This is a genomic window from Brevundimonas sp. UBA2503 (assembly GCF_002341485.1).
Taxonomy (GTDB): domain Bacteria; phylum Pseudomonadota; class Alphaproteobacteria; order Caulobacterales; family Caulobacteraceae; genus Brevundimonas; species Brevundimonas halotolerans.
Map to the genome: position 1 here is coordinate 72,131 of NZ_DDOD01000025.1, position 56,646 is coordinate 128,776.

Consider the following 56,646-nt stretch of genomic DNA (forward strand, 5'->3'; position numbering starts at 1 on the left):
CGGGCGATGGTCTGGCGCAGGCGGGTCATCTTGACCCGTTCCTCGCGCGGCTGGTCGGCGCGCGGCGGGGCCGCAGGCGCGGCCTTAGCCGGAGCGGGCGCAGGCGCGGCAGCAGGCTGGGGCTGCGAGGCGGCCTTCAGCGCATCGGCCTTGGTGATGTTGCCCTTGGGCCCGGTGGCCTGAATGGATTTCGGGTCGAGGTTGTTCTCGGCGACCACGCGCTGGACGGCGGGCGACAGGTGCGGATCGTCCGAGCCGGACGAAGCCTTGGCCGGAGCGGCCTCGGCCCTGGGGGCTGCGGCGGCAGCCTCGCCCGAGGCGGCGATCTGGCCAATCACCTGACCGGGAGTGACGGTCGAGCCGGCCTCGGCCGAAATGGTCAGGACGCCATCGGCCGGGGCGCTGATTTCCACGGCGACCTTGTCGGTCTCGATCTCGACCAGCAGCTCGTCCTTCGACACCCGGTCGCCGGATTTCTTCTGCCAGGTTCCGACCGAGCCTTCGGCGACGCTTTCGCCCATGGTCGGCACCTGAACGGGGACCGAGGCTTCGCCTCCGGCCTTCGGGGCCTCAGCAGGTTTGGCCTCGGCCTTGGGGGCGGCTTGCCCGGCGGAGGCGGCAGCGCCCTCGGTCACCTTGCCTAGCACGGCACCGGGCGTGACGGTGTCGCCCTCGGCAAAGGCGATTTCGCCGAGCGTGCCGTCGGCCGGCGAGACGACCTCGAGCGAGACCTTGTCGGTTTCCAGCTCGACCAGCAGCTCATCGCGCTTGACCGGGTCGCCGACCTTTTTCGTCCACTTCGCAATGGTGGCTTCGGCGACGGATTCACCAAGGGCGGGGGTCAGGATATCAGCCATGTCAGTTCCGGTTCCGGATAAGCAGGGGTCAGTTCGGGGTGGCGAGGGCGTCGGCAAGGAAGGCGTCGAGCTCGGCCTTGTGACGGCTCATCAGGCCGGCCGCCGTCGAGGCCGAGGCGGGGCGACCCACATAGCGGGCGCGCTTCGCCTTCACATCGAGCTTGTCGAGCGTCAGTTCAAGCCACGGATCGACAAAGGTCCAGCCGCCCATGTTCTTGGGCTCTTCCTGGCACCAGATCAGTTCGGCGCCGGGGAAGCGGGCCAGTTCGGTCATCAGCGACTTCATCGGCCAGGGATAGAATTGCTCCAGCCGCAGAATGTAGATGTCGTCGACCGGCTTGCCGTCCTTGAAGGCGGCCTCGCGCGCTTCCAGCAGGTCGTAATAGACCTTGCCCGAGCACAGGACGACGCGGCGGATGTCGGCGTCGGGCTTGAGCGTCATGCCGGCCACTTCGGGCCGGGTCTGGGCGTCGTCGTGCAGCACGCGGTGGAAGGATGAACCCTCGGCCAGATCGGCAAGCGTCGAGACCGCCTTCTTGTGACGCAGCAGTGACTTGGGCGTCATCAGGATCAGCGGCTTCCTGAACGGCCGGTGCATCTGGCGACGCAGGATGTGGAAATAGTTGGCCGGGGTGGTGCAGTTTGCGACCTGCATGTTCTCTTCGGCGCAGGCCTGCAGGAAGCGTTCGAGGCGGGCGGAGGAATGCTCCGGACCCTGACCTTCATAGCCGTGCGGCAACAGCATGGTCAGGCCGCACATGCGCAGCCATTTGCGTTCGCCCGAGCTGATGAATTGGTCGATGACCACCTGGGCGCCGTTGACGAAGTCGCCGAACTGGGCCTCCCACATCACCAGCGTATTGGGATCGCTGAGGGCATAGCCGTATTCGAAGCCCAGCACCGCCTCTTCCGAGAGGGCCGAGTCGATCACCTCGAAATGGGCCTGGCCGTCACGCAGATTGTTCAGCGGGACGAAGCGTTCTTCCGTAGTCTGATCAATGATGCCGGAGTGACGCTGGCTGAAGGTGCCGCGCACCGAATCCTGACCCGACAGGCGGACGGGGAAGCCCTCGTCCAGCAGGGTGCCGAAGGCGAGGCTTTCAGCCGTGGACCAGTCCAGATCCTGACCCGACTCGATCATCTGGCGACGACCGTCCAGAACCCGGCGCAGGGTCTTGTGCACATCGATGCTGTTGGGGGCGGTGGTCAGACGGGCGCCGATCTCGCGCAGGCGGGCTTCGGGCACCGCGGTTTCGCCGCGCAGCTCGTCGCCCTCGGGTTTGCCGATGCCGTGCCACTGGCCGTCCAGCCAGTCGGCTTTTTCCGCCTTGAAGGTCTTGCCGGCGTCGAACTCGGCATCGAGGAATTCCTCGAAACGGGCGACCTCCGCCTCAACCTCGTCCGCCGTGATGACGCCCTCGCCGATCAGGCGCTCGGCATACAGTTCGCGCGCCGACTTCTGGGCCCGGATTTTCGAGTACATCAGCGGCTGGGTGAAGGTCGGATCGTCGCCTTCATTGTGGCCGAAGCGGCGGTAGCAGAACATGTCCACCACCACATCCTTGTGGAACTTCTGGCGGAATTCGGTGGCCACCTTGGCGGCGAAGACGACCGCTTCCGGGTCATCGCCATTCACGTGGAAAATCGGCGCCTGGACCATCAGGGCTACATCCGACGGATAGGGCGAGCTGCGGCTGTTCCGCGGGCTGGTGGTGAAGCCGATCTGGTTGTTGACGACGAAATGGATGGTGCCGCCGGTGCGGTAGCCCTTCAGCCCCATCAGGGCGAAACATTCGGCCACGACGCCCTGTCCGGCAAAGGCCGCATCGCCGTGGATCAGCAGGGGCATGACCTTGGTGCGGTCCAGAGCCCATTCGGCCTCGGGCTTGCCGGCATTGGCCTCGCGGATGTCGAAAGCCTGTTTGGCGCGGGCCTTGCCCAGTACCACCGGATTGACGATTTCCAGGTGACTGGGGTTGGCGGTCAGCGACAGGTGGACGGTGTTGTCGTCGAACGACCGGTCCGAGCTGGCGCCCATGTGATATTTGACGTCGCCCGAGCCCTCGATGTCCGACGGCATGGACGACCCGCCCTGGAATTCGTGGAAGATGGCGCGATAGGGCTTGCCCATCACCGCCGACAGGACGTTCAGGCGACCGCGGTGGGCCATGCCCAGCACGATTTCGTCGACGCCCAGATTGCCGCCGCGCTTGATCACCTGCTCCAGCGCCGGGACCATGGCCTCGCCACCGTCCAGACCGAAGCGCTTGGTGCCGGGGAAGCGCTTGTGCAGGAAGCGTTCGAAGGTCTCGGCCTCGATCAGCTTGTTGAGGATGGCCAGCTTGCCCTCGCGGGTGAAGGCGTTTTCCTCATACTTGTCAGGGCCCTCGATGCGCGCCTGCAGCCAGGATTTCTCCTCCGGCTCGGCGATGTGCATGTACTGGATGCCGATGTGGCCGCAGTAGGTGCGCTTCAGGATCGCCAGAACCTCGCGCAGGGTGCCGGTCTCGAGACCCAGCACGCCGTCGAGGAAGATCGGCTTGTCGAGATCGCTCTCGCTGAAGCCATAGAACTCGGGCGTCAGCTCGGGGTTCTGGACCGGCGGCTCCATACCCAGCGGGTCCAGCGTGGCCTGAAGATGGCCGCGCACGCGGTAGCTGCGGATCAGCATCAGGGCGCGGATCGAATCGTGGGCGGCGGCGCGTACGGCCTCGGGGGTGGCGGTCGACGCTGCGGCGGGCGCGGGAGCCGCCGCCGGCGCGGCCTTGCCCGGCTTGCCCGCAGGTTTCGATTCGGGCCAGCGGCCGTCGAACACGCCGGTCTCTTCCGACGGTTCGCCCGCGCCCTTGCGGCCCCAGGCACCGGCTTCGGCCGAGGCCTTTACCGTCGCGGCACTGTCGCGCAGCTGGTCAAAGAACGACCGCCATTCGGCCGACACCGAGCCGGGGTCATCGGCCCAGCGGGCGTGAAGGTCCTCGATAAAGGCGGCGTTCGCCCCGTAGAGAAAGCTGGTCTCGGCAAAGACCTGGTTCAGCCGACCGGCATCATCCGCCATCGTGTTCGTCGCAATCCCTTGGCCGCAGAGCGGCACGCTCTGTCGGTGACGGGACATATACGCACGGTTCGCCGACGGGTCATGACCGAAAGGCGGCAAAATCCCGGGAAATTTCGTCCGACGGCCAGAAATTTCCCGATATGGCTCCGCTTCAGCCCTTCAGGACCTGGGTCAGGGTGGTGCCGAGGCGGGCAGGAGACGGCGAAACCGTAATGCCTGCGGCCTCCATGGCGGCGATCTTGGACTCCGCATCGCCCTTGCCGCCCGAGACGACGGCGCCGGCGTGGCCCATGGTGCGGCCCTTGGGCGCAGTCCGGCCGGCGATGAAGCCGACCATGGGCTTCTTGCGGCCCTTCTTTGCCTCATCGATCAGGAACTGGGCGGCGTCTTCCTCGGCCGCGCCGCCGATCTCGCCGATCATGACGATCGATTCGGTCGCATCGTCCGCGAGGAACATCTCCAGCACGTCGATGAACTCCGTGCCCTTGACCGGGTCGCCGCCGATGCCGACAGCCGTCGTCTGGCCCAGACCTTCATTGGTGGTCTGGAAAACGGCCTCATAGGTCAGGGTGCCAGAGCGCGAGACGATGCCGACCGAGCCCTTCTTGAAGATGGAGCCCGGCATGATGCCGATCTTGCACTCTTCGGGGGTCATGATGCCGGGGCAGTTGGGGCCCAGCAGGCGCGAATTCGACCGGTCGAGGCGCGCCTTGACCCGCACCATGTCGGCGACCGGGATACCTTCGGTGATGCAGACGATGAAGGGGACTTCGGCCTCGATGGCCTCGATGATGGCGTCGGCAGCCCCGGCCGGCGGCACATAGATGACACTGGCATCGGCACCGGTCGCGTCACGACCCTCGGCCACCGAGGCATAGATCGGCAGGCTCTCGCCCTCGGACCCGTGCCAGATCTCGCCGCCCTTCTTCGGGTGAACCCCGCCGACCATCTTCGTGCCGAAATAGCGCAGTGCCTGTTCGGTATGGAAGGTGCCGGTCTTGCCGGTCAGTCCCTGGACGAGGACGCGGGTGTCTTTGTTGACGAGGATGGACATGGTTGACCTGGGTTCAGTGGCCGCGAGGGCGGCGAGCAAGGGTTCGGGGAGGACGATCGGGGGCGGTTAGCGGGGCCGGGGCCGCATATACATGATCATGATGACTCCGTCGGAATCGCCGGTCATGACGATGCGCATGTCATCGCCCGCCGCCAGTTCGAGCAGGGCGTCCTCGCCCAGGTCCGACGCAATGGCGACCTTGCGACCGTTTTCGATGGTGTAGGGATAGCCGTTCAGGCCGGACTCGCTCATCTCGGCATTGGGGGTCATGTCCAGCCAGTCGGCGACGGCCCCGTCGATGGCGGCATAGTCGCCGGGCATCACGCCCACGGCACAGACGGACATATAGAGCTCACCCCCGTCGGTGAGGGTGCCGAGGCCATCGGTCATGTCGCCAGTCATGGCGATCTGGATGCCCTCGCCCGCGAACAGCATACGGGCTTGCATATTTTCGAAGGGCGCATCCGGACCCAGCATTTCCGGCGGCAGCACATCCCAGCCGGCGGCGTCCAGCTTGGCCATGGCGGCCGACGCCTGACCGTCGGTCGCGACACAGGTCGACTGGAACAGGGCCAGCTGGGGATCAGCCGCCTGGGCCTGGGCCACGGCGGGCGCAAGGGCGAGAGCCACGGCGGTGGCGGCGAGGAATTTCAGAGACATTGCAATACTCGTCGAAGGGATGGGACGGCGTCCCGGATTGAAAGAACTCAGGCGGCGGGGCTCGGCACCCTTTTCACGTAGGTTATGGAAAGCACGCGCCGCTCGGGAACGTAATTCACGGTCAAGAACTGCTCACCGGGACCGTCGGACCAGACATGCACTTCCTCTGTAACCGGCAGGGCCGACAGCACATCAACTCTATCCAATTCCATCTCCGCCGCTAGGACCTCGACCTCAGGAAGCCAGTCGCCATCGACGCCGTTTGACATAACCGTGCAGGCAATGTTGTGGACGACGGGCTCTCCCGGGCTACTGAGAGTGGTCGACAGCGTCACCAGAGCGTCTCGCGTGAGGAAGCCAGCATAAGAGGCTAACTGCTCGGACAGAGGTGTTGCGAGCGGAGCCCGACGCCAGCGGCGATCCCGGCCAAGGCGCTCGAAAGCTTCCGTCTGCATTCCGGTGCTGATGCATGCGTCGCGCACCAACTGCGCGGCGGCGTCGCCAGGTTCCGGCGCCGCAAGAGCCGCCCAGGCACTGAGAACGAGCGCCGCAAACATCACCCCACCGCCGCGACGATCTTCTGCGCCGCGTCGTCGAGGTCGTCGGCGGCGGTGATGGCGAGGCCGGATTCGTTGAGGATCTTCTTGCCTTCATCGACATTGGTGCCCTCGAGGCGGACGACCAGCGGCACCTTGAGGCCCACCTCTTTCACGGCGGCGACCACGCCCTCGGCGATCACGTCACAGCGCATGATGCCGCCGAAGATGTTGACCAGAATGCCCTCGACGCGCGGGTCGGCGGTGATGATCTTGAAGGCCGCCGCGACCTTTTCCTTGGAGGCGCCGCCGCCGACGTCACAGAAGTTGGCGGGCTCTTTTCCATACAGCTTGATGATGTCCATGGTCGCCATGGCCAGACCGGCGCCGTTGACCATGCAGCCGATGTTGCCGTCCAGGGCGACATAGGCGAGGTCCCATTTCGAGGCCTCGATCTCCTTGGGGTCTTCCTCGGTCTCGTCGCGCAGGGCCAGGATGTCCGGGTGGCGGAACAGGGCGTTGCCGTCGAAGCTGACCTTGGCGTCCAGCACGCGCAGGCGGCCGTTTTCCATGACGATCAGAGGGTTGATTTCCAGCATCGACATGTCGGTGTCGAGGAAGGCCTTGTAGAGGATCGGGAACAGGGTCTTGCCGTCCTCGGCCGCCGCGCCATCCAGCTTCAGAGCCGCGTTCAGCGTGGCGACATCGGCTGCGGTGACGCCCGCTTCGGGGTCGATAACGATGGTCTGGATCTTCTCGGGCGTGTCATGGGCGACGGCCTCAATGTCCATGCCGCCCTCAGTCGAGACGACGAAGGCGACGCGGCCGTGCTGACGGTCGACCAGCAGGGAGCAGTAGAGCTCCCGGTCGATGTCGGCGCCGTCCTCGATATAGAGGCGGTTGACCTGTTTGCCGGCCTCGCCCGTCTGGGCGGTAACCAGGGTGTTGCCCAGCATTTCGCGAGCGTGGGCCACGGCTTCCTCGACCGATTTGGCCAGACGGACGCCGCCCTTGGCGTCAGCGCCCAGTTCCTTGAACTTGCCCTTGCCCCGGCCACCGGCGTGGATCTGGGACTTCACGACATAGAGCGGACCGGGCAGCGACCGGGCGGCAGCCTCGGCCTCGTCCGCCGAAGTGATGGCCACGCCCGCCGCAACCGGCGCGCCAAAGCCCTTCAGAACCTGCTTGGCCTGATACTCGTGAATATTCATGGAAACCGTCGCGTCCGCTGATGGGGAGGGGTGCGAGGCTTATAGGCTCCGCCCGTTCGCAGGCGCAACAGGCGGAGCCGGGTCAGGTGTCAAAGGATCAGTCGATCCAGTCCTTCCTGAGGGTGCGCGAGGCGCCGATCAGCAGCACCGCCGCCAGCACATAGAAGCCCATGCCGGTGTAGATGGCCCAGCGCAGGCTTTCCTCGCCGAACTGCGGCGCCAGCAGATCGCTCATCCAGCCGAAATAGTAGAAGCCCACGGCAATGCCGAGCAGGTTGTTGATCAGCAGGAACAGCGCCGAGGCGGTCGAGCGCATCGGGGCCGCGACCAGATTCTGGATGGAGGCCGTGATCGGTCCCAGCCACGCGAGGTTGAGGCCGGTGGGGATGATGAAGATCAGGAAGGCCACGATCAGCGACTGGGCCCGCGTGCCGCCGTCCGCGAAGATCTGGGCGATCAGCCAGTCAGAATTCATCGCCAGGATGAAACAGGGGGCCGATATCAGAAAGGCAATGGCTGGCACCAGCGGATAGGCGCCCTTGCCGCGATGGGCCAGTTTGTCGGCGATCATGCCGCCCAGCCAGATGCCCAGGGTGCCGCCGATCAGGGCGATGCCCGAATAGTACCAGCTGACCTCGCGCAGGGTCAGGTCAAAGCTGCGCATGAAGAACAGGGGCAGCCATCCGGCCACGCCGTATCCGCAGACGGACGAGGAGGCCGCACCCAGCGCCAGCAGCCAGAAGCTCTTCTTCTTGATGACGATCGAGGCCGTGGACCGGGCGATCATCAGGGAGATACCGATCACCAGCGCCAGCAGAGCGGCAAAACCGAGCACCATGGCGTTGCCGAGGGCGATCAGGCCGAAATGATTGAGGGCCGCGAGCGCCATCAGACCGGCGCCGAGCCCCAGCATGATGAGCGAGGCCGTGCGTCCGACCGCCGACGAGGCGGCAGGCGGGTGAGAGGACACGGCGGCGGCATCGGCCGGGGCCGCCGGATTGACCGGACGCGGCACATCCGTCGCGCCGCGCTTCGGGTCCTTGACCGTCAGGCGCAGAACCGGCGCGACCAGCAGGCCCAGCAGGCCGACCACGATGAAGGCCGTCCGCCAGCCGTACTCGGCCGCCAGCAGGCCGCCGACCAGGGTGCCGGCCGCCGTACCCAAGGGAATACCAAAGGCGAAACCCGCCAGGGCGCGTGCCCGCTGATGCGGCGGGAAATAGTCCGCAACGAGGGAATAGGCCGGAGCCACGCCGCCGGCCTCACCGACGCCGACGCCCATGCGGTACAGGAACAACTGACCATAGGACCCCGCCACCCCGCACAGGGCGGTGAAGCCGGACCAGACCGTCAGGGCGCCGGTCATGATCCAGACGCGGCTGTAGCGGTCCGCCAGCCAGGCGAGGGGAATGGCCAGGGTGGAATAGACCGAGGCAAAGGCGATGCCGCCCAGCAGGCCGAACTGGCTGTCGGTCAGGCCAAACTCTTCCTTCAGGGGCGCGGCCAGAATGCCGATGATCTGCCGGTCCAGAAAGTTCAGCATGTAGACGAAGATCAGGATCGCCAGAACGTAGAAGCGATAACCCGGGCTGGCAGGCTTCTCAGCGCCGGGCGTGGTGGCTTCAGTCATGACGGTTCCCCCTGGTGGTCTTGATGCCGGGCGGAACGGTAGCGCCCCCGGTCCTGCATGCAAAAGAAAAAGGGCGGCGGTCCGCCTGGAACCGCCGCCCGGATAGGTATCAGACGTTCAATGGCCGAAGCCGGATCAGAACTTGATCTGGATCGAGCCGGTCACGGTCTGCGGCGGACCGTAGTAGCCGATGACCGAGTTGTTGAAGAGCGCGCCCGGGAAGTTATAGCCGCCAACGCGGTATTCTTCGTCAGTCAGGTTCTTGCCGAACAGGCCGAGGCTCCAGCGCTCGCTGGGAGCGGTCCAGATCAGCGACAGGTCGACCAGCGCATAGGCTTCCTGGTCCAGGATCGGGTTCGGGAACTCGAACATGCTGAAGTCGCCGCGATAGCTGACCGAGGGGGTCACGACCAGTTCGCCGCCCGCCACATCACTGCGCCAGGTCAGACCGAAATAGCCGGTCCATTCCGGGGCGTTCTGCAGGACGACCAGGTCCGAGATGTCCTCATAGGCCATGGTCGTCAGATTGTAGCGCAGGAACTCGTCGAACTCGCTGTTCAGATAACCGACGGCGAAGTTGGCCGACAGGTTATCGCTCAGGAACAGGGAGCCTTCGAACTCGGCCCCGTACAGGGTCGACTGGCCGACGTTGTCGACGAAGCTGGCGATACCGCCGACGGCCGGCACCTGGGTGGTGACCTGCTGGTCTTCATACTGGTTGTAGAAGACCGACGAGCTGAACGACAGCGGGCCCGCACGCCCCTTCAGGCCGATCTCATAGCTGTCGACCGTTTCCGGTTGATAGCCGTTGACCGTGTCCGGCGTCAGGATGGCGTCGCCGCGCATGTCGAAGCCGCCGGACTTGAAGCCCGAGGACCACGAAGCATAGCCCGTGATGGCGTCCGAGAAGTCGTACGACAGGGCGACCCTCGGCGAGATGTCATCGAAGGTGCGGTCGTTGGTGTAGTCCGTGCGCAGCAGGGTCGGAGCGCGCGGCGTGCCGCCCAGCAGCGGCGAGCGGGTTGCGCCCGCATAGTTGGCGCGGAACACCGTGCCGGTCTTGCTGTCCTCGGTGTAGCGGATGCCGAGACCCAGGTGCAGGCGCTCGGTCAGGTCCAGGTTCACATCGGCGAACAGGGCGACACTTTCGGTTTCGACCACACCGCCAGTACCGATCACGATGCCGAGGTTGCCGAGAACGGTGTCGAAGGCGCCTTCGGCCGAGGCGTCCAGATAGAAGACGCCGAACACGCCCTGGATCCGGTCATAGTTGAACTGGAACTGGAGCTCGGTGGTGAACTGGTCGTCGGCATAATAGGCCGGGATGTCCAGCGTCGGGGCCGGCGTGTTGTCGAAGTCGATGACCGTATCGGTCCGGCCTTCGCGCCAGGCGGTGATCGCCTTGAAGGTCCAGTGCTCGCTGACGTCCACCTGGCCGGTGAAGGACAGGCCTTCGCTTTCTACCGAGTTTTCGTCACCGATTCCGGCATAGGTGTCATAGACGCTGTCCGGCGACCCGGCGCCCGGGCCGACACCCGCCACTTCGCGGTGACCGTGGCGGGGGTTGGAATCATCCTGGGTGCGGTCATAGGCGAGACGGAAGAAGACCTCGTCGCGCGGGGTGAATTCGGCGCTCGCGCGGAAGGCGGTGACGTCCTTGTCGTAGTGCTCGGCGCCGGTGTTGAGGTTCTCGCCATAGCCGTCGCGCGTCAGGCTGGCGAAAGCGCCGCCGATGCGGAAGCTGTCGCTGAGCGGCACGCTGCCCGAGGCGATCAGATCGACCTGGTTGTAGCTGCCATAGGCACCGCGGATGGTGGCCTCGGCGTCCTGCGACAGGCGCGAGGTCACATACTTGATGGCGCCGCCGACGGTGTTGCGGCCGTACAGCGAGCCCTGCGGGCCGCGCAGGACCTCGATGCGCTCGATGTCGAAGATGTCGAGCACCGCCGCCTGCGGACGGGCGACATAGACGTCATCGACATACAGGCCGACGCCGGGCTCGAAGCCCCACAGCGGGTCCTGCTGTCCGACGCCGCGGATGAAGGAGATCAGGGTCGAGTTGGAGCCGCGGGCGACCTGGACGGTGGCGTTCGGCGTCTGCTGCTGCAGGGTGGTGATGTCGGTCGCGCCGGTCTCTGCCAGCCGCTCGGACGACAGGGCGGTTACGGCAACCGGCACGTCCTTCAGCTGTTCGTCGCGGCGACGGGCCGTGACGATGATCTCATCCAGCGAGGTAACGGCCGGATCTTGCGCCGGTGCCTCCTGGGCGATGGCGGTGACGGACAGCGCGCTCCAGGCGGCCCCCGCCAGAAGGACGGTCTTTACGAGTCTGTTCATTTGAAGCCCCAATCTCTGTTTCCAACCCAGGACGCTTTTATTCAGCGTTCAATGATTTTACGCAGACTGACCCCCTTTTTGCCGATCTGTCAAACGGCCACGCCTGTCGGGGCGCGGAATTCAAGCGGGGCTGTGGCAGGAATACATACCCTCCGAGGGCCGCATGATGCGTGATTGCCGGACGGGGACGAGGCGACTAGCCTTGTCGGCATGAGCAAGATCACCGCGCCGCCGGCCCCCGGCCTGCCCGCCGAGAGCGGACGCGCAGGCCGGGCCGAGACCGCCGCCAAACGCGGCCGCCCGTCCAAGAGCCAGGGCGGTCGGAATGGCGAAACGCGCGACTCCATTCTGGATGCCGCCGAGGACCTGTTCTCCAAGCACGGCTTTTACGGGGTGACGATCCGCGAGGTCGCGCGCGAGGCGGGCGTCGACACGGCCCTGGTCCACTATTATTTCGGGGCCAAGCGCGACCTGTTCGATGCCGTCTTCCTGCGTCGGGCCGAGGTCTGGAACAATGAACGGGTCGAGGCGATCAATCGCTATGCGCGCGAGAACGAGGGCACGATGACCCTGGAGGGCCTGCTTGAGGCCTTCCTGAGGCCGCCCTTCCAGTGGTCGCTGAAGGGCGGGCCGGGGTGGAAGCACTATTCCGCCCTTGTGGCCCAGACCAATGCCAATCCGACTTTCGGCGGCGAGACCATGGCGCGCTATTTCGACCCGTCGATCCGGCGGCTGATCGATCTGCTCCGGGTCGTTTTGCCCGAGGCCAGCGATGCGGATCTCTACTGGGGCTGGCACAATCTGTCCGGGGCCCTGACCCTGACGCTGGGCGAGACGGGGCGGCTGGACCGGCTGTCGGGGGGTCTGTGCCAGTCCGGTGATCTGGACAGCGCCTGCGACTATATGGTGCGGTTCGCCTCTGCCGGGTTTCGGGCCGTCAGCAAGCCGAGAGACTAGGCGGCCTCAGGCTCTACCGGCGCGGCATCCTTGCCTTTGGCCTTGCCGGCCTTTTTGCCGGACTTTTTGGACGCAGCCTTTTCGGCCTTTTGCGCGGCTTTCTCGGCCTTGCGCAGTTCCTTGAGCCGTTTCTTCTCGGCGCGCGCCGCAGCGATGGCTTCTTCCGGGGCGGCATCGGCGGCGCCGGCCAGCTCGGCCAGGATTTCGAGGAAGGATTCGCGGCGGCCCTTGGGCAGCAGGGCCATGATCTGACGGTCGGCCTCGACCACGCGCGGCCGGGCATCGGCCAGCGCCGCCTCGCCTTCGGGCGTCAGGCGTACGGCCATGGCGCGTGCATCGAGGGTCGACCGCTCGCGCGACAGCAGTCCGCGTTGCGCCATGCGGGCCACCAGATCCGCAAGGGTCGACCGGTCGATACCGGTGGCCTTGACCAGATCGGTCTGGGTCAGGCCGGCGCGCAGTGACACGGCCTCGAGCACGGCGAACTGGCGCTGGGTGAGGCCGTCGGAGCCGACTTCGCGCGAATAGATGTCGAGGGCGAGCTGCAGGGCCCGGTGGATCAGGTGGCTGGGCGATTCCGCGAGGGAGCCGGCCTCGCGGGCCTTTTTGCCGGACTTCACCATGACCGATCGATTCCCCTGACACACCTCAATGCGGACAGGGCTATCAGGGCCGCTTTACGCTTTCGCGACGGCTGCGCGACATTTCTTCCGTCTGCACCCCGGCTGTTCAGGGCGCCGCATTGGGCCCGGGCGGCGGGGTCGCTGACTCCTCCCCGGTCTCAGGCTGAAGATTGCGAACGATCAGCGGCAGGTTGCTGAGCCCGAACACGGACGAGGCGATCCACAGTACGCCCCGGAAACTGACCCAGACATCGGCCGGATCGACGCTGTCATAGCCCAGCTGGTCGGTCGCCCAGCCGACGAGGGCCTCGCTGCGCACGGCCTCGTTGACGAGGGCGACGGCGGCGAAGAACAGGCCGTAGCGCACGGTCAGGATCTTCCATGCCCGGTCGTTGATCGGGATGACGGTGCCGAGCAGCGCCTTGAGCGGCTGCTTGCCCATCCTCAGTCCACCCAGCAGCAGGATCGACAGGCTGAGGTTCAGAATGGTGACCTTAAGCTTCACCCACAGATCGTCCTGGGTCAGCAGGGTCAAAAGACCGAAGACAAGGGCAAAACCACCGACGATCAGCGGCATCAGCGCCAGCCGTCGTTCGACGACCAGTCCCACGGCCACGGCGATGGCCGCACCGCCCACGAGAAACCAGGTGGCCTGGACCAGGGCTTCGTCGCCCTCGAGGCCGTTCAGGCGATAGACGAGGAAGGCCCCGGCAAACGCGACCAGGGCGCCGAAGTCGACAGCCTGGCGGATCCAGGCGGGAGGCGCGGCGCGTTCAGTCATGCTGTGACCTCCAGTCCGACGAGAGACCGGGCAAAGGCGTCGGCGTCAAACGGTTGCAGGTCCTCGATGCCTTCGCCCACGCCGATCAGCTTGATCGGGGCATCCGACGCCTGGGCCACGGGCACCAGAACGCCACCGCGCGCCGTGCCGTCCAGCTTGGTCATGACCAGCCCCGAGACATAGGCCGTCCGGCCAAAGATCTTTTCCTGCTCCAGCGCATTACGGCCCACCGTGGCGTCCAACACCAGCAGGGTTTCGTGCGGGGCCTCGGGATCGACCTTTTTCAGGACCCGCACGATCTTGAGCAGTTCGTCCATCAGGGCCGATTTGTTCTGCAGCCGCCCGGCCGTGTCGATCAGGACGACATCATAGCCCTCGGCCCGGGCGCGGGTCAGGGCGTCGAAGGCCAGACCGGCGGGATCGGCGCCGTCGCGGCGGCTCTCAAACGTGGCCCCGGCCCGCTCGGCCCAGACCTTCAGCTGTTCGCGGGCGGCGGCGCGGAAGGTGTCGCAGGCCACGACCATGACCTTGGCCCCCTGACCGGTCAGGTCAGCGGCGATCTTGCCCAGCGTCGTGGTCTTGCCCGAGCCATTGACCCCGACGAACAGGGTGACGAAGGGGCGGGGGCCGTTCAGCGGCTCATAGCGGGCCTCATGCGAGCGCAGCTCATCGGCCACGGCCTCGGCCAGCGCCGTCTTGACCTCGACCTCTGACGCCCCCGCCCCGAAGCGCAACTCCCGGAACCGTTCGACGATCCGGTCGGTCGCGGCCGGGCCCAGATCGCTTTCCAGCAGATGCTCTTCCAGCTGTTCCAGGGCGGTCTCGCTGAGCGGTTCCCGGACGAAGGTGGAGACCACCTGTTCGGTCATCTGGCGCGAGGACCGGGACAGTCCGTCGCTCAACCGCTGCAACCAGCCTTTTTTCGGTGCGTCATTCATGGGGTCCGCTTTAGCGGTCGCCGCCGTCAGCGTCACCTGTGACACGAAGAAACCGCATCTTGGGGACTGCGCCCTATATGTGCGACAAGGCGGCGGTCGGCGCCCAGATGCGCCCTCGGCGCGCTCCCGGATGGATTGATGGCCCAGACACATCCTTTCTACAGCCCCGCGACCCACGGCTTTGTGCGCGTGGCGGCGGCGACGCCTGTCGTCCACCCGGCCGATCCGAAGGCCAATGCGGACGAGCATATCCGGCTGATCGAGGCGGCATCCGAAAAGGGCGTGGACCTGATCGTCTTTCCCGAGTTGAGCCTGAGCGGCTATGCGCTGGATGACCTGCACATGCAGGGCGCGCTGCTGGATGAGGTGGAGCGGCAGGCCCTGCGACTGGCCGACGCGACCGAAGACGTGGCGATCACGGTCGTCGTTGGAGCCCCCGTCCGACACGCCGAGCGCCTCTACAACTGTGCTGTCGTTGCGGCCGGTGGCCGGGTGATCGCCGTGGTGCCGAAAACCTATCTGCCCAACTATCGCGAATATTACGAGAAGCGCTGGTTCGCACCGGCCGCCGATGACCTGTCGTCGGACGTGCCGCTGATGCTGGGCGATGAAGTCGTCCCCTTCGGAACGGACCTGCTGTTCGAGGCGGAGAACCGTCCCGGCTTCGTGTTCGGCGTGGAAATCTGCGAGGACTTCTGGGCGCCGCTGCCGCCCTCGACCCGTCAGGCCATGGCGGGGGCGCGCATCCTGCTCAACCTTTCGGCGTCGAATATCGTGATCGGCAAGGCCGACGAGCGCGCCATGCTGTGCGCCAGCCAGTCGGCGCGCGCCATGGCCGCCTATGTGTTTACGGCCTCCGGCTGGGGCGAGAGCACCACCGATCTCGCCTGGGACGGTCAGGCGACGATTCACGAGCTGGGCGCGAAGCTGGCCGAGGGCGAACGGTTCGGAATGGGCGGAGCGCTAACAATCTGCGACGTCGACGTGGACCGCATCGGCCAGGACCGGTTGCGGAACGGCACCTTCGCCGATTGCTCTGACAGGGAAACCCATGGCTCCGCATTTAATCGCCGCCTTTTCCCGGCCCGCGAGGCCAGCGCGCCGACCGACCTGATCCGCCCCCTCGACCGCTTACCGTTCGTGCCGGACGACCCCGCGCGGCTGGACCGCGACTGCTATGAGGCGTTCAACATCCAGGTCCAGGGCCTGATGAAGCGGATGGTGGCGACCGGGTCAAAGACGGTGGTGATCGGCATCTCGGGCGGGCTGGATTCGACCCAGGCCCTGCTGGTGGCCTGCCGCGCCTTTGACCGGCTGCAGCTGCCGCGCGCCGGCATCCGCGCGTACACCATGCCGGGCTTTGCCACTTCGGAAGGGACGAAATCAAACGCCTGGGCGCTGATGAACGCGCTGGGGGTGACGGGCGCAGAACTCGACATTCGCCCGGCCGCCCAGCGGATGCTGGCGGACATCGGCCATCCGGCGGCGGACGGTCAGCCGGTGCACGACATCACCTATGAGAATGTGCAGGCGGGCCTCAGAACCGACTATCTGTTCCGGCTGGCCAATCAGCACAACGGCTTCGTCATCGGTACGGGCGACCTGTCGGAACTGGCGCTGGGCTGGGCGACCTATGGCGTCGGCGATCATATGAGCCACTATGGCGTCAACTCAGGCGTGGCCAAGACCCTGATCCGGCACTTGATCCGCTGGGTGGCCGACCGCGAACTGGTCGGCGCCGAGGCGACGCCGGTGCTGAAGGCCATTCTCGACACCGAAATCTCGCCCGAACTGGTGCCGGCGAAGGACGGCCAGATCCAGTCGACCGAGGCGACGGTCGGCCCCTATGCGTTGAACGACTTCTTCCTGTTCCATTTCAGCCGCTACGGCATGGCGCCGTCCAAGATCGCCTTCCTGGCCCATCAGGCGTGGAAGGATGCCGCCAGCGGCCACTGGCCGGTCGGCACGCCGGAAGACGAGAAGGTCGAATACGATCTGGAGACGATCGTCTTCTGGCTGCGGAAATTCATCGTGCGCTTCTTCCAGACCAGCCAGTTCAAGCGCTCGGCCCTGCCGAACGGGCCCAAGGTGGTGACGGGCGGCTCGCTGAGCCCCCGCGGTGACTGGCGTGCGCCCTCGGACGTCTCGGCCCGGGTGTGGCTGGATGAGCTGGATGCCCATGTGCCGGTCAAGGCTTCAACGAAAGACCCGACATGAGCGAGACCCCGACCCGCGACTCCAACGGCAATGAGCTGGCGGACGGCGACAGCGTCACCCTGATCAAGGACCTGAAGGTCAAGGGATCAGGCGGGGTCACGCTGAAGCGCGGCACCATGGTCCGCAAGATCCGTCTGACCGGAGACCCCGATGAGATCGAGGCCAATGTCGACAAGGTAAAGGGCCTCGTGCTGCGCACCGAGTTCGTCAGGAAGGCCTGAGCCTTCTTCGCTCAGGGCACGTCCGACAGGAATTCGAAGATCGCCGCCCGGGCTGCCGGTTCGTCCAGCATGGGCGCGTGGCCGATGCCGGGGACCTCGACATAGTCCATCCTGGGTGCACGCTTTCGCATTTTGGCGGCAATTCCGGCGCTGAGCAGGTCCGAGGTCTCGCCGCGCACCAGCAGGGTCGGGCGCGCCTTGGCCAGACGTCCGAACATGGGCCACAGATTAGGCACGAGCGCCTTGTCGCCCGCAGCCCGGATCGGCACCGAGATGTCCGGATCATAGTCGAGTACCGGCGTGCCTTCGGTGCCCTCGCGGAACACACGCCGGGCAAAGGCGGCCCAGTCCTCCGGCCCATAATGGGGGAAGGCGACGCCATTGGTCTTTTCGACATAGGCGGCGGCGGCCTCCCACGTGGGCGTATCCACCGGCGTTCCGGTATAGGCGGCGATGCGGGCGAGACCGGCCTTGTCCACCTCGGGGCCGATGTCGTTCAGAATGGCGGCGGCGATCACCTTTGACCGCAGGGCCGAGACCGCCATGGTGATCAGTCCGCCCATGGAAGTGCCCAGAAACACGGCCCGCTCGATCCCCGTCTGGGACAACAGCGCCAGCACATCCTTCGCATAGGTGGCCGGCTGATAGGTCATGGGATCGGGGGCGCGGTCCGAGCGGCCCCGCCCGCGCACATCAACAGCCAGCACTCGCCGTCCGCCCTGGGCCAGCAGGGTGGCGATGCCGTGAAAGTCCGCCGAGTTGCGGGTCAGGCCGTGGATGGCGATGACCGGCAGGCGCGCCTGACCATCGGCCCCGGCATAGTCGCGGGCATACAGATCCAGCCCGTCCTCGGAGGTGAAGCGGCGCTCGGCATAGGTCCGGGTCTCGGTCATGGTCAGGGCTCCGACGGGCAGGGACGGGGTATTTCACCCCATGTAGAATTTATGCCTCAGATCGCCAGCAGGTCGCGAACGAAATCGTCGAGATTTCCACCGTCGAAGAGAAAGCCCGGGATGCCCGCTCTCCGCGCAGCCTCCATGTCGCTGGGCCGGTCGCCGATCATGAAGGCGCGCTTCGGATCAATGCCGTGGTCGGCGACCGCCCGCAGGATCATGCCGGGATTGGGCTTGCGGTCCGGGTGGTCGGGGTGACGCCAGGCCGGATCGACCGCCTCGGCATGGTAAGGACAGGCATAGACCGCCCCGATGCGCGCCCCCTTGGCCGCCAGCCGGCGGACGATCAGATCGTTGAAGGCCTCCATCTGGCCATGGCTGAACATGCCGCGCGCGACACCGGACTGGTTGGTCACGATCACCACCAGATAGCCCAGGGTATTCAGCCGGCGAACGGCCTCGGCCGCGCCGGGCACAAAGGCCAGCTGGTCCTCGCGGTGCGGATAGCCGACATCGTCGATGAGGACTCCGTCGCGATCCAGAAACACGGCCGAATGGCCGGCGGACGCCGGTACTGAAATCACGTCTTCTCCCGAATCAGGGACGGAGGAATGGGTCCGCAAACGGACATTGAGGTCGCCCTGATTAGGGCGCATCGTAAAAAGCCGCAACGCGAAGTGACCGTCCCCCGTTTGGTCAGAAGGGCGCGTGCTTGCTATGGCGCGCCACCAGACGCGGGACCAACCCGCCGCACAGGAAGACAGACCCATGAGCATCGCCTTCATCGACCTGCAGGCCCAGCGCCGTCGCCTCGGCGGCAAGATCGAGGCGGCCGTCATGGCCGCCGTGGAAAGCGGCGCCTGGGTGATGGGCCCGCCCGTCCGCCAGTTCGAGGACGAGCTGGCCGCCTTCGGTCAGGCCAAACATGCGCTGGGCTGTGGCAATGGCACCGACGCCCTGGTCCTGCCACTGATGGCCTGGGGCCTGCGCACCGGCGACGCGGTGTTCGTGCCCAGCTTCACCTTCACCGCGACGGCCGAAGTGGTGCCGTGGCTGGGCTGCACGCCGATCTTCGTCGATGTCGATCCGAAGACCTACAATATGGATCCGCAGAAGCTGGAGGCCGCGATTGAGGCCGTGAAGGCCGAGGGCAGGCTGAGGCCGCGCGTGGTCATCGCCGTCGACCTGTTCGGCCAGCCCGCTGACTATCCGGCGATCCGGGCCATCTGCGACCGCCATGACATGAAGCTGATCGCGGATTCGGCGCAGGGGTTCGGCTGTACGCTGAACGACGCCCATCCGCTGAAGTGGGCCGACATCACCACCACCAGCTTCTTCCCGGCCAAACCACTGGGCTGTTACGGCGACGGCGGGGCGGTGCTGACCGACGATGCCGATCTGGCCGAGGAGATGGATTCGCTGCGCGTGCACGGCAAGGTCGTGGCCAAGGATATGCAGGGGCAGACCTTCGACCATGACCCGAAGTATCTGGCCATGCGGATCGGCATGAACTCGCGCCTCGACACGATTCAGGCGGCCATCCTGATCGAAAAGCTGAAGGTCTTCCCGGAGGAGATCGAATGGCGGAACCGCATCGCGGCCCGCTATAATGAGCACCTCGCTCCCCATGTCGCGGCCGTACCGCATGTGATCGAGGGCGGTGTTTCCGTCTGGGCCCAGTACACGATCGAGCACGACGACCGCGCGGGCCTGATCGACCATCTGAAGGCCGAGGGCGTACCGACCGCTGTCTATTATCCGGTGCCCATGCATATGCAGCCCGCCTATCAGCGCTTCCCGCAGGGAGCAGGCGGTCTGCCGGTCACCGAGCGGCTGAAGGACCGGGTGTTGAGCCTGCCCATGCATGCCGATCTGGACGAGGCCACCCAGGACCGCGTCATCGCCGCCGTCGCCAGCTACAAGGGATAAGTCCGATGCAAGTTCTGAAGATCGGCGTGGCCGGCGCCGGCGTCATGGGCCGCAACCATGCCCGGGTGCTGACCGACATCCGCGATGTCGAGCTGACCCATGTGTTCGACCCCGATGCGGTGGTCGCCAAGGGTGTGGCCGAGGCCTATGGCGCCATGCCCGTGACCAGCGCCGAGGCCTTTGTCGAGGCGGGTCTGGATGCGGCCGTGATCGCCACGCCCAACCGCACCCACGCCGATCTGGGCGTGGCCCTGCTGGAACGCGGCGTCCATGTGCTGGTCGAAAAGCCGATTGCCGCGACGGTCGAGGATGCCCAGCGGCTGATCGATGCGGCCAAGGCCAATGACCGGGTGCTGATGGTCGGTCAGGTCGAGCGCTTCAATCCGGCGGTCGAGGCGGTCAAGCGCGCCATTGCCGACGAGGATGTCATCTCGATCCAGATCACCCGCGTCGGCCCCTTTCCGCCCCGCATGGGCGAGGTCGGCGTGGTCATCGATCTGGCCGTGCACGACATCGACATCATCCGCCACCTGACCGACAGCGAGATCGTCGAGGTCCAGCCGCAGCTGGCCCGCACCAAGGCCGAGCGCGAGGATACCGCCCTGCTGCAGTTCCGGCTGGCCAACGGCACCATCGCCCACATCACCACCAACTGGGTGACGCCCTACAAGACCCGCACCCTGCAGGTCGCGACCAAGGCCAAGTTCGTGGTCGCCGACCTGATGACGCGTCAGGTCACCGAATATTTCGGCCAGCAACCCGACGGCACCTATTCGACGCGCGGCGTCCACAGCTGGCCGAATGAGCCGCTCAAGAAAGAGCTGGAAGCCTTCGTCCACGCCATCCGCACCGGCGAGACCCCGGCGGTGACGGGCGAGGACGGCCTGAGGAACCTCGAGGTCGCCCTGAGGTGCCTGGGGGAATGAACCTCCGGCCTGCGGTTCTGGAAAACCGCTTTGTCCGGCTGGAGCCGTTGGCGGACCGTCATCGGGAACCGCTCCGTGCCGCCTGTGACGCGGACCCGGAGCTTTGGCCGGCCCTCTACTACCGACCCTATGGCGGCGCGCATTTCGACGCAGGCTGGGATGACCTGGTCGCCGGTCAGTCGGCCGGTACCCGCATGCCGTTCGCGGTGATGGCGGGCGACGCCCTCGTCGGCATGAGCAGCTATATCGACATCCAGCGCGGCAACCGGGCGCTGGAGATCGGCACCACCTATTACCAGCCCTCGGCCCGGGGCGGTCCGGTCAACCCGGCGGCCAAGCGCCTGCTGCTGGAGCATGCCTTTGCCTGTGGCGCCAACCGGGTGGCCTTCAAGGTCGATGACCGGAACGCACGCAGTCAGGCGGCCATGCTCAAGCTGGGCGCCACGCGCGAGGGCGTATTGCGTCACGACATGATCACATGGACGGGTCATGTGCGCAGCTCGGTGGTGTTTTCCATCATCGCCGGGGAATGGCCAATGATCCGGGCGAGGCTGGATGAGCGGCTGGAGACGTTCGACGTCAGGGCCTGAACGGCCGACTGAGGAACGGCGAGCCCCTCAGGCCGAAGCGCCACGGGGTGTCGGCGCCCTTGGTGATCCCGATGCGGGGGCCGACGGCGAGGTCGGGGCCCGGCGCGGCCGGGTCGATCCGAAACGGCGGGGCATCCAGCGGGGCGTGGTCCAGCGCCTTGCCGATGGCCAGCGCCTGACACAGCTTGCCGGGGCCGGAGCAGAGGTTTCGGGGATCGTTCGTGCCGCGCCTCTCCGCCATCATGTCCAGCCCGTCGGTTGGCTGCAGCGCCCGGATCAGGACCGCACTTCCCGGCCTTGTCCGGTCACAGACGATGTTGAAACACCAGTGCGCGCCATAGATCCGATAGACATAGGCCCGCCCCACCGGACCGAACATGGCGGCGTTGCGGGGCCGGGGGCCGCCGAAACTGTGCGACGCGGGATCGGCCGGATCATAGGCCTCGGTCTCGACGATGGTCCCGCCCACCCCGTTCACCAGCAACCGCGCCCCGATCAGGCTGCGCGCCAGCTTCACGGCATCCTGCGAGAGCCAGTCGGTCAGGCTCAAGCGACGACCTGCATCCCCAGCCATTCGGCGATCAAGGCGGGCTTTTCGCCGCCGTCGATCTCGACGGTCAGTTCGTGCTTCAGCAGCCAGCGACCGCCGCCCTTGTCCTCGGCCGACAGCAGTTTGAACCGGCCCCGGATCTTCGAGCCCGCAGGCACGGGGGCGAGGAAGCGCAGCTTGTCGAAGCCATAGTTGACGCCCATGACCACACCCTCCAGCGGGGCGACCGCGTCATAGCTCATGGCCGAGGCGAGGCTGAGCGTCAGAAAGCCGTGGGCGATGGTGCCGCCGAACGGGGTGGCCCTGGCCGCTTCCGGGTCGACGTGGATGAACTGCTCGTCCTCGGTGATCTTCGCAAAGGCGTCGATGCGGGCCTGATCGACCTCGATCCAGCGGGACACCCCCACTTCGGTGCCGATAAGGGACTGCAGATCGCCAATCTTGATCACGGGGGGCTTGGTCATGCGGGGGCTCCGGGGGTGAAACGATCCTCGATGATGGCGGCAAACAGGGCGGGGTCAATGTTTCCGCCCGACAGGACGAGGGCCGTGGTGCGGCCGGCCGTCTCGACCCTGCCGGCCAGCAAGGCCGCCAGCGACACCGCTCCGCCCGGTTCGACCACCAGTTTCAGGGTGCGGAAAGCATAGCGCACGGCCTCGGCCACCTCTGCATCGGTGACGGTCAGGACACCGGACAGCCGCCGGTTGATGGGGAAGGTCAGCTCGCCGGGCCGGTCGCTCATCAGGGCGTCGCAGATCGAGGGGGCCGCGCCGGGCGGATAGGTCATCCGCTCTCCGGCCTCCAGCGAGCGGCGGGTGTCGTCATAGGCGGCGGGCTCGACCGCCCAGGTCTGCGTGTCGGGCGAGCGTTCGGCGAAGGCCAGATTGATCCCGGCCATCAACCCCCCGCCCGAGGCCCCGCACAGCAGCTGGTCGATCGGCGCATCGGCCTGTTCCAGAATCTCGAGGCCGCAGGTGCCCTGCCCCTCGATGATGAAGGGGTCGTCGAACGGGCGCACCAGCACGCTGCCGCGCGTCCGCGCGATCTCCTCGCCGATGGCCTCACGCGATTCGGTCCAGCGATCGTAGGAGCGGACCTCGCCGCCGAAGGCGATGACGCCCTCGACCTTCACCCGGGGGCTGTCGGCGGGCATGACGATGATGGCCGATGTGCCCATCCGCCTTGCGGCAGCGGCCACGGCCTGGGCATGGTTGCCCGAGGAATAGGCGACCACGCCGCGGGCCCTTTCGTCCTCGGTCAGACGGCTGATCCGGTTAAAGGCGCCCCGGAATTTGAAGGCGCCTGCGACCTGCAGGGTTTCCGCCTTGATCAGCACCCGTCCGCCCAGGTGCGCATTCAGCGCCGGGCTTTCGATCAGGGGGGTACGGACCGCAGCACCGGCGATCTGGCGGGCGGCGTCGAGAACGCCGGCGAAGGAGGCAGTGTGGGTCATGGCCGCATCTAACGCGGCGGGTGGGCGCGTGGCGAGGGGCATTGCGCTTGCCTCGCCCGGCCTCCGTCGTCACTAATCCCCCATGAGCCGGATGATCCTTTCCATCGACCAGGGCACGACCTCGACCCGGGCCATTGCCTTTGAGGTGTCGGAGACCGGAGCCTTTTCGGCGGCGGCGGTCAGCCAGATCGAACTGCAGCAGCACTTCCCCAAACCCGGCTGGGTCGAGCACGATGCAGGCGAGATCTGGACCGCGACCCTGCAGACCTGCCGCGAGGTGATCCGAAAGGCGGGGGGCATCGACCGTTTCGCCGCCATCGGCATCACCAATCAGCGTGAGACCTCCGTCCTGTGGGACGCCGCAACGGGTGAGCCCCTGCACCGGGCCATCGTCTGGCAGGACCGGCGCACCGCCGATGTCACCGGCGACCTGGCGAAACAGGGCCACGAACCGGACGTGCAGGCGCGTACCGGCCTGATCCTCGATCCCTATTTCTCGGCGTCGAAATACGCCTGGCTGCTGGATGCGGTGCCGGGATCACGCGAGCGGGCCGAGGCCGGCGAGGTGAAGCTGGGCACCATCGAATGCTGGCTGACCTGGAAGCTGACCGGTGGCGGGGCGCATGTCACCGATGCCACCAATGCGGCGCGCACCAGTCTGATGGATCTGCAGACCCTGAGCTGGCAGGCCGATCTGGCCGCCTTGTTCCGGGTGCCGATGCACGCGCTTCCGGAGATTCGCGGCTGCGCCGACCGTCTGGGCGATTGCGACCCGGCCCTGTTCGGGCGGGCCGTGCTGATCCATGGGGCGGCGGGGGATCAACAGGCGGCGCTGGTGGGACATGGCGCGATCCAGCCGGGCGAGGCCAAGATCACCTATGGCACCGGGGCCTTTCTGGTCGCCAATGTCGGTGCGGAACCGGTCGTTTCGACCAACCGGCTGCTGGGAACTCTCGCTTATTCCGTAAACGGACAAATGGCCTATGCGCTTGAGGGGTCGATCTTTTCCGCCGGGTCGGCGATCCAGTGGTTGCGCGATGGTCTCGGCGTCATCAGTCAGTCGCGTCAGTCCGAGGCCATGGCCCAGAGCCTGCCGGACAATGGCGGGGTCTATCTGGTGCCGGGCTTTACCGGTCTGGGCGCGCCCTGGTGGTCGCCCGAGGCGCGCGGCACCATCACCGGCCTGACGCGCGATTCCGGCCCGGCCCATCTGGTGCGGGCGGCGCTGGAAAGTCTGGCCTATCAGACCCGCGACCTGCTGGATGCGCTGGCGGCCGACGGCGCGCCCCGGCTGGCGCGGCTAAAGGTCGATGGCGGGGTGACCGCCAATGCGCTGGCCATGCAGTTCGTGGCCGACATCTGCGAGGTCGAGGTCGAGCGCCCCGCCTTTCAGGAGATGACGGCGCTGGGCGCGGCCAAGCTGGCGGCGCTGGGCGTCGGCCTGATCGACCGGCTGGACATCCCGCCCGCCGAGACCCCGGCCGTCTGGACGCCCCGGATGGACGCCGCCACTCGTTCCCGCCTGCTGGCCGGCTGGAAGGCCGCCATCCGCGCCACTCTCGCCGCCGCCGAACCGATTCCTGCACAGACGGACCGCCCATGACCGACGTTGCTCTCGACCCCCAGTCCGCCTTTTCCGGCACGCGCGAGGTCGATCCGCGCCACGCCCTGGACGAAGTCACGCTGGATGCCTGGCTGACCGAGAACGTCGAAGGCTATGAAGGGCCCCTCACCCTCCGCCAATTCAAGGGCGGACAGTCGAACCCCACCTATGAGCTGGCGACACCCGGCAAGACCTATGTGCTGCGGCGCAAGCCGCCCGGCGTGCTATTGCCCAGCGCCCATGCGGTCGACCGGGAGTTTCAGGTTATCTCGGCGCTCCATGCCCAAGGGTTTCCGGTCGCAAGACCCCATACTCTGTGCACGGACGATACGGTGATCGGCTCCATGTTCTACGTCATGGACAAGGTCGAGGGGCGGGTGTTCTGGGACCTGAAACTGCCGGGACTGGAGCCCGCCGAACGCCGCGCCATCTATGAGGCCCAGACCGACACCCTGGCGGCCCTGCACCGGTTCGATCCGGACACCATCGGACTGTCCGACTATGGCAAGCCCGGCAACTATTTCGCCCGTCAGGTCGGGCGCTGGACCAAACAGTATCAGGCCTCCGAGATCGACACGATCGAGGCCATGGACCGGCTGATCGCCTTCCTGCCCCAAAGCCTGCCGGCGGATGGGCCGACGCGGATCGTGCATGGGGACTTCCGCCTCGACAATATGATCTTGGCCCCCGACCGGGCCGAGGTGCGGGCTGTGCTGGACTGGGAGCTGTCGACGTTGGGCGACCCCATGGCGGACTTTTCCTATCTGCTGATCGCCTGGGTCATTCCGGCGACGCTGCGGAACGGTTTGGCCGGGGCAGACCTCGAGGCGCTGGGCATTCCCTCTGTCGAGGAAACGGTCGCTCGCTATGCGGCGAGGACCGGGACGGCGGCCCCCGACAATCTCGACTGGCTGTTCGCCTATAATCTGTTCCGGCTGGCCGCCATCTGCCAGGGCATCGCCGGGCGGGTGCGCGACGGCACCGCCGCCAGCAGCCACGCCCGCACCATGGCCGCCCAGGTCGGGCCGCTGTCGGATGCCGCCTGGAGCTTTGCGAAGAAGGCCGGGGCCTGACGCCTAGCTGGGGGTCCCCACCAGGGTGAAGGCGGCCCAGTAGGCCGGGTGCTGCCAGCGACGGTCGGCGCGGACCTCGCGCATGGCGCCCTGCAGGGCCACCGCGCGGTTGCCCGGTGTCCGGTCCAGCCCGGCAAAGGTGCCGGTGATCAGGGCGGTGGTCGCCTGATCCGAAACCTCCCAGTGCGACACCAGCAGGGACCGCGCCCCGGCGTGGAAGAAGGCCCGCGCGAGGCCCGACAGGCCCTGCCCGCCCGGCCGTCCGTCAGACGCCGCCGTATTGCAGGCCGACAGAACGACGAAATCGGCGCTCAGCCGCAGTTGCGCCGCCTCGGAGGCCGTCAGATAGCCGTCGTCCTCGGCCGTGGCCTCTGCGGGCGGGGTCATGACCAGTCCCGGCTCGGCGAAACTGGCCCCCGCCATCAGGCCATGGGTCGAGAAGACGACAAAGCGCGCTTCGGCCAACAGATCGGTATCGGTCTGACGCACGGCGGTTTCGGTGGCGGCCGCCCCGCTGCGGACCACCCCCTTGGGATAGATCCGGCCCAGCGCCAGAAGCTCGGCCCGGGCGCCCGGCAGGTCGGGCAGGGCGCGTAGCTTTTCGACATCGGCCAGCTTGCCCGGGCCCAGAATGCCGTCTGCGTCGGGCGCGCCGCGGGCGGCGGGCTCAGGCGTACCGGTCAGCACCGGGGCACCGAAGGCAATCAGCGGCAGGCGGTCGGGCGCCGCCGCCCGGCGGGCGTCCCGAGCGGGGGTCAGGCGTGGCGGGCATCCGGCGTGGCGCTCCGCAGCGGTCGCCAGATGACAGCGCAGGGCCTTGAGGCTGGACACCGACGGCAGGGTCGCCAGTGCATAGCGGTCAATCAGCCATTCGGTGGTGACAAGCGCCTCGGGGCCCGTGTCCTCGCCTACGGGCGGGGCGGTCACGAGCGCGGCCAGCGGCAAGGTGGTCAAGGGGCCGCTGACCACGGTGATCAGGGTGGTGCGCCCCTCAAACACGGATTCCACCGGCTGGATCAGCGCTTGATAGAGGCGGTGGGCCTCGGCCCGGTCATAGGCGCGAACCGGACGCCCGGCGAACAGGGCCGGGTCCAGCGTCGGATCGGCTCGCGTGCCCGCTGTGGTCAGAGAGGCCCTGAGCTTCGCGACGGACGCCGCGAGCGCCTCTTCGCCCAGACCCTCGGCGCGTGCCCATTCGATCCGGTCAGAGGTCACGCCCCAGACATAGGTCGCCTCTGGATTGACGAAGACCAGCAAGAGGGCCTCGTCCGGGTTCAGCAACCCTTGCGTCTCGGTCACTGTCAGGGCCCGGGGGCGGGTCAGTTCGGCAAAGGCGGGGAACTCGGCCTCGATCCGGGCATCGACCTCGGCCAGCTCGGCCAGGGTCTGCTCATAGGCGCGGCTCATGATGCGGCGACGTTCGCGGGCGGCCTCGGTGTCCTGGGCGTAGAGGCCCTCGACCTCGCGCTCCAGCGCATCGCGGCGCTGGATCAGCTGTTCGCGTTGCTCGGCCAGCAGGCCCAGGGCATCGTCACCCTCGGCGAACCGGGCCGAGACCTTGGCCAGCGCATCGGCGGCATCCGAGACAATGGCCCACTGGGCGGCCTCGAACGCCTCGGCGCGCAGAGATCCGGGCGTGTCCGGGTCCTGTTGCAGGTCGATCCCCGAGCGGGCGCCCACATGGCCACCGACAGCAAGCGCCAGCACCAGCGCGGCCACGAGCCCCAGCAGCGGCCATCCCGGCAGTCTCTGTCGCGCCCAGGCCCTCATTCCGTCCTCAGTTGCTGAGGATCTGGACCTTGGTCCAGATCTCGCCGCGATTGACCACGCTGACCCGCACCTTGCCGGCGACACGCGGCATCAGGGTGCAGACCGGATAGTGGTCGCCGAAGCCGTCCTGGCACAGAAGCCGCCCCTCGGCGTCCCGGATGACCAGATCGATATTGGTGTCGCCGTCGCCGATGGCCGCGATCCGCAGGATTTCCCCGCCCCGGGCGTCCACCTCAAAGCCGAAGGTTTCGCGGGCCCGGACATCCTTGACCGTGGCGATCGGGCCGTTGCCGAAGGGCGAGGAGACCACGCCCCGCACCCCCTGTCCGCGCACCTGCTCGATGGCGGCCAGATAGGCGGGATGACCGGCGGCCATGACTTCGGCCTCGTCCAGCAGGCCGTCAAAGGTCAGTACGGGCGGCTGGTCCCCCTGATTGCGCAGCGGCACCTCGCCGACGATGCGCGCCGCCATGATCAGGGCGCCGGGGTCCTCGTGTGACCGGCCCCAGTCGGCCAGTCCGGCCGCCGTGACCAGCTGCGAAATGCCAACCGCTTCGGGGGGAAGGGCGCCACCTTCAGGATCCTGGGCGCGACCGAGGCCGGCACAGGCCATGACCAGCAGGGCGGCGACCACGCCGACGCACACGGTCCAGATGCGACCCGTTCCTGTCTGCTGTGCGACCTGCCCCATCGATCTTCCCCTGCCTCGCGCCAGACTGCGCGCCGCGACAGCCTGCCTGCCCTCAGGCCCGGGGAATACTGACCGAATGTGACAGCAACCGCAAAGGGCCTTTCGCCCCTCAGCGAACGGCGGCGCCCAGAATATGGCGGTCATCGCGCGACTGGATCAGCACGGCGACGCGGTCGCCGTCGTCGATGTCGTCCGGGAGGGACAGCAGGATCGACCGGCCCGTCCATTCGCCGATGGGGTGGATCGACTGAACGACATTGGTGTGTCGGACCACCCGGCCCCGGTTGTCGCCGCTTTCGACCCGCACCAGAACGGGTCCGGGACGGAAGATCACAGCCAGAACCTCGGCCCCCTCAGCGGCCACCCGGCCGGAGCCGATGCCGACCCGGTCACCGCTCGCGCGAAACTCGATCTCGGGGCTCCACAGGTCGCGCGCGGATTCCTCATCGACCGCGAGCCCCAGGGTGTCCTCGTCCCGCGGGGCCACGGTGCGGTAGCCGTCCAGAATCACTTGTGGCGTGGCCACGGCGCGCAGACGCAGGGCCTGCCGGTACTCCTGCTGGCGGGCGGAAAACTCGGGCTGGGCCAGGGTGTCGGTCCAGCCGGTATAGTCCCAGTAGTCGACCGGATAGGTCAGTACGATCACGCCCGGCCGGTCCGCCAGGGCTTCGACCCGCTGATTGGCCTCCGGACAGCCGCCACAGCCCTGGGCGGTGAACAGCTCGACCACCACGGGTACGGACCGTACGGCGACATCGGCCTGGGCAACGCGACGCACGGACTGGGCCGCGGTGCCGACAGCCCCGAACAGGCAGGCGCCCACGGCCCCCGCGATCGCCAATCGTGTCCAGCCCCGAAAGATCATGGGTCAGACTCCTAGCCGCTCCGCTTCGCCCGCGCCCCTCATTTTCGCGTGAGGGGCGCGTGAAGCCGCCGTCAGTCCATCAGCTGCTGGGCCAGATAGACATAGTGCCGGGCCCAGCGCCGGGCATTGGCCACCGGATCGGCGTCATTGGAGTGCCCGCCGGCCGTGTCTTCGAAATAGAGGTGGTCGTGGCCCTGGGCCTCCAGCCGGGCCGCGAATTTGCGGGCGTGACCGGGGTGGACGCGGTCGTCGCGCGTGTTGGTGGTGATGTAGACGCGCGGATAGTCGACCTCGGGGCTGAGGCGCTGATAGGCCGAATAGTCCGCGATCCAGGCGGCCTCCTCGGGAATGCGCGGGTCGCCGTATTCGCCGATCCACGAGGCCCCGGCGGGCAGTTCGTGATAGCGCAGCATGTCGATCAGCGGGCTTTCGATCACGGCAGCATTGAACAGCTCCGGATGCTGGGTGATCGAGACCGAGGTCAGCACCCCGCCGTTCGACCGGCCATAGATGCCCAGATGCCGGGGCGAGGTGATGCCGCGCGCGATCAGGTCCTCGGCTACGGCGGCAAAGTCGTCAAAGGCGCGCTGGCGGTTTTCATTGAGGGCCGCCTGGTGCCAGCCCGGGCCGAATTCGCCGCCGCCGCGGATATTGGCCTGGACGAAGACACCGCCGTTTTCGAGCCACAGCTTGCCCATTTCGGGCTTGTAGGCCGGCGGGAAGCTGATCTGGAACCCGCCATAGCCGAACAGGATGGTGGGCGCCGTGCCGTCCATCGCCAGATCGCGCGGCATGACGACGAAATAGGGGACCTTGGTCCCGTCCGCCGAGGTGGCCTCATACTGCTCCACCCGGTGGGTCGAGGCATCAAACTTGGGCGGCGCGGCGCGGAGAGTGCGTGGGGCGGAGCGGTCGGCTTCGAGCAGGCCCAACGACGGCGGGCTAAGGAAGCCTTGTGAGGATACGAAGATGCGGCCCGATTTCTTGGAAGAGTCTCCGAGCCCGATAGCGCTGTTGCTGTCGACATCAATGGTCTCGCGCGCCCAGCCAGTCTGGTGCTCATGACGGAGCCTGACTACCTGGCCGACAACATTCTCGTCGTAGGCCACGATCAGATTGTCATCCATGACGGCCACATCGCTGATCGACTGCCGGGATGTCGGCACGAAGGCGACCGGGTCGTCGATGTTGATCGGATTTTCATCCGCACCGAGCAATCGCGGGGCCATGGCGAGCAGGGTTCCCGCTTCGTAGCGCCGTCCCAGACGCTCCCAGCTTTCCTCGACCGAGAAGACCAGGTCGGCCCCGGCGTCGGTCCCCAGCACCCCATGGATCGTAACTCTTTCCGGCAAGGCCAGTCGCGACGCAGTGCCGTTCTCCCAGAGCCAGCGCTCACTCCGGAATGTATCCAGCGGTCGGTTGAAGATCACCGCCTGCACCGCCCCCTCGCCATCGCGGAATACCGAGGCACTGACCCCATAGCCGCCGTCGCCCGCCTCGCCGCGATAGACCTCTGTCGCCTGGGCCAGGGTCTGGCCGCGCTTCAGCGCCTTGACGATGTAGGGATAGCCCGACTCCGTCAGGGTACCGGGCCCGAAGTCGGTGGCGACCAGCAGGGTCTCGGCGTCCAGCCAGCTGATGCGGTGCTTGCCCTCGGGCAACACGAACCCACCCTCGACGAAGGCCTTGGTGGTCAGGTCGAATTCGCGCACCACCACGGCGTCCTTGCCGCCGTCGGACAGGTTGATCAGGCAGCGGGTTTCTGCGGGCGGCAGGCAGCTGGCGCCCTTGAACACCCAGTCCTTGCCCTCGGCGCGGGCCAGGGCGTCGATGTCGAGAAGAGTCTCCCACTCGGTATTGCCGGAGGCATAGGATTCCAGCGTCGTGCGCCGCCAGAGGCCCTTGGGATTGGTCGCATCCTGCCAGAAATTGCCGATGCCCTCGCCGAGGAAGGACGGCGCGGGAATCCGGTCGGTGGCGGTCAGGATGGCCTCGGCCTGCTGGCGAAACGGCTCATAGCGGGGGTCGCCCTCCAGCGTCGCCAGCGCGCGTTCGTTCGATCGGGCGACGAAGGCCATGGCCTCGGCGCCATCCACCTGCTCCAGCGCCAGATGATCATCGGCCGCCGCCACGCCCGCCGGCGTCAGGTCCGCCGGAAAGTTCGGCATGGAGGCCTGCGAGACCGGCACCGAGACCTCGGTCGGGTCCTGCGCACCGGGCATTGTGCTGCAGGCGCCCAGCATCAGGGCAGGAAGGGCGGCGGACAGGATCAGGCGACGCATTATGCAAACTCCGTTTCTTGATCCTCCCCCGCATCGCGGGGGAGGGGGACCGCCATCTGGCGGTGGAGGGGGCGGAACCAGACGGGGCGTTTGACGTCGCCCCCTCCACCACTGCGTGGTCCCCCTCCCCCGTTTCGCAAGCTTCACGGGGGAGGATCGGGCTTTTTCAGTCCATCAGGCGGCGGGTCAGATAGGTGTATTCCAGCGCCAGACGCCGGGCGGTTTCGCGCAGATTGGCGCCGGCGGCGTGGCCCCCGTCGGTGTTCTCGTAGAACAGCACCGGATAGCCCAGCTCTTCCAGACGGGCGGCGGCCTTGCGCGCATGGCCGGGGTGGACCCGGTCATCCTTGGTCGAAGTGTGGATGAAGACCTCGGGATAGGGCTGGCCCGCGCGCAGGTTCTGGTAGGGCGAATAGGCGGCGATCCACGCGCGTTCTTCGGCGATGTCGGGGTTGCCGTATTCGGCGATCCAGCTGGCGCCCGCCAGCAGCTTGTGGAAGCGCAGCATGTCGAACAGGGGCACCTGGATGACGGCCGCATTGATCAGGTCGGGGCGCTGGGTCAGCATCGCCCCCATGAACAGGCCGCCCTGGCTGCCGCCCATGATGCCGAGGTGCGGCTGACTGGTGATGCCGCGCTCGATCAGATCCAGCGCCACGGCCTGGAAATCCTCGTGCGCGCGCTGGCGGTTCACGCCTTGCGCCGACTGGTGCCAGTTGGGGCCGAACTCGCCGCCACCGCGGGTGTTGGCGACGACATAGACGCCGCCGCGCTCCAGCCACAGCTTGCCGACCGTGGCCGAATAGCCGGGCAGCATCGACACCTGAAACCCGCCATAGCCGTACAGCAGCGTCGGGTTCGACCCGTCCATCGGCATGTCGGAACGGCCCACCACGAAATAAGGAATGCGGGTGCCGTCGGTGGAGACAGCCTCGAACTGGCGGACCTCAAGCCCGTCGGCACTGAACTTGGCAGGCAGGGATTTGATCACCTCGCCCTCGCCAGTCGCGGCATCGACCAGCCACAGCGATTGCGGGTTCAGATAGCCGGCGACACTGACGAACAGCCGGTCGTCGAGGCTGGAGCTGGAGCCCACGCCCACAGTGACATTCTCGGGCAGGTCCAGCCGCGTACGGCTCCAGTCCGAGGGATCATAGACATAGACTGCGCCCCGGACATTCTCGAACAGGGCGACGACCAGCCGGTTGCGGGTGGCCGTGATGCCCTCGATCGCCTCGCGCGGGCCGGGGCGGATGATCAGATGCGCCTGGACCGTCGGATCGGCCAGCCATGCGGCCAAGTCATAGGCCAGAACATCGCCGGTCTGGAATTCCTGCCCCGAGGGCGCGGTCCAGTCCTGATCTGTGGTGACGATCAGCTGGCCGTTGACCAGGGCGGTGATCCCGCCCTTGAGCGGCAGGGGCAGCTGGCGCGTCGTGCCGTCGGCGTTCAGCTGCCAGGTTTCGCTCTCATAGAAGTTGATGCCGCGGTTGAGCAGCACGGCCTGCACCACGCCGTCGGCATCGCGCAGGGTAAAGCCGCTGACCGAGACGTCGGTGGTCTCGCCCTCGAACACCACCGGCGCATCCGCGATCGCCTGACCCCGCGTCATCAGGCGCACGGTGCGCGGATAGCCCGAATCCGTCAGCGACCCCTCGCCGAAGTCGCGTGACACCAGCAGGGTATCGGCGTCGATCCAGCTCACCCCGCCCTTGGATTCCGGCAGGGTGATGCCGCCCTCGACGAACTGGCGCGTCTCGCGGTCGAACTCGCGCACGGTGACGGCGTCCTTGCCGCCGTTCGACAGGCTGATCAGGCACATCCGCCCGTCCGGTGGCAGGCAGTTGGAGCCCCGGTAAACCCAGTTGGCCCCTTCGGCCTCGGACAGGGCGTCGACGTCCAGAACGGTCTCCCATTCCGGGGCGTCGGTCGCATAGCTGTCGACCGTGGTGGTGCGCCAGATGCCGCGCACATGGTCGGCGTCCTGCCAGAAATTGTCGATCCTCTCGACACCGCCCAGCCGGCGAAAGCCCGGAGAGGGGATGCGGTCACGGGCCTCCAGAATGGCCAGGGCCTGATCGTGCAGGTCCTGATAGCGGGGGTCGCCGGTCAGAACGCCGAGCGAGCGGGTATTCTGGTCCTCGACCCAGGCCATGGCGCGCTCGCCCTCGACCTCTTCCAGCCACAGATAGGGGTCTTCGGCATCGGCAGGTGCGGTCATGGACGGATCAGGGGCGCTCTGGGCAAGGACAGGGGCGGCGGCAAGCGCCAACGGCAGGGTCAGGGCGATAGCCGTCAGGGTGCGACGAAGCATGGACGAAATCTCCGGTCGGGGGTGGCGCACCTTAACCGGGCGGCGGGCGGCGACAAGCCGCGACCCGCTTCATTACGGTTTCGTCATGAGGCACGTGGATCAGTGCTCATAGTTCGGAATGCACAGCCCTTCGCCACAGGCCTTGCAGTGGACGGCATCCGGGTCATGCCGCTGCAGACCGCAACTGGGACAGGGAAAATGAATCTTGGGCGGGCGCAGCAGGGTCTGGCCCAGCCGGACGAACAGGGTCACCCCCGTCAGCATGATGACGATCGAGATGATCCGCCCCCACGCGCCCGGCAGCAGGATGTCGCCATAGCCGGTCGTGGTCAGGCTGGTGACGGTGAAATAGAGGGCGTCGACATAGCCGGTCAGCCCCTCGTGGGTGCCGACGAAGGACGTGTAGACAAAACCCGTGGCCACGAAGATGAAGGTCACCAGCGCCGCCAGCGCCTTGACCACGTCCTCGATGTGGGTGTCGTCATACTTGCGGCCGACCGTCCGCCAGAAGAAGTCGGAATTGATCAGCGTCCACAGGCGAATGACCCTGAGGAAGCCGAAATTGAACAGCCAGGCCGGAAACAGCAGCGTCGCCAGAATGAACAGGTCGGCCCAGACCACCGGCCGCTTCAGCCAGGACCGGATGTCGGTCCAGGCCATGGCCCGGGCCAGCAGGTCGGCGGCCAGCACGGCGGCAATCACATAGTCCAGGGCATAGAAGATCCAGCCCTCGCCCTTCAGAATCGGCGCGGCGATGAAAAAGCCGATGATGGCGATGTCGATGATCAGCACGGTAAAGCGGAAGCGCACCGCCTGACGCGAGCTGCCGTGGTACAGCGCCCTCAGCCGGGCCCGGATGCGCCAGCCGCGCGCGTCGTCTTTCGGGCTCGTCTGTGAGGCCATGCCCTGCGATAGCGCGGATGGTCGTTCATGCAAACCGTTCGTGATCGGCCCCCCGCTCGCGCGGGGCCCGCCGCTGGCCTATAGCCGGAGCATGACCGAGACGCGTCTGCCCTATGTGAAGATGAACGGAGCCGGCAACGACTTCATCATCCTGCGCGTGGACGCGCCGGGCTTCGATCTGCCCGCGGACACCGTCCGACGCCTGTGCGGGCGCGACACCGGTCCGGGCTGCGACCAGTTGATCGTCATCGAGCCACCCTCCCGTCCGGGCGAGACCGCCTTCATGCGCGTCTGGAACGCTGACGGCGGCACGGTCGAGACCTGCGGCAATGCCCTGCGCTGCGTCGGCCGGTTGTTGCTGGAGGCCTCGGGGCAGGAGAGCGCCGTGATCGGCACCCTCGGCGGTCCCACCGTTGCGCGCCGGGCCGACGGCACCCGGATCGAGGTCGACATGGGCGCGCCCCGCCTGGACTGGCGTGAGGTCCCGCTGGCCGAGGAAATGGACACCCGCGGCATTGAGCTTCAGGTCGGGCCGGTCGATGCCCCCCTGATCCACACGCCCGGTGCCGTCTCGATGGGCAATCCGCATGTGGTCTTCTTCACCGACCGCCAGGACGACGATTTCGTGCGCGGCGCGGGGTCGTTGATCGAGCATCACCCCCTGTTTCCCGAGGGGGTCAATGTCGGCTTTGCCCATGTGCTGGCCCCCGACCACATCCGCCTCCGGGTCTGGGAGCGGGGCGCCGGCCTGACACAGGCCTGTGGCACCGGGGCCTGTGCGGCGCTGGTGGCCGCCCATCGGCGGGGCCTGACCGGCCGTTCCGCCACCCTGGCGCTGGACGGTGGCGACCTGACCATCCGTTGGGACGAGACCACTGATCACGTCTTCATGACCGGCCCGGTCGCACTCGACGGCACCGGAACCGTCACCCTGTGACGCTGTCTGCCTGCCGTAACGTCAAATCCGACCCGGCCGCCGTTGTTTGCGCGGCACCTGCCCTCTAGGATCGCCGCCTTCCTCTCGCACTGAAACGACCCCATGCCCGACCTGACCGACAAGCAGACCTTTTCCGACGACGACGCGCTGGAGTTCCACCGCGAGCCGGTACCGGGCAAGATTTCCATGGCGCCGACCAAGCCCATGGCCACCCAGCGCGACCTGTCGCTGGCCTATTCGCCGGGCGTGGCCGTGCCGGTGCTGGCCATCGCGGAGGATCCGGACCGGGCCTATGACTATACGTCCAAGGGCAATCTGGTCGCCGTCATCTCGAACGGCACCGCCATCCTCGGTCTGGGCAATCTCGGCCATATGGCGTCCAAGCCGGTCATGGAGGGCAAGTCCGTCCTGTTCAAACGGTTCGCCGACGTCGACAGCTTTGACGTCGAGGTCAAGACCACCGACCCGGACGAGTTCGTCACCGTGGTCAAGAACATCGGCGACACCTGGGGCGGCATCAATCTGGAGGACATCAAGTCCCCGGAATGTTTCGTCATCGAGAGCCAGCTGCAGGACCTGCTGGACATTCCCGTGTTCCACGATGACCAGCACGGGACGGCCATCATCTCCACCGCCGGCCTGATCAATGCCTGCCACATCACGGGCAAGAAGCTGGAAGACATCAAGGTCGTGCTGGCGGGGGCCGGGGCGGCGGGCCTGTCGTCGATCGGCCTGATGAAGGCGGTCGGCGTGCGCGCCGAGAATACCGTCATCGTCGACCGCGACGGCGTGGTCTACAAGGGCCGCGAGAACATCGACCAGTGGAAGGCGGCGCACGCCACCGATACGCCGCACCGCACCCTGGCTGAGGCCATGGTCGGCGCCGATGTGGTGCTGGGCCTGTCGGCCAAGGGCGCGATCACCAAGGAGATGGTGGCCTCCATGGCGGCCAATCCGATCATCTTCGCCATGGCCAATCCGGATCCCGAGATCACGCCCGAGGATGTGGCGAGTGTCCGCTCCGACGCCATCATGGCCACCGGCCGGTCGGACTATGTGAACCAGGTCAACAACGTCCTGGGCTTCCCCTACATCTTCCGGGGCGCCCTCGATGTGCGGGCCCGCACCGTCAACCACGAGATGAAGATCGCCTGCGCCCAGGCCCTGGCCATGCTGGCGCGCGAGGATGTGCCGGACGAGGTGGCCGCCGCCTATTCGGGCCGCAAGCTGAAGTTCGGCCCGGACTACATCATCCCCACGCCGTTTGACCCGCGCCTGATCTGGTACATTCCGCCCTTCGTCGCCCAGGCGGCCATGGACACGGGCGTCGCGCGCCGGCCGATCCCCGACATGGAGGCCTACCGCATCGCCCTGCGCCAGCGGGTCGATCCGTCCGCCGCCCTGATGCAGAAGATCGCCTCGGCCGTGCGCGCCGCCCCCAACAAGCGGGTGGTGTTCGCCGAAGGCGAGGAGACCACCGTCATCCGCGCCGCCTGGGGCTTCAAACAGGCCGAGCTGGGCACCCCCATCCTGCTGGGCCGCGAGGATCTGATCCGCAAGAACGCCGCCGAGGCCGGGCTGAATTTCGACGATCTGGACATCGAGATCGTCAACGCCCGCATTTCGGAAAAGAACGACGCCTATACCGACTGGCTGTACGAGCGCCTGCAGCGACGCGGCTATCTGCGCCGCGACGTCCAGCGCATGATCAACCAGGACCGCAACTATTTCGCCGCCACCATGGTCGCGCGCGGCGATGCCGATGCCGTCGTCACCGGCACGACCCGCAATTTCAACATGGTGCTCAAGGAAGTGCGCCGGGTGCTGGACGTGCGCGACCGGCTGATCGGCCTGTCGGTGCTGCTGGCCAAGGGCCGCACCCTGTTCGTCGCCGATACCTCGATCCACGAACTGCCCGATGCCCGCGAACTGGCCGAGATCGCCATCCAGGCTGCCGCCACGGTCAAGAAGCTGGGCCGCACGCCGCGCGTCGCCTTCCTCAGCTATTCGACCTTCGGCAACCCCCCGGGCGACCGCAGCGAACAGGTGCGCGAGGCCATCCGCATCCTCGACCAGACCGGCGTCGACTTCGAATATGAGGGCGAAATGCCGGCCGAGCTGGCGCTCGATCCCGAGGCGCGGGCCGCCTATCCCTTCATGCGCCTGACCGGCGACGCCAATGTGCTGGTCATGCCGGGCATCCACTCGGCCTCGATCTCGGCGCGGCTGGTGCAGGCGCTGGGCGGGGCGACCGTCATCGGCCCGCTGCTGGTCGGGCTGGAGAAGTCGGTCCAGATCGTCAGCCTCGGCGCCTCGGTCAGCGAAATCATCGCCTCCGCCACCTTCGCCGCCTACGACGAGGCCGTCGGCGATGAGGGGTGAGGGGTCAGCGAGACGTCAGTTCCTTACGGGCTTCGTGGCGCGTCCGAACCCACTCCAGCAAGCAGAGTACTACCGCCACTCCGCCCAGCCAGGCGGTGAGGATGAACACAGGGGCGAAGCCCTGATTGTCGATCATCTCGCCGAGTGCGCCACGTCCGAACGTGCCGATCAGCAGGGCCAGCGACGTGAATACGGCGAACTGCACCGCGCCATAAAGACGGCTGGCCAGGGCGGACAGGTAGGCCACGAAAGCGGCCCCGGCCAAACCGGCGGCGATGTTCTCGCCTGAGATCGCAAACATCAGGCGGGCCATACCCTCGTTCACGCCGAAAAGGCCGAACAGGTGATAGAGGCCTGTCACGCTCATCAGGCCGCCAATGACGGGCGCACCCATGGCGAGATCAGCAAAGAGCAGGTTGGTCGCCGCCGCCAGAATGGCCCCGATCAGCAGAGTTGCCATCCGGCCGATCACAATGAGCATCCAGCCGCCAAGGGCGATGCCAACGATGGTCATCACGATGCCGAAGATCTTGGACGCTACAGCGACCTCGGCCGCCGTGTGCCCCAGTGCACCGCCGTCGCTGCCCATGTAGAACGGATAGGCGAACGCTCCCCAGACGCCATCGGTGAACCGGTAGGTCAGGATCAGGGCGAGGACCAGAAGCGCGCCCCAGCCCAGCCTGCCCATCAGTTCGGTGAGCGGGGCGAGCACAGCGTTGAACAGGCGACTGGCCGTGACCTGGACGGTGCCTTCCGGCTTTTCGATATGAACCGGGCGACGCGCCAGAATGGCCGCCAGCGCACAGGGCAGGAGGACGGCGGCCGTGATGATCCACGGCCCCACGGTGCTGGTGAAGGTGCCGGCGCTCGGCGCGGGCGTTTCCGAGATGGCGCGCACCATGAAGGACACGATCTGGAAGGCCGCCCACGCCCATGCGGCGAGAACCACGCCCAGCATCAGATTGCGCTGGAGCGAAGAGCCCCGGCGCTGTTGGGCGATCGCCTCTTCGGGCGGACGCTGCGGCTCGGGAGCGATGAGGGTGCCGATCACCGGCAGGATGAATGTGGCCGCGCCCACGAGGAAGGTCGCCTGCCACCCGATAGCGCCGGAGAGGAACAAAGCCCCCGCACCGCCCGCCAGTGATGCCGAGCGGAAGCCCATCTGATAGATGGCCGAAAGCAGGTCGACGGGCACCTCAGGCGTAGCGATTTCGATCCGCCACACGTCGATGACGATGTCCTGGGTCGCAGAGGCGAACGCGCCGAGCGCTGCCCCGGCGGCCAGTGGGCCCAGAACGCCCGTTTCGGGATGCGAGACGGCGACCATGGCGACACCCGCGATGATCACCGCCTGAAGCAGGATCAGCCAGCCCCGCCGCAGACCCAGCTTGCCCAGCACAGGCAAGGAGGCGTTGACGATCGGGGACCAGAGGAATTTGAATGCGTGGAACAGGCCGATCCACGACAGAACGCCGATGGTGGCGGCCGTGACGCCCGCCTCGGTCAGCCAGGCGTTCATCGTGCCGATCAGCAAGGCGACCGGCAGACCGGCCCCGAAGCCGAGCAGAAGCATCGCCAAGGTGCGGCGGTCCGAGAAGGCTGTGGCAATGAGGGCCATTCCCTTCGGACGCTCGGGAGTCGCGCCCTCGGAAGCAGATTCAGTGCCGGTCCGGTCAGTCATGAAAGCCCTCTAGGTCCCGGGAGCCGTCCCTGCGCCCCCTATACAGACGCGACCTTGGCGCGCTCCGGCGGGTTCGTCCAGCGGGTCAGGGCGGCGGTGAGGGCCTCGACGCCCAGAGGCTTGGTCAGATGGTCGTCCATCCCGGCCTCCAGACAGGCGCGGCGGTCGTCGGCAAAGGCATTGGCGGTCAGGGCCAGCACCGGGGTGGTATCCCCTCGCGCGCGCAGGGCCCGGGTCGCGGTCAGGCCATCCATGCCGGGCATGCGCATATCCATCAGCACCAGATCGAACCGCGCCCGCTGCAGCGCGCCCAGCGCCTCCTCGCCGCCCGCAGCGGTCTCGACCACACAGCCCTGACGCTTCAGCAGGGTGGTGGCCAGAAGAGCGCCGACCGGATTGTCCTCGACCAACAGCACCCGCACCCCCGGAAAGGCGGGGCGGCTCAGACGGTCATCCTCGGCCGCGTCGGACACGGGGCCGGGGCTGGTCGCCGAGCCCGTGAGGGCCAGCGCCCGTGCGACCAGCGAGGCCGGGCGCAGTGGCTTGATCAGATAGCCGTCGAAGCCCGTCGCCCGATAATCGGTGATGCGGTCGCGCCGCCCGGGCCGGAGCAGGATCACCGCATGGCGGCTGTCGGGGCGATCGGCCAGTTCAGTCTCAGGCGCGCGCCCGTCGTCATCCACCAGAACCAGATCGGCGGAGGCTTCGGACACCAGACGGGCGCCGGCGTCGCGCGCCATGGCCCCTGCGGTGGTTGCGGTGAATGGATGGGCGCCCGTCACGGCCAGGGTCAGGCCCGACAGCGGGGCCTTCGCGACGGCGCCCTGGTCCGCCACAGCCCCGAACCGCGCCTCGAAGACAAACCGGGCGCCGCCGCCGGGACGGTCGCCGACCGACAGGCTGCCGCCCATGGCCTCGGCCAGCCGTCGCGCTACCGCCAGCCCCAGCCCGGCCCCGTCGTGACGGGTGGCATCGGTGCTGTCGGCATGGCCGAATTCCTCGAAGATGCGAGCACGCGCCGCCTCGGGCACGCCGGGGCCGGTGTCCTCAACGACGAAGAACAGACCCGCCTCGCGGGACCGACTGACCGAGATCGCCACCGCGCCGTCGGGCGTGAATTTCACCGCATTGCCCGCCAGGTTGAACAGGATCTGCCGCAGCCGCCCCTCGTCGGCGCGCACTATCGGCACGTCGGCAGCGACGCGCCAGGCGATCTCGAGACCCTTGTCGTGGGCGCGCGGGCTGAGCAGTTCGGCGACGCCCCGCACCAGATCATCGATACGCACCGGGGCCAGATCGAACTCCAGACTGCCGGCGTCCAGCCGGGCATAGTCCAGCAGATCATTGACCAGACCCAGCAGGTGATCGGCCGAGGTCCGGGCCGCCTCCAGATAGGCCTTCTGCGCCGGGTCGAGGCCGCTGTCGGACAACAGGCCCAGCATGCCGATGACCCCGTTCAGGGGCGTGCGCATCTCATGGCTCATCAGCCGCAGAAAGCGGACGGCGGGATCCGTCTCAGGCGGATCGGGCGGGGCGGCGGGCGACGTCATGGCGGCAAGCCTAGCGCCGACCTCTTAACGCCCGCTCAAACCGGGCTGTGGGCCACCATCGTCGCCCGGTTGAACTGGGCCTCGGCGTCCATGCGGTTGTGGCGATAGATCAGGGCCTCGGCCACATGGCGGCGCAATATGCCCTCGGCCCCGTCCAGATCGGCGATGGTCCGCGCCAGTCGCAGCGTCCGGGTCCAGCCCCGGGCGGTCAGCCCCCCGGCCTCGCCCGCCCGCATCAGCAGCGCCCGACCGTCAGCATCGGGCCGCGCATGACGGTCCAGCAGGGCGCCGCCCAGATGGGCATTGATCGTGGCGCCGCCCTCCTCGGGGCTAAGGTCGGCCAGGCGCGCGGCCTGAACCTCTCGCGCACGCCTCACCCGGGCAGCGGCCTCGGCCGTGCCCTCGACCGGAGCCGGCAGGCTCATGTCGGCGGCGGTCACCGGTGGCACCTCGACGGTCAGGTCGATGCGGTCGAACAGCGGGCCGGAAATGCGGTTATGATAATCCCTCTGGCAGCGCGGGGCCTTGCCGCAGGCCCCCTTGCCGGCCCCGCCCAGCCCGCAGCGGCACGGATTCATGGCCGCCACCAGCTGCACCCGGGCCGGATAGCGAATGTGAGCATTGGCGCGCGCCACAATCACCTCGCCCGTCTCCAGCGGCTGACGCAGCGAATCCAGCGCCTGTGGCGAATATTCCGGCAGTTCATCGAGGAACAGCACGCCGTTGTGGGCCAGCGACACCTCGCCCGGCTTGGCCCGGTGGCCGCCGCCCGTCAGGGCTGCCATCGAGGCCGAGTGATGCGGGGCCCGGAACGGCCGCTCGCGCGTCAGCCCACCTCGCTCGATCAGCCCGGCCATCGACCAGACCATGGAGGTCTCCAGCAGCTCGCGCGGCGTCAGCGGCGGCAACAGGCCCGGCAGACGCTGGGCCAGCATCGACTTGCCCGAACCCGGCGGGCCGATGAACAGCAGGTTATATGTTTTACAGTCCACGTTTTTCAGCTAGGCCATTTCCATGTTGGCCGTCGCTTATGCTCGCTGGAGCTCACTGGAACAGGGCAAGGGTTCGACACTGGAGCGGCAGCTTCAGGTGGTCGAGCGATACTGCTCGCAGCGAGGGCTGGAAATCCTCGAACGGGTAGTCGACGAAGGAACTAGCGCCTACAGCGGCGACAACATCGAAACCGGCAATCTAGGCAAACTGATCCGCCGCATCGAAGCCGGGGCGGTACCTCGGGACATTACGATCGTTGTCGAGCAGCTCGACCGGATCAGCCGTCTAGCGCCCGCTAAGGTCATCTCCTTCATCCAGAGAGTCACCAGCCTCGGCGTCTCGATCGCCACAGCCAACGACGGCTACGTTATCACCGCCGCCAGCATCGACTCGAACCTCATGGGTTTCATGGGACTCGTGTTCAACTCGTTCAGGGCGCACGAGGAGAGTCGGCACAAAAGCGAACGCCTATCGGCTAGCTGGCAGATCAAAAGAGATCGGCTCGGTCAGGCCGATGCCCGACCGATCACGGGTGTCTGTCCTGCATGGCTGCGGCTTGCCCCGAACAAGCAAACTTTCGACGTCATCCCGGATCGGGCGATGATCATTCAGGAAATATTCCGGCGCACTGCGGACGGGGAGGGCAAGCGCTCGATCACAGCCGATTTGAACCGGCGAGGCGTCGAGACCTGGGGCAGAGGGAAAAGCAAGGCTACTGCCTGGCATTCGAGCTACATCCACAAGATCCTGTCGAACCCGGCCGTAATCGGCGAGTATCAGCCACACATCAGGCCCCGAGGTGCCACCCGACGCTCCCCAGTCGGTGAACCGGTTTCGGAGTACTTCCCACCTGTCATCTCCGAAGAGCTGTGGGCGAAGGTGCGCAGCAGGAGAAAGCAGGTTCGCGGAAACGACGGGCAGAGGGGCCAGGTCAACAATCTTCTGAGCGGTCTGTGCAGATGCGGCGTCTGTGGCGGACCGATGGCTTATCAGCTGAAGAACGTTGCAGGCGTCAGGATGCGCAGTGGCGTGGCCACTCAACAACGACAGGCCAGCTACCTAAGCTGCGCTCTTAGAGCTCGTGGCGGCGCCTGTGACCATACCGACCACTATCGATATGAGGTCATCGAAAGCGGCATCCTGAGTGCTTTCCTCCAGTCGGCGCTTTCTGATCGGTACTTCGGGAATGCAGACAGTGCAGCGGGCCTTGTCGAAGCCGAATACCGTTCCCTGAGAGAGCTGGAGAATGCGAAACATCGAGCCGCAAGGATGCTCGACCTATTCGAAGAAACCGGCGACCAGACCGTTCGCGAACGGTGGTTGAGCGCCCGGACTGAAATCAAGGCCGCAGAGGCCGCTACCGAAGAGCTGAGGCGGCGGCTCGATGAGGCACGGGGCTCGGTCAGCCCTGAAATGCACATCCGGCGTGTTGCCGCAGTCCACCACCTGCTGGATGGCCCGCCGTCAGACGAGCGAAGGGACGCCCGGGTGAAGACCGCTGGCAGCCTCCGAGAGCTCATCGATCACATCGAGTTCTCGGGCACCTTGTACGTGGCGATCCGTGGTGCGCCGACGGTGGTGGCGATGGATAGGAAAGGCGAAATCCTTGGTGATGTCACCATCACCGAATTGCCGCCCGATGAAGCGCATGCCGCTGGAAAGGCTTTGCTGTCGGAGAGCCAACCGGAGGTCAGCCGAGCGTCACCCTAGGCGCTCGGCTGACCGTGATTGCCTACTTGGTTTTCGGTGCCGCCTTCGGCGTGAACCGCGTCTGAAGTTCGGCGGCCGCCATGGCCAACGCTGAATCGAACGACCCTGTCAGAGACTCCTGCCTCAGCTGAGGGAGGATCTGGCGGAGGTCGCCGAGCGACTTGAATACGATCGTGTCGTTCGTGCCCTTCAGCTTAAGCCGCATTGCGCCGTAGCGGATGGCGAAATGAACCTTGCCGTCATCGTCGATCGTCCACCACGGCGAGACCGAGCGGCTCTCCTGCGTGGTGACGACCTCGTTCGTGCCCTGCGCCATCTGTTTGCGCATCCTCGTCTTCGTGTGGGTCTCCCCCTGCTCGATGGCGTCGATCAGTTTGATCTGATCCAGCAGCCCCGCCGCCAGTTTGCGCCGGCGGACTTGCACGGGGTCGTAGGTCGCTCGGCGTTCGCTGCCAGCGGTCAGTTCGAGTTTGTCCAGAACACTCATGTAAGCCTCCATCGGTTGATGAGGGCCCCCTCCGGCCAATCTGGCCAGATGACAACGCTAAAGGGTCCGAGTGTGGACGACCCAGCTCAGCCGTTCAGCCAAAAGATCAGGCCGTTGACGACGAGGAGTCCACTAAAGACCAGAAGCCCCCACGCATTGACCTGATCGGCGCGGCTGCGCCAGCCGTGGGTTTGTGATCGTCTAAACCCACCGAGCGAAAAGATGAGCCCGAGCCCGCCAGCCACGATCTCGATAAACCCGATGGTCTGCTGGTCGAGCCCGAACATGGTCTTCTCATTGGTGGCTGGATAGCTGCGCTGGTCACGAGGGTATGAACTGGACCAATGCCCCATCGGGCAGTGGGCGCTGGAGCGCGGCGGCATCATCCCACTCTGCCGCCAACCACGTCTCGATCTCATCGGGTTGGGTCAAAATGACTGGCATCGCTTTGGGATGGACCGCGCCGACCTCGGCACTTGGTTCAGTGGTCAGGAAAGCGAACAGGTCAGCCGTCTCCCAGCCGGTCTTGATCTTCCTCACCCCCTGCCATCCCTGCACCTGAATGCCCGCAAAGAAGGCGAGAGGCTCCGGGTCCTCGCCCTTCATCCGGAACCATATCGGCCGGTACTTGCCCTCGGCGTCCCGGCCGGGCTCGCTGAAGGATGTGAAGGGGACCAGGCACCGATGTTCCGGCGTCAGCCATGGCTGCCAGTGGCGGCTGGACGTATTGCGGACGTTGGTGGTGCCGCTGTCGGGCTCCATCTTCAGCAGCGCTTCGAAATCAACCTCCTTGCCCTTTGCCCTCAGCCTGTCAGCGCGGCGGGTGGCGGCATCGAGGATCGCCTTACGAGATGACGGCATGCCCCAGCGGGCAGTGGTCAAAACGCGACCCTCCCCCTCAGAGCGCACGATCGGCGCACTGTAGTCGGGATAGACCGATCCACCCTCAACGTTCCCGGCCTGATTACCCATAGCGCGAGCCAGATCGAGGATCGCCGCTGGGCCTTTCCGCAGGGAGTAGAGGTTGCACATCGATCAGGTCTCTTTGGGGATGTCGAAGGGCAAGCCAGGGTCATCGCCTGACCAGTGACGAGCGCAACCGTTCACCGCCCAGATCGCAGCCGTCAAGGCGTGGGATGCGGGAGCAGCGGGATGGAGACCGATCGTGAGGGCACGAAGTTCCCTCTCTATGGTGCGCAGCTTTGCGAGGTCTGAAGCGGTTATCTGGCCTTTGAGCTTCACTTTCATGCGGCCCAATGTTCGTGTTTTGTTTCCTGCGTCAAGAGGCGTCACAGTTGAGGCTATCAGTTGAACGGTGATAGTTGAGGGGTGAGGGTGCCAACACAACTGGCTGAGAGGATGTAGCGATGGTTAGACTATCGATAGCTGCTGCCGCGCTTTTGCTCGCATCGTGTGGCCAACCCGCAGCTGATGCTCCTGATAAGGTCCAAACCGAACGAGCGGCGCCATCTATCCAGGTCGAGGCTGCCGCGATCTCACCGACAGTGGTGAAGACCACCATTACGACCACGCTTCCCTTGCCGGTCACGGTCATGGCCAGCGTCGATCTCGCCAATCAGGCAGGCGACGACGTCTATATCGGGTACTCAGAAAGAATTACTCTGACCAACCAAACGACGGAAACGCTGATCGACACCTCGAAGGCGCAAGACGCTCTCCCGAGCGGCTCCTACGATGTAGAAGTGGTTTTCTATCCGCGTTGGGGCGCTCCGGATAACCCCGAAGCCTCTGCCGTCGGGGTCGATGTCGCTGGTCGAACGAGCATTCAGCTGGTCGGTTCAGGCGAAACCCGCGAAACGGCGGAGCTCAGGAACGAGCGTCAGAAGTGGGTGATGGAAAACGTCGTCGTTCACACACCATTCGACGAGGCCGATTTCGTGCGCCGCTTAGGCCCTTTCGAGAAGACGCCTGCAGCGCTCAACAATCATGACGCATATTACTTCTCTGGTGCAGACATGACCCTCATTGTGAACCGCACTCGAAGGACCGTCGCCGTATGGCGGACAGGGAAAACGGATTCATAGCTGCGACCTAGGTCTACCCTGTCGAAAAGGGCATCCGGCCGAGTTTGATCCAGCAAGGCCCTATGCTCTACTCGGCCAATGAGAACCCCCGCCTTACTCGTCGTCCTTGCCCTGCTCGTCGGAGGCTGCACGGGAGCCATCGATCCGAACGGTGCATCGTCGCCCGGTCAAACCATCAAGCTGGCGGCTTGGAACATGGAGCATCTGGCTGAGAGGGATGGAACGGGATGCCGTCCCCGGACAGAAGCCGACTACGCCGCGATGCGTGGTTATGTGGCGGAGCTGGACGCCGACGTGATTGCCTTCCAGGAGGTCGAGTCCAAGGCAGCAGCCGAGCGAGTGTTTGACCCGGCCGTGTATACGGTGGTGATCGAGGACCGGGTCGGCACTAACCGACGGGGTGCATGCCGAGGCCGCGAGGCTTTGACCATCAACGCCCAGCGAACCGGATTTGCGATCCGTAAGGGCATCCCCTTCGAACGACAGCCAGACTTCACCGATATTCAGGTCGGAAATCCCGATCTCCGTTCGGGGGTTGATCTAGTTGTTCGGCCGCTAGGTGGAGAGCCGCTCCGGGTGCTGTCGGTCCACCTGAAATCGGGCTGCAGCTCAGGCGACAGCAACGACGCTTGCACGGTCTTCTTTCAGCAAGTCCCCGTAATGGAGCGGTGGATCGACGAACGTGCTTCAGAGGGTATGCGTTTCGCAGTTATGGGCGATTTCAATCGCCGCCTGACGATGTCAGGAGATGCCGTATGGGCTGAGTGGGACGATGCTTCACCGCCGAATTCTGACCTTGCTCTCGCCTCCGGTGACGAGTCTGCCCGGTGCAATCCCCGCTACCGCGATTTCATCGATTTCATCGTCCTTGATCTCCGCGCGACCACCGACCTCAAGGGCTTTGAGGAGAAGGTCTTTAGCGGCGCTGCGTTGAGTGATCACTGCGCCGTGGCGGTCCGTCTGGGCCTGAGACAATGAGCTGCTCAGGAAACGACTGCGCCACTCTCGTTTAGGTTATCTTTGGCTTGCCAACTTCTGCGATGCCGTGCCACTCTCGTTAGCTATATCCGGGGGGGGAGCTGGTGATACCTATCCACACTAGGGCGTGCGCGCTGTTTGGAGCGATCCTGCTCGCCCTTCCGGTCGTCGCTTGGCCGGAAATCTCTACCGCGCAGGTCGTGGATGAGGCCGCTTCATCACCACGGGTCGGCCTTAAAAGGCGCATCGCGGTAGGTCGTTTCAGCAACAGCACGCCATACGGCCGACTGCTGCTCTCACCGGGCGAGGCTGACCCCATCGCAACGCAGGCCAGTGACATACTGACCAACGCGCTCGTGTCGTCCGGACATTTCTTCGTATTCGAACGTGGGGATCTTGAAGCCTTAGGGGTTGAGCGCATCCTTTCGGACGCGGACTCTGACCAGCTAGTGGGCGTCGATACCCTGTTGTTCGGCTCCGTTACCCAACTGGGTCGACGCAATGAGGGCAAACAGGGATTCCTGAACTCCCAGCGCCGACAAGTCGTCAACGCCACTGTTGAAATCCGGCTCGTCGATGTGCGCACCGGACGCGTGTTTTTCACGGCGTCAGGCTCCGGTGAGGCAACAACAGAGACGGGCGAAGTAGCAGGCTTCGGAACGAGCGCGGGGTACGATTCGACCCTCATTGATCAAGCCATCAATGCTGCGATTGCAGATGCCATTACCCAAGTGATCAATGAGCTGCAGCAGAGGCCGTGGTTCACGGACATTCTCAGTGTCTCTGGCGACCGCGTGTTTGTAAGTGGCGGGCCCAGTCAGGGCTTAAGAGCGGGCGATCGTTTTGTCGTCGAAACGCCGGGCGAAGTTATCGTCAGTGCTCAGTCAGGACTGCCGATCACGCTCCCTGGATCGCAAATCGCGGAAATTGAGCTGGTCAGCTTCTTTGGTGAAACACCGGAGGCGGAAGGCGCGATCGCTCGTTTGGTGAGCGGGAACTTGCCTCCCGATACCACCGGCCTGCGGGTCATGGAGATTCGATGAATGCCGAATAGAGCGATTTTGGCCGCGTTCGCCTGTATGGCCGTCAGCGGTTGTGTTCAGAACTACGCAGAACGAGAGGTCACTCAAGGCGCTGCGCTTGGTTCGCTCGTCGTTTTGAATGCTCCTGAAGGCGCGACGATCAAAGTAGACGGCCGCCCCTACGATACGACCGGTTCAGGCGCTGCTGCGCTTTCACCCGGACGGCATGAGGTCGTTGTCGAAGTGAACGGACGGCCAATCCACAGCCAGGCCATCTTTATCGCGGCCGGCGCACGAGTAGAGGTCAGAGTTCCATGATCCGTCGCATTCTAATGATCGCCACCGTGGCCGGGACGCTTGGGACGGCCGCCTGCGCGCCGGCGACGCTCTTCGAATGGGGCAACTACGAGTCAGCCCTGTACGCGTACTCCCAGAATCCTGAAAATCGGCAACTCTATCAAGAGTCTTTAGAGGTTGCGATTGAGCGAGGACTGGAGCGTGGCGCGTTGGCGCCGGGCCTAATGGCTGAACTGGGCTACCTGCATTTGGAAGCCGGAAACACGGCGGAGGCGCTTCGATACTTTCAAGAGGAGCGTTCGCGTTTCCCTGAGTCTGCGAAACTGATGGATCGGATGATCGACGGCTTGAGCGGCACAGGCGCCGCTAGAGGGACAAACTGATGCGCATCTTTCGCACCTTAGCCGTGACCGCTCTTGCGTGCGGCGGCTTGGCACTTGGCGCATGCGTAACGGCACCCCCGCCGAAGAGCTATGCCGCGATGAGGGCAGAAAATCCGCGTGGAATTCTCGTGGTGCCCGCCCTGAATACGACCGTATCCGTAGACGCGGCGGATTATTTCGTATCGACAATTTCTCGGCCGATCGCGGAGCGTGGCTACTATGTTTTCCCTGCTCACATGGTCAAGCGACTCCTGGAAGACGAGGGCCTTTCTGATGCAGGCCTAGTCCATCAGGCGGATGCTTCAAACTTCGGACGGATTTTTGGCTGCGATGCCGTAATGTTCGTGGAGATCATGCGCTGGGAGTCCCAGTATATCGTCATCTCCACGTCAACGAACGTGGAGTTTCAGTACACGCTGAAAAGCTGTGAAACCGGAGACACCTTGTGGGTAGATAGACAATCAATGTCATACAGCCCTCAGGCATCAAACTCAGGCAACCCTTTAGCTGATCTGCTCGTCCAAGCGATCGTATCAGCAGTGGAAAAGGCTCAGCCGAACTATATTCCGCTCGCCCAACAGGCCAACTTGATCGCGACCCACACAGTCGGCCGCGGGTTGCCCGCAGGACCGTATGCTCCTGGATACAATCTAGATCGATCGCAGTTCCCCGATTAAGCGTCGCGCGTCGATCTAACACCCTGCTGGCGAAAACTTGCTCGTAGGCTCTGGGGAATGGGCCGATCAGATCCCCGGGTCGTGGCCGGCTGGGGCGGCCCACCCATGTCAGAGTGAGCCTAAGGGCGTGGCCCACTTTGAGCATGGGGGGGCCGCTTACACACTCTGGTCCTGCGACGGCGTTCTATCTGACCGCTTCAGGCGGAGCTTTCCCGCCATCTTCGGTTGACTGAACCCTACAGAAGGTCTGCTCTCCACCCTCGGCCGACAGTCCGCTTCCGACCCCTAGCGGACATTGCGGGCCGGCCATACGGTAAGGCTATGCAGAACACACGACCTCCCATGGACCCCTTCGCCATCGGATTATCCGGTGGGGTGGGTGCGGGATTGGGACAATACTTCCTGAGCGGCCAGTCGATCCCTGTGGCGGTCGGCACTGCTGTTTGCGTGGGGATAGGGATCTACTATTTCGTAATCTACCTGAACCGACCGGATGGTCGGCTGTGATCGCACTTCGCTTATACGGCACACGCCCATGCCAGCAGATGGCTGTCGGCTTTACGCCCTGAGGCGGCGGACCGCTCTCGACCCATTGCGGACCTTGCGACCGTTCTCCGCGATGGGCCGGGTTTGGCTCATGGGACACCTTTGGAAGGTCCGCTCCTTGTCATTAAACCTCGCCCGGGCGGCAATGCGAAGGCCAGTACAAGGACGAGAACGGCGATCAGGCCGGGGAGACTGGCCTCCAGACCGAAAGCGCCGCCGGTCAGCCAGTCCATGCCCCTATCCCGGACCGGACTAAGAAGGCTCGGCTCGGCGGCCCCGCTCACCCCGAAGCCCAGCGCGATCCCCTGGGTGACATTGGCCATGAAGTGCAGGCCTATCGGCAGGGCGAGGCTACGCGTTCGGACATAGGCTAGTCCGAACAGGATCGATGCGGCGAAGATGTTGATGCCCGCCCAGATCCGCGTCGCACCCTCCAAGCCGGGATTGCCGAGGTGGGTCAGCACGAAGAGCAGGCCGATCACAATTTGCGCCGGCCAGAGCCCGATCCCGGCGATAAGGCGCTGAAACAGCACGCCGCGGAACAACAGTTCCTCAGCCACGGCGACGCCCGCCATCAGCAGGACGGCGGACCACAGCTGCGTTGGGTTCGCCGCAGCAACCTCCCAGCGCACCCAACCCCCGAGCATCAGGGCCAGGGCCGGGGCCGCCATCAACAAGCCGCCCAAGGCAGCGCCGAGGCAGAGATGCGCGATCCAGCGCAGGTCCGGTCGCCCCGTCACCTCGAGTACGGACCGTCGGCGGAGCGCCTGAACAGCCAGGGTCGCAAGGGCAATGATGATGACCTGATCGAAGATGGTGATCTCGCGGCCGAGGTAGGCCGAGACGAGAATGGCGGGCGCCAGCAGCGCCCCGAGCAGGACGAGAAAGGCCGCGACCCACCATCCGTTTCGAAGCCGCCTGTCGCGATTGACGAAAGCCACGGTGAACCATGAGGGCATGAGACGACTCCATCGACGGTGCAGGTTTGAGGTTGAAGGATTTGCCCTTAGTCCGCCATCGGCAGGGCTTCGCCGGTTGCAGGAGGGCGATCCCCGCTCCTCAAGAGGCTGACCAGTCCGGCGAGGAGAGCGAGCACGCCGCCGATCCCCAGTCCGAGCCGCGGCGCGGTCCCGAAAGGCGCCAGTGTGAAGAGCAGGGTCATGAGGACGGCTCCGGCGGTCTGGCCGGTCAGCCGTGCAGTCCCCTGCAGGCCGCCCGATGCCGCGCTGCGCGCCAGTGGGGCTGCAAGGAACATGTTGCGGTTGTTCGGAGTCTGGAACAGGCCGAACCCCATGCCGCAGGCCGCGGCGAACACGAGCATCGGCCGGACATCTTCCGCCAGGGGCCACAGCGCGGCGCTGACGAGCCCAAGCGCGAGAATGAGGCCGCCGGCCGTGCACAACCAAGCGGTGGAGAACCGGTCAGCGAGCCGGCCCGCCGCAAGGGCCGTGAGGGCCACACTGAGCGGCCAGACCGTCATATAGACGCCCGTCGCGGAGGGCGACTGGCCGAGCACCTGTTGAAGATAGAAGGGCAACGCCACCATCGCCGCGGTCTGGCCAGTGAAGCAGAGGACCGAGGCGATCACCGAGAGGCGAAGAGACGTTTGCCGCAGGAGGTCGAGGGGAACCAGGGGCGCCGCCTTGGGCCCCTCCCTGCGAACCAGCAGGCCGATGCATACAAGGCTCGCGGCGGCCAGGCCGCCCGCGAGGACCGGCTGCGCCGGAAGAAGCTGGGCTCCGACGAACACACCGGCGAACATCCCGCCGCTCAAGGCCATGCTGGCGAAGTCCAGCCGCTGGGAACCGGACGGCGAGCGGGGCAACTGCCGGCAGGCCAAGAGAACTACGATGCCTATGGGAACATTGGCGAGGAAGAGCGACGGCCATTCTGCGGTGGAGAGGATCAGCGCCCCGACGCCGGGTCCGGCGGATGAGGCGAGGGCCACCGTCAGCGCGTTCCAGCCGATGGCCGCGCCGAGCCGGTGGGGCGGCACGGAAAATCGCAACAGGGGGACGCCAAGTGCGAGGATCGCAGCGCCCCCCAATCCCTGCAGGGCCCGGGCCGCGACCAGCCATGGGAGCGTCGGCGCACAGGCGCTCAGCACCGAAGCCCCGATGAACAGCCAGGCCCCCGAGGCGAAGACCCGGCGATAGCCCAGCCGTTCGCCCAGGGCGGCGGCGGGCAGCAGGGCGACGAGCAGGGCCGTCTGGTAGGCGGTGACAACCAGCACCGTCGCGGCCGGAGACACGCCAAGCGCGCTGGCGATCGTCGGCAGGGCCAGGTTCGTCATCCCGGCGTCCAGCACCACCAGCGTCATCGCCATCAGGACAGCGGCAACAGCCAGCCCGCGCCCGGGGTTTGCCAGCGGGCCTTCGGTGGTCGCGGCAGGCCTGGTATCCGGCGTTGGCGGCCGCGCCGGGCCCGCCGCCGCGGAGTCGGGCTCAAGAGGCATCATGCCAGCGCGTCCGTGGTCCAGACGCCGTCGCGGCAAACGTACCGGGTCAGGCGGTGGTGTTCCCGGTCCTCCACCCGCAGATCACGCTCGGTAAAGCGGAACAGCAGGGCCGTATCGCTGACGCAGCGGGTGTCGTGGATGTCGCCCGGCAGGTAGAGCTGGGCCTGTCCCGCGCGAACCAACGTTGTGTTCCGCCTGACCAGCCGGACCGCGCCGTCGTCGGACTCGCTACGGGCATAGGTTCTCATCTCTATTTCACCGCGCTGGATTCCGTAGAGCACCCAGCTGCGGCCATGGTCGTGCGGCGGGCGATAAAGCCCGGCCTGTTCGGTGTGGCCCAACAGCATGAACCCATGGTCCAGGTCGCGGTGGAGCTCCGCCGAGGCCGGCGCCTCCTGATGGAGCCTCGCCAGCCAGGCCTCTTCGGGGGAGGCGCGGAGAAGGCTCTCCATCGCCGCCTGACACGCCTCCGCCAACTCGCTCGTCAGGGGTCCCCAACGAGACCGAACGTCGTCGGTGAACGACTGCAGCGCTGTTCTGTCCATGAGCCTTGCCTCCGCTTGATCGCGTGAAGGCTACGGGCCTTGGGAAATTGCGGAAGACGCATCATTTGCATGGTATAGCTGCAGCGGACGCCATATCGGCGTAACGGTGACGGATGGCCCTCCCGGACCTCAATCTGCTGGTGGTTCTCGACGCGCTTCTGGCCGAGGGAAGCGTGGCGGGCGCCGCCCGGCGACTTCGGTTGAGTCCTTCCGCGATGAGCCGCGCGCTCGGGCGGGTGCGTCAGGCCACAGGCGACCCGCTGCTGGTGAGGGCCGGCCGCGGTCTCGTTCCGACGCCGCGGGCGGCTGAACTTCGGGAACGCGTGCGGCAGGTCGTCGAGGAAGCGGGCGCGGTCTTGCGGCCGGACGACGGGATTGAGCTCAGGACGCTATCCCGCACCTACACACTGAGGACCAGCGACGGCTTTGTGGAGACCTTCGGGGCCTCTCTACTCTCGCGGGTCGCAGACGAAGCGCCGGGCGTGCGGCTATTCTTTCTTCAGAAGACCGACAAGGACAGCACGCCGCTGCGCGATGGGCGAGTTGATCTGGAAACGGGGATCATCGAACCCGCGACCGGCCCCGAAGTGCGAAGTCAGGCCCTGTTCCGGGACCGGCTCGTGGGCGTGGCGCGCAAGGGGCACCCGCTCGACCGCAAGCCGCTGACTGCGGCGGCCTGGTCGCAGGCCTCTCACGTCCTCGTTAGCAGAAGCGGCCTTGAAGAGGGCGCGGTCGACCGACCGTTCCTGCCGCCGGGGACCGAGCGTCGTGTCGGGACAATCGTCAGTGGTTTTTCAACCGCCCTGTCGCTGGTGCGGGCCTCGGATCTCGTCGCTACGGTGCCGGACCGGCACACCTCAAGCCTGCGGGATGATCTGTTCAGTTTCCCCCTGCCGGCGCCCACCGAGGCGTTCACGGTGTCGATGCTTTGGCACCCCCGGATGGATTCCGATCCAGGGCATCGCTGGCTGAGAGGCTGCGTGCGGGCGGTGTGCGGTCAAACGGCCGGCGGCCGGGTTTAACACCACTCGGACCAACGGCCGCTATTGGGGGCCGGCTGGGTGTCTGCTTCTGGCGCAAATCGGACCTCGATCGGTTCGGCGGCCTACGTCCGCTTTCCGGACGGATGGTCTACCTTGCTTGAAGGGGACATCTGGAGGTGGACGTCATGGCGCAGGGCGACTTATTCAAATTTCCGAAGAAGCCTTGGAACGCTGGCCGCATAGTCGGGGCCAAAGCCCCGCTGAAGCCGAAGCACATCTGGGCAATCCGTCAGCAGTTGAAGTCGGCGGGTCGCGTTCGTGATTTAGCTCTGTTCAACCTGGCACTGACGCCAAGCTAAGGGGCTGTGATCTGGTGAGGCTGCGCTTGAGCGATTTGGGTCAGGGCTGGGCGGTACGCGAGCGATCGATCATCATCCAGCAGAAGACTGGCCGGCCCGTCCCGTTTGAGATCACTCCGCCCGCCCGGGACTCTCTCGCTCGCTGGATCGAAATTCGGGGCCAGCGCGAAGAGGACTGGATATTCCCCAGCCGTATACGGCCCGGGGATCACCTCGGAACTCGACAGTACGCTCGCCTCGTTGATCAGTTGGAGCAGATGATTGATTTGGATTCCGGCAGCTACGGCACCCATAGCCTGCGACGGACGAAAGTGGCGCTCATCTACAAGAAGACCGGGAACCTGCGCGCATGCCAACTGCTGCTCGGCCATGGAAAGCTGGAGAGCACCGTGCGCTACCTCGGGATCGGGGGAGACGACGCTCTAGCCCTGTCTGAGCCGGTTGAACTCTAGACCATACTTCCGGAAAGCGGACTCTCGCGGCGACTGCTATGGGTGGTGAGCAGACATTGCGGCTCGCCGCCAGCCAGCATCCGTTTCGACAACTGCCCATGGGGGTGTCGGCTCCAAGGCCAACCCACCTTGTAGACCCCAGAGGTCGATCTGCTCTGATGTCGCCGGGGAGCCTGCTCTTCGTAATTATTTCGGACTTGACTCGCCCGGCATGAAGGGAGGCATATAGAAGAACATTTAGTGAACATCATGTCCCCACCTGCCACTCTCAGCCATCTGCGCGCGCATCTGTCTTCACGAGGCCCAGTCTTGCGGGCCCCGACGGCGCGGCTGTTCGACATCCCGGCGACAGGCCGCGGCGCCGTCTTTCCTGCCGATGCGGTGCATGAGGTCTATGCCGCCTCAACCCGGCACGGATCGGCGGCAGAGGGCTTTGGTCTGGGACTGGCGCTTCAGGCGGCGGGGACCCTGGTGTGGATCCATGAGGATCGGGGTCGGCATGAGCAGGGCGCCCTGTACGGCAGCGGACTGCGGGAATGGGGGGTGGAGACCGGGGACCTGTTACTGGTCGGGGTGCCCGATACGGCGGCCCTGCTGGCAGCAGGCGAAGAAGCCTTGCGCAGTGGGGCCCCGGCCGCCGTCCTGATGAGCGGCTGGGGGGAATCCCGGGCCTGGAGCCTGACGTCCAGTCGTCGTCTGGCGCTGGCCGCTGCGGCCGGGCGGACGACGGCGATTTTCGTTCGAACGGGGGCACAACCTCAAGCCAGTGCCTCTGACACGCGGTGGTCGGTCAGGGCCGCCCCCTCGAAGGCACTGGAAGCGGGCGCGCCGGGCCGACCGGCTTTTCGGGTGAGTTTGTTGCGGAGCCGGGCAGGGGTGGCCCCGGGGGAGTGGATTATGGAGTGGGATCGTGAAGCGCGATCATTTGTCGAACCGAAGACATCTGGCGGTCTGGTTTCCTCTCCTGCCTATCGACCGGCTGGGATCCGCGCGGCCTGAGGGGCCTTTCTGCCTGATCGACCGACGGGCCAACGCCCTGCGGCTGGTGGCCGTGGATGCGGAGGGGCTGGCGCTGGGCCTTGCGCCCGACATGACGCTGGCGGATGCCCGCGCCCAGGTGCCCGAACTGGAATCCTGGCCGCATGATCCGGACGCGGACAGGGCCTGTCTGGACCGCTTACTGGAGAGCTTTGGTCGGTTCTCGCCGATGGTCGCGGGCGATGATCCCCATGGTCTGATGCT

The 56,646-nt window shown here is 66.2% G+C and carries 51 protein-coding genes and 1 pseudogene (1 of these 52 running past the window's edge); 21 read left to right on the forward strand and 31 right to left on the reverse strand.

What is annotated here, in order from left to right:
- The 8 genes from B4K74_RS11850 to B4K74_RS11885 form a co-directional block, all read right to left on the reverse strand.
- On the reverse strand, positions 1–857 hold an 857-nt coding region (locus tag B4K74_RS11850; protein WP_286693107.1), incomplete at its 3' end, for a biotin/lipoyl-containing protein.
- Positions 858–885: 28 nt separating this feature from the next.
- Complete coding sequence (locus B4K74_RS11855; RefSeq protein ID WP_286693108.1) at positions 886–3,912, reverse strand: 2-oxoglutarate dehydrogenase E1 component; 3,027 nt, start codon at positions 3,910–3,912, stop codon at positions 886–888.
- Positions 3,913–4,063: 151 nt separating this feature from the next.
- Positions 4,064–4,966 carry a succinate--CoA ligase subunit alpha gene (gene sucD, locus B4K74_RS11860; protein WP_123288180.1) on the reverse strand — a complete coding sequence of 301 codons (903 nt, stop codon included), beginning with the start codon at positions 4,964–4,966 and terminating at the stop codon, positions 4,064–4,066.
- Positions 4,967–5,032: 66 nt separating this feature from the next.
- On the reverse strand, positions 5,033–5,626 hold the full coding sequence (locus tag B4K74_RS11865; protein ID WP_286693109.1) for a hypothetical protein: 594 nt from the start codon (positions 5,624–5,626) through the stop codon (positions 5,033–5,035).
- Between the two features lie 47 nt (positions 5,627–5,673).
- Positions 5,674–6,183 carry a hypothetical protein gene (locus B4K74_RS11870; RefSeq protein ID WP_286693110.1) on the reverse strand — a complete coding sequence of 170 codons (510 nt, stop codon included), beginning with the start codon at positions 6,181–6,183 and terminating at the stop codon, positions 5,674–5,676.
- Positions 6,183–7,373, reverse strand: coding sequence for an ADP-forming succinate--CoA ligase subunit beta (gene sucC, locus B4K74_RS11875; protein ID WP_286693111.1), 1,191 nt, complete (start codon positions 7,371–7,373; stop codon positions 6,183–6,185). The genes B4K74_RS11870 and sucC overlap by 1 nt, the downstream gene beginning before the upstream one ends.
- Before the next feature lie 97 nt (positions 7,374–7,470).
- Complete coding sequence (locus B4K74_RS11880) at positions 7,471–9,003, reverse strand: spinster family MFS transporter (protein WP_286693112.1); 1,533 nt, start codon at positions 9,001–9,003, stop codon at positions 7,471–7,473.
- A 135-nt stretch (positions 9,004–9,138) separates the two neighbouring features.
- Positions 9,139–11,340 carry a TonB-dependent receptor gene (locus B4K74_RS11885; protein WP_286693113.1) on the reverse strand — a complete coding sequence of 734 codons (2,202 nt, stop codon included), beginning with the start codon at positions 11,338–11,340 and terminating at the stop codon, positions 9,139–9,141.
- A gap of 210 nt (positions 11,341–11,550) precedes the next feature.
- On the opposite strand from B4K74_RS11885, the gene B4K74_RS11890 reads away from it, so the two are divergent.
- The gene (locus B4K74_RS11890; RefSeq protein WP_123288185.1) at positions 11,551–12,297 is read left to right on the forward strand and encodes a TetR/AcrR family transcriptional regulator; all 747 of its coding nucleotides are present in this window, start codon (positions 11,551–11,553) and stop codon (positions 12,295–12,297) included.
- Here the strand turns inward: B4K74_RS11890 and B4K74_RS11895 are convergent.
- From B4K74_RS11895 to ftsY, 3 genes are all read right to left on the reverse strand, one after another.
- Positions 12,294–12,920 (reverse strand): MarR family winged helix-turn-helix transcriptional regulator, encoded by a 627-nt coding sequence (locus B4K74_RS11895; RefSeq protein WP_286693114.1) that lies wholly within the window; start codon positions 12,918–12,920, stop codon positions 12,294–12,296. The genes B4K74_RS11890 and B4K74_RS11895 overlap by 4 nt on opposite strands.
- Before the next feature lie 106 nt (positions 12,921–13,026).
- Positions 13,027–13,701, reverse strand: coding sequence for an inner membrane-spanning protein YciB (locus B4K74_RS11900; protein ID WP_286693115.1), 675 nt, complete (start codon positions 13,699–13,701; stop codon positions 13,027–13,029).
- Positions 13,698–14,639: a signal recognition particle-docking protein FtsY gene (gene ftsY, locus B4K74_RS11905; RefSeq protein WP_286693116.1), complete on the reverse strand. Its 942-nt coding sequence runs from the start codon at positions 14,637–14,639 to the stop codon at positions 13,698–13,700. The genes B4K74_RS11900 and ftsY overlap by 4 nt, the downstream gene beginning before the upstream one ends.
- 138 nt (positions 14,640–14,777) lie before the next feature.
- On the opposite strand from ftsY, the gene B4K74_RS11910 reads away from it, so the two are divergent.
- Both B4K74_RS11910 and B4K74_RS11915 read left to right on the forward strand, forming a co-directional pair.
- A complete protein-coding gene (locus B4K74_RS11910; protein WP_286693117.1) occupies positions 14,778–16,856 on the forward strand; it encodes an NAD(+) synthase in 2,079 nt (692 codons plus the stop codon).
- On the forward strand, positions 16,853–17,077 hold the full coding sequence (locus tag B4K74_RS11915) for an alkylphosphonate utilization protein (protein ID WP_286693118.1): 225 nt from the start codon (positions 16,853–16,855) through the stop codon (positions 17,075–17,077). The genes B4K74_RS11910 and B4K74_RS11915 overlap by 4 nt, the downstream gene beginning before the upstream one ends.
- Before the next feature lie 11 nt (positions 17,078–17,088).
- Here B4K74_RS11915 and B4K74_RS11920 read toward each other — a convergent pair whose 3' ends face one another.
- Complete coding sequence (locus B4K74_RS11920) at positions 17,089–17,970, reverse strand: alpha/beta fold hydrolase (protein WP_286693119.1); 882 nt, start codon at positions 17,968–17,970, stop codon at positions 17,089–17,091.
- 56 nt (positions 17,971–18,026) lie between these two features.
- Complete coding sequence (locus B4K74_RS11925; protein WP_286693120.1) at positions 18,027–18,554, reverse strand: D-glycero-alpha-D-manno-heptose-1,7-bisphosphate 7-phosphatase; 528 nt, start codon at positions 18,552–18,554, stop codon at positions 18,027–18,029.
- 184 nt (positions 18,555–18,738) lie between these two features.
- On the opposite strand from B4K74_RS11925, the gene B4K74_RS11930 reads away from it, so the two are divergent.
- Genes B4K74_RS11930 through B4K74_RS11940 form a run of 3 tightly spaced genes read left to right on the forward strand, consistent with a single transcriptional unit; the run spans position 18,739 to position 21,415 of the window.
- Positions 18,739–19,899 carry a DegT/DnrJ/EryC1/StrS family aminotransferase gene (locus tag B4K74_RS11930; RefSeq protein ID WP_286693121.1) on the forward strand — a complete coding sequence of 387 codons (1,161 nt, stop codon included), beginning with the start codon at positions 18,739–18,741 and terminating at the stop codon, positions 19,897–19,899.
- Between the two features lie 5 nt (positions 19,900–19,904).
- Positions 19,905–20,825: a Gfo/Idh/MocA family protein gene (locus B4K74_RS11935; protein WP_123288194.1), complete on the forward strand. Its 921-nt coding sequence runs from the start codon at positions 19,905–19,907 to the stop codon at positions 20,823–20,825.
- On the forward strand, positions 20,822–21,415 hold the full coding sequence (locus tag B4K74_RS11940) for a GNAT family N-acetyltransferase (protein WP_286693122.1): 594 nt from the start codon (positions 20,822–20,824) through the stop codon (positions 21,413–21,415). Before B4K74_RS11935 ends, B4K74_RS11940 begins: the two co-directional genes overlap by 4 nt.
- On the opposite strand, the gene B4K74_RS11945 is transcribed toward B4K74_RS11940, so the two are convergent.
- Genes B4K74_RS11945 through B4K74_RS11955 form a run of 3 tightly spaced genes read right to left on the reverse strand, consistent with a single transcriptional unit; the run spans position 21,405 to position 23,418 of the window.
- Positions 21,405–21,989, reverse strand: a complete 585-nt coding sequence (locus B4K74_RS11945; protein WP_286693123.1) for a DNA-3-methyladenine glycosylase — start codon at positions 21,987–21,989, stop codon at positions 21,405–21,407. The genes B4K74_RS11940 and B4K74_RS11945 overlap by 11 nt on opposite strands.
- Entirely contained in the window at positions 21,962–22,429 is a 468-nt protein-coding gene (locus B4K74_RS11950; protein ID WP_286693124.1) for a MaoC family dehydratase, read from the reverse strand. Before B4K74_RS11950 ends, B4K74_RS11945 begins: the two co-directional genes overlap by 28 nt.
- On the reverse strand, positions 22,426–23,418 hold the full coding sequence (locus tag B4K74_RS11955) for a threonine ammonia-lyase (RefSeq protein ID WP_286693125.1): 993 nt from the start codon (positions 23,416–23,418) through the stop codon (positions 22,426–22,428). The genes B4K74_RS11950 and B4K74_RS11955 overlap by 4 nt, the downstream gene beginning before the upstream one ends.
- 91 nt (positions 23,419–23,509) lie before the next feature.
- Here B4K74_RS11955 and glpK point away from each other — a divergent pair, with 91 nt between their 5' ends.
- Positions 23,510–25,021, forward strand: coding sequence for a glycerol kinase GlpK (gene glpK / locus B4K74_RS11960; RefSeq protein ID WP_286693126.1), 1,512 nt, complete (start codon positions 23,510–23,512; stop codon positions 25,019–25,021).
- The gene (locus tag B4K74_RS11965) at positions 25,018–26,094 is read left to right on the forward strand and encodes a phosphotransferase family protein (RefSeq protein ID WP_286693127.1); all 1,077 of its coding nucleotides are present in this window, start codon (positions 25,018–25,020) and stop codon (positions 26,092–26,094) included. Before glpK ends, B4K74_RS11965 begins: the two co-directional genes overlap by 4 nt.
- A 3-nt stretch (positions 26,095–26,097) precedes the next feature.
- Here the strand turns inward: B4K74_RS11965 and B4K74_RS11970 are convergent, their stop codons facing one another.
- The 6 genes from B4K74_RS11970 to B4K74_RS11995 form a co-directional block, all read right to left on the reverse strand.
- Positions 26,098–27,864 carry a CHAT domain-containing protein gene (locus B4K74_RS11970; protein WP_286693128.1) on the reverse strand — a complete coding sequence of 589 codons (1,767 nt, stop codon included), beginning with the start codon at positions 27,862–27,864 and terminating at the stop codon, positions 26,098–26,100.
- A 7-nt stretch (positions 27,865–27,871) separates the two neighbouring features.
- Positions 27,872–28,555, reverse strand: a complete 684-nt coding sequence (locus B4K74_RS11975; RefSeq protein WP_286693129.1) for a hypothetical protein — start codon at positions 28,553–28,555, stop codon at positions 27,872–27,874.
- Positions 28,556–28,664: 109 nt separating this feature from the next.
- On the reverse strand, positions 28,665–29,420 hold the full coding sequence (locus tag B4K74_RS11980) for a DUF1223 domain-containing protein (RefSeq protein WP_286693130.1): 756 nt from the start codon (positions 29,418–29,420) through the stop codon (positions 28,665–28,667).
- Positions 29,421–29,491: 71 nt separating this feature from the next.
- Positions 29,492–31,702, reverse strand: a complete 2,211-nt coding sequence (locus B4K74_RS11985; RefSeq protein WP_286693131.1) for a prolyl oligopeptidase family serine peptidase — start codon at positions 31,700–31,702, stop codon at positions 29,492–29,494.
- Positions 31,703–31,868: 166 nt separating this feature from the next.
- Entirely contained in the window at positions 31,869–34,016 is a 2,148-nt protein-coding gene (locus tag B4K74_RS11990) for a prolyl oligopeptidase family serine peptidase (protein ID WP_286693132.1), read from the reverse strand.
- Positions 34,017–34,115: 99 nt separating this feature from the next.
- Entirely contained in the window at positions 34,116–34,919 is an 804-nt protein-coding gene (locus tag B4K74_RS11995; protein ID WP_286693133.1) for a potassium channel family protein, read from the reverse strand.
- 91 nt (positions 34,920–35,010) lie between these two features.
- Between B4K74_RS11995 and dapF the strand changes: the two genes are divergently transcribed.
- The gene (gene dapF / locus B4K74_RS12000; RefSeq protein WP_286693134.1) at positions 35,011–35,856 is read left to right on the forward strand and encodes a diaminopimelate epimerase; all 846 of its coding nucleotides are present in this window, start codon (positions 35,011–35,013) and stop codon (positions 35,854–35,856) included.
- Between the two features lie 102 nt (positions 35,857–35,958).
- Positions 35,959–38,238: an NADP-dependent malic enzyme gene (locus B4K74_RS12005; RefSeq protein ID WP_286693135.1), complete on the forward strand. Its 2,280-nt coding sequence runs from the start codon at positions 35,959–35,961 to the stop codon at positions 38,236–38,238.
- Between the two features lie 4 nt (positions 38,239–38,242).
- On the opposite strand, the gene B4K74_RS12010 is transcribed toward B4K74_RS12005, so the two are convergent.
- The 3 genes and pseudogenes from B4K74_RS12010 to B4K74_RS12020 all read right to left on the reverse strand — a co-directional run.
- Positions 38,243–39,856 carry an AmpG family muropeptide MFS transporter gene (locus tag B4K74_RS12010; RefSeq protein ID WP_286693136.1) on the reverse strand — a complete coding sequence of 538 codons (1,614 nt, stop codon included), beginning with the start codon at positions 39,854–39,856 and terminating at the stop codon, positions 38,243–38,245.
- Positions 39,857–39,957: 101 nt separating this feature from the next.
- The gene (locus B4K74_RS12015; protein WP_286693137.1) at positions 39,958–41,469 is read right to left on the reverse strand and encodes a response regulator; all 1,512 of its coding nucleotides are present in this window, start codon (positions 41,467–41,469) and stop codon (positions 39,958–39,960) included.
- Positions 41,470–41,504: 35 nt separating this feature from the next.
- Positions 41,505–42,446 (reverse strand): annotated as a pseudogene (locus B4K74_RS12020) (ATP-binding protein); the annotation flags it as partial.
- A 37-nt stretch (positions 42,447–42,483) separates the two neighbouring features.
- On the opposite strand from B4K74_RS12020, the gene B4K74_RS12025 reads away from it, so the two are divergent.
- Complete coding sequence (locus B4K74_RS12025) at positions 42,484–44,172, forward strand: recombinase family protein (RefSeq protein ID WP_286693138.1); 1,689 nt, start codon at positions 42,484–42,486, stop codon at positions 44,170–44,172.
- Positions 44,173–44,194: 22 nt separating this feature from the next.
- Here the strand turns inward: B4K74_RS12025 and B4K74_RS12030 are convergent, their stop codons facing one another.
- The 3 genes from B4K74_RS12030 to B4K74_RS12040 form a co-directional block, all read right to left on the reverse strand.
- Positions 44,195–44,659: a hypothetical protein gene (locus tag B4K74_RS12030; protein ID WP_286693139.1), complete on the reverse strand. Its 465-nt coding sequence runs from the start codon at positions 44,657–44,659 to the stop codon at positions 44,195–44,197.
- Between the two features lie 86 nt (positions 44,660–44,745).
- A complete protein-coding gene (locus B4K74_RS12035) occupies positions 44,746–44,946 on the reverse strand; it encodes a hypothetical protein (RefSeq protein WP_286693140.1) in 201 nt (66 codons plus the stop codon).
- A 34-nt stretch (positions 44,947–44,980) separates the two neighbouring features.
- Positions 44,981–45,691, reverse strand: a complete 711-nt coding sequence (locus tag B4K74_RS12040; RefSeq protein WP_286693141.1) for an SOS response-associated peptidase — start codon at positions 45,689–45,691, stop codon at positions 44,981–44,983.
- A gap of 476 nt (positions 45,692–46,167) precedes the next feature.
- Here B4K74_RS12040 and B4K74_RS12045 point away from each other — a divergent pair, with 476 nt between their 5' ends.
- The 6 genes from B4K74_RS12045 (at position 46,168) to B4K74_RS12065 (ending at position 50,061) form a co-directional block, all read left to right on the forward strand.
- Positions 46,168–46,704, forward strand: coding sequence for a hypothetical protein (locus tag B4K74_RS12045; RefSeq protein WP_286693142.1), 537 nt, complete (start codon positions 46,168–46,170; stop codon positions 46,702–46,704).
- Positions 46,705–46,782: 78 nt separating this feature from the next.
- Positions 46,783–47,682, forward strand: a complete 900-nt coding sequence (locus tag B4K74_RS12050; RefSeq protein WP_286693143.1) for an endonuclease/exonuclease/phosphatase family protein — start codon at positions 46,783–46,785, stop codon at positions 47,680–47,682.
- Between the two features lie 104 nt (positions 47,683–47,786).
- Positions 47,787–48,725 carry a CsgG/HfaB family protein gene (locus tag B4K74_RS12055; RefSeq protein ID WP_286693144.1) on the forward strand — a complete coding sequence of 313 codons (939 nt, stop codon included), beginning with the start codon at positions 47,787–47,789 and terminating at the stop codon, positions 48,723–48,725.
- Between the two features lie 36 nt (positions 48,726–48,761).
- On the forward strand, positions 48,762–49,022 hold the full coding sequence (locus tag B4K74_RS13505; RefSeq protein WP_414631007.1) for a PEGA domain-containing protein: 261 nt from the start codon (positions 48,762–48,764) through the stop codon (positions 49,020–49,022).
- Positions 49,019–49,384, forward strand: coding sequence for a DUF4810 domain-containing protein (locus B4K74_RS12060; RefSeq protein ID WP_286693145.1), 366 nt, complete (start codon positions 49,019–49,021; stop codon positions 49,382–49,384). The genes B4K74_RS13505 and B4K74_RS12060 overlap by 4 nt, the downstream gene beginning before the upstream one ends.
- Positions 49,384–50,061 (forward strand): DUF799 domain-containing protein, encoded by a 678-nt coding sequence (locus B4K74_RS12065; protein WP_286693146.1) that lies wholly within the window; start codon positions 49,384–49,386, stop codon positions 50,059–50,061. Before B4K74_RS12060 ends, B4K74_RS12065 begins: the two co-directional genes overlap by 1 nt.
- A gap of 635 nt (positions 50,062–50,696) precedes the next feature.
- Here the strand turns inward: B4K74_RS12065 and B4K74_RS12070 are convergent.
- From B4K74_RS12070 to B4K74_RS12080, 3 genes are read right to left on the reverse strand one after another with little or no spacing between them, the layout of a single operon-like run.
- Positions 50,697–51,566 (reverse strand): CPBP family intramembrane glutamic endopeptidase, encoded by an 870-nt coding sequence (locus tag B4K74_RS12070; protein ID WP_286693147.1) that lies wholly within the window; start codon positions 51,564–51,566, stop codon positions 50,697–50,699.
- 47 nt (positions 51,567–51,613) lie between these two features.
- Positions 51,614–53,065, reverse strand: a complete 1,452-nt coding sequence (locus B4K74_RS12075; RefSeq protein WP_286693148.1) for an MFS transporter — start codon at positions 53,063–53,065, stop codon at positions 51,614–51,616.
- Positions 53,062–53,517 (reverse strand): hypothetical protein, encoded by a 456-nt coding sequence (locus B4K74_RS12080; protein ID WP_286693149.1) that lies wholly within the window; start codon positions 53,515–53,517, stop codon positions 53,062–53,064. The genes B4K74_RS12075 and B4K74_RS12080 overlap by 4 nt, the downstream gene beginning before the upstream one ends.
- Positions 53,518–53,723: 206 nt before the next feature.
- Here B4K74_RS12080 and B4K74_RS12085 point away from each other — a divergent pair, with 206 nt between their 5' ends.
- From B4K74_RS12085 to B4K74_RS12100, 4 genes are all read left to right on the forward strand, one after another.
- Positions 53,724–54,632 (forward strand): LysR family transcriptional regulator, encoded by a 909-nt coding sequence (locus B4K74_RS12085; protein WP_286693150.1) that lies wholly within the window; start codon positions 53,724–53,726, stop codon positions 54,630–54,632.
- A gap of 346 nt (positions 54,633–54,978) precedes the next feature.
- Positions 54,979–55,404: a tyrosine-type recombinase/integrase gene (locus B4K74_RS12090; protein WP_286693151.1), complete on the forward strand. Its 426-nt coding sequence runs from the start codon at positions 54,979–54,981 to the stop codon at positions 55,402–55,404.
- A gap of 309 nt (positions 55,405–55,713) precedes the next feature.
- Positions 55,714–56,403 (forward strand): hypothetical protein, encoded by a 690-nt coding sequence (locus B4K74_RS12095; RefSeq protein WP_286693152.1) that lies wholly within the window; start codon positions 55,714–55,716, stop codon positions 56,401–56,403.
- A protein-coding gene (locus B4K74_RS12100; protein ID WP_286693153.1) for a Y-family DNA polymerase crosses the window boundary here: on the forward strand, positions 56,315–56,646 show its 5' portion. The gene runs 1,210 nt beyond the window's last position; only the first 332 of its 1,542 coding nucleotides appear in the window; its start codon is at positions 56,315–56,317; its stop codon lies off the right edge, out of view. Before B4K74_RS12095 ends, B4K74_RS12100 begins: the two co-directional genes overlap by 89 nt.

Excerpts from the sequence above, each read along its gene's own strand:
- B4K74_RS12010 (WP_286693136.1), bottom strand. The coding sequence starts at position 39,856 with ATGGCCCTCATTGCCACAGCCTTCTCGGACCGCCGCACCTTGGCGATG.
- B4K74_RS12070 (WP_286693147.1), bottom strand. The coding sequence starts at position 51,566 with ATGCCCTCATGGTTCACCGTGGCTTTCGTCAATCGCGACAGGCGGCTT.
- B4K74_RS11930 (WP_286693121.1), top strand. The coding sequence starts at position 18,739 with ATGAGCATCGCCTTCATCGACCTGCAGGCCCAGCGCCGTCGCCTCGGC.
- B4K74_RS12005 (WP_286693135.1), top strand. The coding sequence starts at position 35,959 with ATGCCCGACCTGACCGACAAGCAGACCTTTTCCGACGACGACGCGCTG.
- B4K74_RS12015 (WP_286693137.1), bottom strand. The coding sequence starts at position 41,469 with ATGACGTCGCCCGCCGCCCCGCCCGATCCGCCTGAGACGGATCCCGCC.
- B4K74_RS11915 (WP_286693118.1), top strand. The coding sequence starts at position 16,853 with ATGAGCGAGACCCCGACCCGCGACTCCAACGGCAATGAGCTGGCGGAC.
- B4K74_RS12030 (WP_286693139.1), bottom strand. The coding sequence starts at position 44,659 with ATGAGTGTTCTGGACAAACTCGAACTGACCGCTGGCAGCGAACGCCGA.
- B4K74_RS11885 (WP_286693113.1), bottom strand. The coding sequence starts at position 11,340 with ATGAACAGACTCGTAAAGACCGTCCTTCTGGCGGGGGCCGCCTGGAGC.
- sucD (WP_123288180.1), bottom strand. The coding sequence starts at position 4,966 with ATGTCCATCCTCGTCAACAAAGACACCCGCGTCCTCGTCCAGGGACTG.
- B4K74_RS12040 (WP_286693141.1), bottom strand. The coding sequence starts at position 45,691 with ATGTGCAACCTCTACTCCCTGCGGAAAGGCCCAGCGGCGATCCTCGAT.
- B4K74_RS11920 (WP_286693119.1), bottom strand. The coding sequence starts at position 17,970 with ATGACCGAGACCCGGACCTATGCCGAGCGCCGCTTCACCTCCGAGGAC.
- B4K74_RS12080 (WP_286693149.1), bottom strand. The coding sequence starts at position 53,517 with ATGGAGAGCCTTCTCCGCGCCTCCCCCGAAGAGGCCTGGCTGGCGAGG.
- glpK (WP_286693126.1), top strand. The coding sequence starts at position 23,510 with ATGATCCTTTCCATCGACCAGGGCACGACCTCGACCCGGGCCATTGCC.
- B4K74_RS11900 (WP_286693115.1), bottom strand. The coding sequence starts at position 13,701 with ATGACTGAACGCGCCGCGCCTCCCGCCTGGATCCGCCAGGCTGTCGAC.
- B4K74_RS12075 (WP_286693148.1), bottom strand. The coding sequence starts at position 53,065 with ATGATGCCTCTTGAGCCCGACTCCGCGGCGGCGGGCCCGGCGCGGCCG.
- B4K74_RS11970 (WP_286693128.1), bottom strand. The coding sequence starts at position 27,864 with ATGAGGGCCTGGGCGCGACAGAGACTGCCGGGATGGCCGCTGCTGGGG.
- B4K74_RS11950 (WP_286693124.1), bottom strand. The coding sequence starts at position 22,429 with ATGACCAAGCCCCCCGTGATCAAGATTGGCGATCTGCAGTCCCTTATC.
- ftsY (WP_286693116.1), bottom strand. The coding sequence starts at position 14,639 with ATGAATGACGCACCGAAAAAAGGCTGGTTGCAGCGGTTGAGCGACGGA.
- B4K74_RS12035 (WP_286693140.1), bottom strand. The coding sequence starts at position 44,946 with ATGTTCGGGCTCGACCAGCAGACCATCGGGTTTATCGAGATCGTGGCT.
- B4K74_RS12060 (WP_286693145.1), top strand. The coding sequence starts at position 49,019 with ATGATCCGTCGCATTCTAATGATCGCCACCGTGGCCGGGACGCTTGGG.
- B4K74_RS11975 (WP_286693129.1), bottom strand. The coding sequence starts at position 28,555 with ATGGGGCAGGTCGCACAGCAGACAGGAACGGGTCGCATCTGGACCGTG.
- B4K74_RS11965 (WP_286693127.1), top strand. The coding sequence starts at position 25,018 with ATGACCGACGTTGCTCTCGACCCCCAGTCCGCCTTTTCCGGCACGCGC.
- B4K74_RS11990 (WP_286693132.1), bottom strand. The coding sequence starts at position 34,016 with ATGCTTCGTCGCACCCTGACGGCTATCGCCCTGACCCTGCCGTTGGCG.
- B4K74_RS11940 (WP_286693122.1), top strand. The coding sequence starts at position 20,822 with ATGAACCTCCGGCCTGCGGTTCTGGAAAACCGCTTTGTCCGGCTGGAG.
- B4K74_RS12085 (WP_286693150.1), top strand. The coding sequence starts at position 53,724 with ATGGCCCTCCCGGACCTCAATCTGCTGGTGGTTCTCGACGCGCTTCTG.
- B4K74_RS11890 (WP_123288185.1), top strand. The coding sequence starts at position 11,551 with ATGAGCAAGATCACCGCGCCGCCGGCCCCCGGCCTGCCCGCCGAGAGC.
- B4K74_RS11865 (WP_286693109.1), bottom strand. The coding sequence starts at position 5,626 with ATGTCTCTGAAATTCCTCGCCGCCACCGCCGTGGCTCTCGCCCTTGCG.
- B4K74_RS11895 (WP_286693114.1), bottom strand. The coding sequence starts at position 12,920 with ATGGTGAAGTCCGGCAAAAAGGCCCGCGAGGCCGGCTCCCTCGCGGAA.
- B4K74_RS11995 (WP_286693133.1), bottom strand. The coding sequence starts at position 34,919 with ATGGCCTCACAGACGAGCCCGAAAGACGACGCGCGCGGCTGGCGCATC.
- B4K74_RS11870 (WP_286693110.1), bottom strand. The coding sequence starts at position 6,183 with ATGTTTGCGGCGCTCGTTCTCAGTGCCTGGGCGGCTCTTGCGGCGCCG.
- sucC (WP_286693111.1), bottom strand. The coding sequence starts at position 7,373 with ATGAATATTCACGAGTATCAGGCCAAGCAGGTTCTGAAGGGCTTTGGC.
- B4K74_RS11955 (WP_286693125.1), bottom strand. The coding sequence starts at position 23,418 with ATGACCCACACTGCCTCCTTCGCCGGCGTTCTCGACGCCGCCCGCCAG.
- B4K74_RS11945 (WP_286693123.1), bottom strand. The coding sequence starts at position 21,989 with ATGGCTGGGGATGCAGGTCGTCGCTTGAGCCTGACCGACTGGCTCTCG.
- dapF (WP_286693134.1), top strand. The coding sequence starts at position 35,011 with ATGACCGAGACGCGTCTGCCCTATGTGAAGATGAACGGAGCCGGCAAC.
- B4K74_RS11880 (WP_286693112.1), bottom strand. The coding sequence starts at position 9,003 with ATGACTGAAGCCACCACGCCCGGCGCTGAGAAGCCTGCCAGCCCGGGT.
- B4K74_RS11855 (WP_286693108.1), bottom strand. The coding sequence starts at position 3,912 with ATGGCGGATGATGCCGGTCGGCTGAACCAGGTCTTTGCCGAGACCAGC.
- B4K74_RS11910 (WP_286693117.1), top strand. The coding sequence starts at position 14,778 with ATGGCCCAGACACATCCTTTCTACAGCCCCGCGACCCACGGCTTTGTG.
- B4K74_RS12025 (WP_286693138.1), top strand. The coding sequence starts at position 42,484 with ATGTTGGCCGTCGCTTATGCTCGCTGGAGCTCACTGGAACAGGGCAAG.
- B4K74_RS12065 (WP_286693146.1), top strand. The coding sequence starts at position 49,384 with ATGCGCATCTTTCGCACCTTAGCCGTGACCGCTCTTGCGTGCGGCGGC.
- B4K74_RS11935 (WP_123288194.1), top strand. The coding sequence starts at position 19,905 with ATGCAAGTTCTGAAGATCGGCGTGGCCGGCGCCGGCGTCATGGGCCGC.
- B4K74_RS13505 (WP_414631007.1), top strand. The coding sequence starts at position 48,762 with ATGGCCGTCAGCGGTTGTGTTCAGAACTACGCAGAACGAGAGGTCACT.
- B4K74_RS11980 (WP_286693130.1), bottom strand. The coding sequence starts at position 29,420 with ATGATCTTTCGGGGCTGGACACGATTGGCGATCGCGGGGGCCGTGGGC.
- B4K74_RS11985 (WP_286693131.1), bottom strand. The coding sequence starts at position 31,702 with ATGCGTCGCCTGATCCTGTCCGCCGCCCTTCCTGCCCTGATGCTGGGC.
- B4K74_RS12050 (WP_286693143.1), top strand. The coding sequence starts at position 46,783 with ATGAGAACCCCCGCCTTACTCGTCGTCCTTGCCCTGCTCGTCGGAGGC.